General features: G+C 65.1%; 52 protein-coding genes and 3 pseudogenes (1 of these 55 only partly in view). 15 read left to right on the top strand and 40 right to left on the bottom strand.

From position 1 onward, the window contains the following. Positions 1-11: 11 nt before the first annotated feature. Positions 12-2,987: pseudogene (locus ACRHIG_RS00005) on the top strand (efflux RND transporter permease subunit); the annotation flags it as partial. Positions 2,988-3,164: 177 nt separating this feature from the next. On the opposite strand, the gene ACRHIG_RS00010 reads toward ACRHIG_RS00005, so the two are convergent. Both ACRHIG_RS00010 and ACRHIG_RS00015 read right to left on the bottom strand, forming a co-directional pair. Beyond that, entirely contained in the window at positions 3,165-3,674 is a 510-nt protein-coding gene (locus ACRHIG_RS00010) for a hypothetical protein (protein WP_070217754.1), read from the bottom strand. A 121-nt stretch (positions 3,675-3,795) separates the two neighbouring features. Further along, a complete protein-coding gene (locus ACRHIG_RS00015) occupies positions 3,796-4,026 on the bottom strand; it encodes a hypothetical protein (protein ID WP_475417187.1) in 231 nt (76 codons plus the stop codon). A 212-nt stretch (positions 4,027-4,238) separates the two neighbouring features. Between ACRHIG_RS00015 and ACRHIG_RS00020 the strand changes: the two genes are divergently transcribed. After that, positions 4,239-4,613, top strand: a complete 375-nt coding sequence (locus tag ACRHIG_RS00020; RefSeq protein ID WP_489629013.1) for a hypothetical protein — start codon at positions 4,239-4,241, stop codon at positions 4,611-4,613. Here the strand turns inward: ACRHIG_RS00020 and ACRHIG_RS00025 are convergent, their stop codons facing one another. Continuing rightward, positions 4,614-7,652: a sensor domain-containing diguanylate cyclase gene (locus tag ACRHIG_RS00025; RefSeq protein ID WP_475417185.1), complete on the bottom strand. Its 3,039-nt coding sequence runs from the start codon at positions 7,650-7,652 to the stop codon at positions 4,614-4,616. A gap of 259 nt (positions 7,653-7,911) precedes the next feature. Here ACRHIG_RS00025 and ACRHIG_RS00030 point away from each other — a divergent pair, with 259 nt between their 5' ends. After that, complete coding sequence (locus ACRHIG_RS00030; protein ID WP_489629014.1) at positions 7,912-8,595, top strand: helix-turn-helix domain-containing protein; 684 nt, start codon at positions 7,912-7,914, stop codon at positions 8,593-8,595. Positions 8,596-8,603: 8 nt separating this feature from the next. Here the strand turns inward: ACRHIG_RS00030 and ACRHIG_RS00035 are convergent, their stop codons facing one another. After that, positions 8,604-9,497 carry a sterol desaturase family protein gene (locus ACRHIG_RS00035; protein WP_489629015.1) on the bottom strand — a complete coding sequence of 298 codons (894 nt, stop codon included), beginning with the start codon at positions 9,495-9,497 and terminating at the stop codon, positions 8,604-8,606. Positions 9,498-9,574: 77 nt separating this feature from the next. Then, entirely contained in the window at positions 9,575-10,288 is a 714-nt protein-coding gene (queC, locus tag ACRHIG_RS00040; protein ID WP_475417182.1) for a 7-cyano-7-deazaguanine synthase QueC, read from the bottom strand. A gap of 223 nt (positions 10,289-10,511) precedes the next feature. Between queC and ACRHIG_RS00045 the strand changes: the two genes are divergently transcribed. From ACRHIG_RS00045 to ACRHIG_RS00060, 4 genes are all read left to right on the top strand, one after another. After that, complete coding sequence (locus ACRHIG_RS00045; protein ID WP_489629016.1) at positions 10,512-10,886, top strand: hypothetical protein; 375 nt, start codon at positions 10,512-10,514, stop codon at positions 10,884-10,886. Then, on the top strand, positions 10,784-12,394 hold the full coding sequence (locus ACRHIG_RS00050) for an autotransporter assembly complex protein TamA (protein ID WP_489630903.1): 1,611 nt from the start codon (positions 10,784-10,786) through the stop codon (positions 12,392-12,394). The genes ACRHIG_RS00045 and ACRHIG_RS00050 overlap by 103 nt, the downstream gene beginning before the upstream one ends. 76 nt (positions 12,395-12,470) lie before the next feature. After that, positions 12,471-12,860 (top strand): hypothetical protein, encoded by a 390-nt coding sequence (locus tag ACRHIG_RS00055; protein ID WP_489629047.1) that lies wholly within the window; start codon positions 12,471-12,473, stop codon positions 12,858-12,860. After that, positions 12,746-16,816 carry a translocation/assembly module TamB domain-containing protein gene (locus tag ACRHIG_RS00060; protein ID WP_489629018.1) on the top strand — a complete coding sequence of 1,357 codons (4,071 nt, stop codon included), beginning with the start codon at positions 12,746-12,748 and terminating at the stop codon, positions 16,814-16,816. The genes ACRHIG_RS00055 and ACRHIG_RS00060 overlap by 115 nt, the downstream gene beginning before the upstream one ends. Before the next feature lie 166 nt (positions 16,817-16,982). Here ACRHIG_RS00060 and ACRHIG_RS00065 read toward each other — a convergent pair whose 3' ends face one another. The 3 genes from ACRHIG_RS00065 to ACRHIG_RS00075 form a co-directional block, all read right to left on the bottom strand. Next, a complete protein-coding gene (locus ACRHIG_RS00065; RefSeq protein WP_034753464.1) occupies positions 16,983-17,222 on the bottom strand; it encodes a hypothetical protein in 240 nt (79 codons plus the stop codon). 174 nt (positions 17,223-17,396) lie between these two features. After that, positions 17,397-17,564 carry a hypothetical protein gene (locus ACRHIG_RS00070; protein ID WP_489629019.1) on the bottom strand — a complete coding sequence of 56 codons (168 nt, stop codon included), beginning with the start codon at positions 17,562-17,564 and terminating at the stop codon, positions 17,397-17,399. Positions 17,565-17,620: 56 nt separating this feature from the next. Then, positions 17,621-19,597: an alpha/beta hydrolase family protein gene (locus ACRHIG_RS00075; RefSeq protein WP_489629020.1), complete on the bottom strand. Its 1,977-nt coding sequence runs from the start codon at positions 19,595-19,597 to the stop codon at positions 17,621-17,623. Positions 19,598-19,755: 158 nt separating this feature from the next. Between ACRHIG_RS00075 and ACRHIG_RS00080 the strand changes: the two genes are divergently transcribed. After that, entirely contained in the window at positions 19,756-20,031 is a 276-nt protein-coding gene (locus tag ACRHIG_RS00080) for a hypothetical protein (protein ID WP_489629021.1), read from the top strand. A gap of 328 nt (positions 20,032-20,359) precedes the next feature. Here the strand turns inward: ACRHIG_RS00080 and ACRHIG_RS00085 are convergent, their stop codons facing one another. Beyond that, a complete protein-coding gene (locus ACRHIG_RS00085) occupies positions 20,360-20,572 on the bottom strand; it encodes a hypothetical protein (RefSeq protein ID WP_489629022.1) in 213 nt (70 codons plus the stop codon). A gap of 44 nt (positions 20,573-20,616) precedes the next feature. Between ACRHIG_RS00085 and ACRHIG_RS00090 the strand changes: the two genes are divergently transcribed. After that, positions 20,617-20,820 carry a hypothetical protein gene (locus ACRHIG_RS00090; protein ID WP_489629023.1) on the top strand — a complete coding sequence of 68 codons (204 nt, stop codon included), beginning with the start codon at positions 20,617-20,619 and terminating at the stop codon, positions 20,818-20,820. A 6-nt stretch (positions 20,821-20,826) separates the two neighbouring features. Here the strand turns inward: ACRHIG_RS00090 and ACRHIG_RS00095 are convergent, their stop codons facing one another. From ACRHIG_RS00095 to ACRHIG_RS00135, 9 genes are all read right to left on the bottom strand, one after another. Then, positions 20,827-21,636, bottom strand: a complete 810-nt coding sequence (locus ACRHIG_RS00095) for a hypothetical protein (protein ID WP_489629024.1) — start codon at positions 21,634-21,636, stop codon at positions 20,827-20,829. A gap of 65 nt (positions 21,637-21,701) precedes the next feature. Beyond that, positions 21,702-22,280 carry a nucleotidyltransferase family protein gene (locus ACRHIG_RS00100; protein WP_489629025.1) on the bottom strand — a complete coding sequence of 193 codons (579 nt, stop codon included), beginning with the start codon at positions 22,278-22,280 and terminating at the stop codon, positions 21,702-21,704. Beyond that, entirely contained in the window at positions 22,277-23,152 is an 876-nt protein-coding gene (locus ACRHIG_RS00105; protein ID WP_489629026.1) for a DUF4424 family protein, read from the bottom strand. Before ACRHIG_RS00105 ends, ACRHIG_RS00100 begins: the two co-directional genes overlap by 4 nt. Continuing rightward, positions 23,149-23,274 (bottom strand): hypothetical protein, encoded by a 126-nt coding sequence (locus tag ACRHIG_RS00110; RefSeq protein ID WP_489629027.1) that lies wholly within the window; start codon positions 23,272-23,274, stop codon positions 23,149-23,151. Before ACRHIG_RS00110 ends, ACRHIG_RS00105 begins: the two co-directional genes overlap by 4 nt. A gap of 5 nt (positions 23,275-23,279) precedes the next feature. After that, entirely contained in the window at positions 23,280-26,111 is a 2,832-nt protein-coding gene (locus ACRHIG_RS00115) for an ATP-binding protein (RefSeq protein ID WP_489629028.1), read from the bottom strand. 8 nt (positions 26,112-26,119) lie between these two features. Then, entirely contained in the window at positions 26,120-26,854 is a 735-nt protein-coding gene (locus ACRHIG_RS00120) for a hypothetical protein (protein ID WP_034753458.1), read from the bottom strand. Further along, the gene (locus tag ACRHIG_RS00125; RefSeq protein WP_139143209.1) at positions 26,847-28,217 is read right to left on the bottom strand and encodes a hypothetical protein; all 1,371 of its coding nucleotides are present in this window, start codon (positions 28,215-28,217) and stop codon (positions 26,847-26,849) included. Before ACRHIG_RS00125 ends, ACRHIG_RS00120 begins: the two co-directional genes overlap by 8 nt. A 205-nt stretch (positions 28,218-28,422) precedes the next feature. Then, complete coding sequence (locus ACRHIG_RS00130) at positions 28,423-29,067, bottom strand: DUF3108 domain-containing protein (RefSeq protein WP_489629029.1); 645 nt, start codon at positions 29,065-29,067, stop codon at positions 28,423-28,425. A 110-nt stretch (positions 29,068-29,177) separates the two neighbouring features. Next, positions 29,178-30,293: a DUF3108 domain-containing protein gene (locus ACRHIG_RS00135; protein WP_489629030.1), complete on the bottom strand. Its 1,116-nt coding sequence runs from the start codon at positions 30,291-30,293 to the stop codon at positions 29,178-29,180. Between the two features lie 149 nt (positions 30,294-30,442). On the opposite strand from ACRHIG_RS00135, the gene ACRHIG_RS00140 reads away from it, so the two are divergent. Further along, positions 30,443-31,165, top strand: a complete 723-nt coding sequence (locus ACRHIG_RS00140; RefSeq protein ID WP_489629031.1) for a PhaM family polyhydroxyalkanoate granule multifunctional regulatory protein — start codon at positions 30,443-30,445, stop codon at positions 31,163-31,165. A 21-nt stretch (positions 31,166-31,186) separates the two neighbouring features. On the opposite strand, the gene ACRHIG_RS00145 is transcribed toward ACRHIG_RS00140, so the two are convergent. From ACRHIG_RS00145 to pdxR, 11 genes and pseudogenes are all read right to left on the bottom strand, one after another. Beyond that, the gene (locus tag ACRHIG_RS00145; RefSeq protein ID WP_268992745.1) at positions 31,187-31,369 is read right to left on the bottom strand and encodes a hypothetical protein; all 183 of its coding nucleotides are present in this window, start codon (positions 31,367-31,369) and stop codon (positions 31,187-31,189) included. Between the two features lie 3 nt (positions 31,370-31,372). Further along, positions 31,373-33,193: a response regulator gene (locus ACRHIG_RS00150; protein ID WP_489629048.1), complete on the bottom strand. Its 1,821-nt coding sequence runs from the start codon at positions 33,191-33,193 to the stop codon at positions 31,373-31,375. An 11-nt stretch (positions 33,194-33,204) separates the two neighbouring features. After that, complete coding sequence (locus tag ACRHIG_RS00155) at positions 33,205-33,924, bottom strand: sensor histidine kinase (RefSeq protein ID WP_489629034.1); 720 nt, start codon at positions 33,922-33,924, stop codon at positions 33,205-33,207. Between the two features lie 171 nt (positions 33,925-34,095). Next, complete coding sequence (locus ACRHIG_RS00160; RefSeq protein ID WP_489629035.1) at positions 34,096-35,778, bottom strand: family 2A encapsulin nanocompartment cargo protein cysteine desulfurase; 1,683 nt, start codon at positions 35,776-35,778, stop codon at positions 34,096-34,098. 81 nt (positions 35,779-35,859) lie between these two features. Continuing rightward, positions 35,860-36,789 (bottom strand): family 2A encapsulin nanocompartment shell protein, encoded by a 930-nt coding sequence (locus ACRHIG_RS00165; RefSeq protein WP_070221598.1) that lies wholly within the window; start codon positions 36,787-36,789, stop codon positions 35,860-35,862. Positions 36,790-36,919: 130 nt separating this feature from the next. Continuing rightward, positions 36,920-37,144 carry a helix-turn-helix domain-containing protein gene (locus ACRHIG_RS00170; RefSeq protein WP_086147172.1) on the bottom strand — a complete coding sequence of 75 codons (225 nt, stop codon included), beginning with the start codon at positions 37,142-37,144 and terminating at the stop codon, positions 36,920-36,922. Positions 37,145-37,151: 7 nt separating this feature from the next. Then, positions 37,152-38,137, bottom strand: a pseudogene (gene epsC, locus ACRHIG_RS00175) (serine O-acetyltransferase EpsC). A gap of 19 nt (positions 38,138-38,156) precedes the next feature. Next, on the bottom strand, positions 38,157-38,654 hold the full coding sequence (locus ACRHIG_RS00180; protein WP_489629036.1) for a rhodanese-like domain-containing protein: 498 nt from the start codon (positions 38,652-38,654) through the stop codon (positions 38,157-38,159). 23 nt (positions 38,655-38,677) lie between these two features. Beyond that, a complete protein-coding gene (gene mnmC1, locus ACRHIG_RS00185; protein WP_489629049.1) occupies positions 38,678-40,546 on the bottom strand; it encodes an FAD-dependent 5-carboxymethylaminomethyl-2-thiouridine(34) oxidoreductase MnmC1 in 1,869 nt (622 codons plus the stop codon). Continuing rightward, entirely contained in the window at positions 40,476-41,000 is a 525-nt protein-coding gene (locus tag ACRHIG_RS00190; protein WP_489629038.1) for a DNA-3-methyladenine glycosylase I, read from the bottom strand. The genes mnmC1 and ACRHIG_RS00190 overlap by 71 nt, the downstream gene beginning before the upstream one ends. Next, a pseudogene (pdxR, locus tag ACRHIG_RS00195) lies at positions 40,882-42,778 on the bottom strand (MocR-like pyridoxine biosynthesis transcription factor PdxR). The gene ACRHIG_RS00190 and the pseudogene pdxR overlap by 119 nt, the downstream one beginning before the upstream one ends. On the opposite strand from pdxR, the gene ACRHIG_RS00200 reads away from it, so the two are divergent. Beyond that, positions 42,701-43,162 carry an OsmC family protein gene (locus ACRHIG_RS00200; protein ID WP_489629039.1) on the top strand — a complete coding sequence of 154 codons (462 nt, stop codon included), beginning with the start codon at positions 42,701-42,703 and terminating at the stop codon, positions 43,160-43,162. The pseudogene pdxR and the gene ACRHIG_RS00200 overlap by 78 nt on opposite strands. Beyond that, entirely contained in the window at positions 43,163-43,816 is a 654-nt protein-coding gene (locus ACRHIG_RS00205) for an FMN-binding negative transcriptional regulator (RefSeq protein WP_489629040.1), read from the top strand. Here the strand turns inward: ACRHIG_RS00205 and ACRHIG_RS00210 are convergent. The 4 genes from ACRHIG_RS00210 to ACRHIG_RS00225 all read right to left on the bottom strand — a co-directional run bounded on the left by ACRHIG_RS00210 (position 43,800) and on the right by ACRHIG_RS00225 (position 46,270). Continuing rightward, a complete protein-coding gene (locus ACRHIG_RS00210) occupies positions 43,800-44,753 on the bottom strand; it encodes an AEC family transporter (RefSeq protein ID WP_489629041.1) in 954 nt (317 codons plus the stop codon). The genes ACRHIG_RS00205 and ACRHIG_RS00210 overlap by 17 nt on opposite strands. A 97-nt stretch (positions 44,754-44,850) precedes the next feature. Beyond that, complete coding sequence (locus ACRHIG_RS00215; RefSeq protein ID WP_489629042.1) at positions 44,851-45,288, bottom strand: CHRD domain-containing protein; 438 nt, start codon at positions 45,286-45,288, stop codon at positions 44,851-44,853. A gap of 172 nt (positions 45,289-45,460) precedes the next feature. After that, positions 45,461-46,018, bottom strand: a complete 558-nt coding sequence (locus tag ACRHIG_RS00220; RefSeq protein ID WP_010394680.1) for a winged helix-turn-helix transcriptional regulator — start codon at positions 46,016-46,018, stop codon at positions 45,461-45,463. Positions 46,019-46,081: 63 nt separating this feature from the next. Then, positions 46,082-46,270: a hypothetical protein gene (locus ACRHIG_RS00225; protein ID WP_489629043.1), complete on the bottom strand. Its 189-nt coding sequence runs from the start codon at positions 46,268-46,270 to the stop codon at positions 46,082-46,084. A 1-nt stretch (position 46,271) separates the two neighbouring features. On the opposite strand from ACRHIG_RS00225, the gene ACRHIG_RS00230 reads away from it, so the two are divergent. Then, entirely contained in the window at positions 46,272-46,508 is a 237-nt protein-coding gene (locus ACRHIG_RS00230) for a hypothetical protein (RefSeq protein ID WP_475417156.1), read from the top strand. Here the strand turns inward: ACRHIG_RS00230 and ACRHIG_RS00235 are convergent. The 5 genes from ACRHIG_RS00235 to ACRHIG_RS00255 form a co-directional block, all read right to left on the bottom strand. Beyond that, on the bottom strand, positions 46,505-47,548 hold the full coding sequence (locus ACRHIG_RS00235; protein ID WP_489629044.1) for a Csu type fimbrial protein: 1,044 nt from the start codon (positions 47,546-47,548) through the stop codon (positions 46,505-46,507). The genes ACRHIG_RS00230 and ACRHIG_RS00235 overlap by 4 nt on opposite strands. Continuing rightward, complete coding sequence (locus ACRHIG_RS00240; RefSeq protein WP_489629045.1) at positions 47,512-47,931, bottom strand: FimD/PapC C-terminal domain-containing protein; 420 nt, start codon at positions 47,929-47,931, stop codon at positions 47,512-47,514. The genes ACRHIG_RS00235 and ACRHIG_RS00240 overlap by 37 nt, the downstream gene beginning before the upstream one ends. Then, a complete protein-coding gene (locus ACRHIG_RS00245) occupies positions 47,919-49,868 on the bottom strand; it encodes a fimbria/pilus outer membrane usher protein (RefSeq protein WP_489629050.1) in 1,950 nt (649 codons plus the stop codon). Before ACRHIG_RS00245 ends, ACRHIG_RS00240 begins: the two co-directional genes overlap by 13 nt. Before the next feature lie 64 nt (positions 49,869-49,932). Further along, entirely contained in the window at positions 49,933-50,661 is a 729-nt protein-coding gene (locus ACRHIG_RS00250; protein WP_489629051.1) for a fimbrial biogenesis chaperone, read from the bottom strand. Positions 50,662-50,673: 12 nt separating this feature from the next. After that, the gene (locus tag ACRHIG_RS00255; RefSeq protein ID WP_475417152.1) at positions 50,674-51,204 is read right to left on the bottom strand and encodes a Csu type fimbrial protein; all 531 of its coding nucleotides are present in this window, start codon (positions 51,202-51,204) and stop codon (positions 50,674-50,676) included. Between the two features lie 347 nt (positions 51,205-51,551). Between ACRHIG_RS00255 and ACRHIG_RS00260 the strand changes: the two genes are divergently transcribed. Next, complete coding sequence (locus tag ACRHIG_RS00260) at positions 51,552-52,355, top strand: response regulator transcription factor (RefSeq protein WP_489629052.1); 804 nt, start codon at positions 51,552-51,554, stop codon at positions 52,353-52,355. Here the strand turns inward: ACRHIG_RS00260 and ACRHIG_RS00265 are convergent. Together ACRHIG_RS00265 and pnuC are read right to left on the bottom strand one after the other, a co-directional pair. After that, the gene (locus tag ACRHIG_RS00265) at positions 52,352-54,910 is read right to left on the bottom strand and encodes a TonB-dependent receptor (RefSeq protein WP_475417150.1); all 2,559 of its coding nucleotides are present in this window, start codon (positions 54,908-54,910) and stop codon (positions 52,352-52,354) included. The two genes, ACRHIG_RS00260 and ACRHIG_RS00265, sit on opposite strands and share 4 nt — an antisense overlap. Before the next feature lie 330 nt (positions 54,911-55,240). Continuing rightward, positions 55,241-55,831, bottom strand: a complete 591-nt coding sequence (gene pnuC, locus ACRHIG_RS00270; protein WP_489629053.1) for a nicotinamide riboside transporter PnuC — start codon at positions 55,829-55,831, stop codon at positions 55,241-55,243. A 137-nt stretch (positions 55,832-55,968) separates the two neighbouring features. Here pnuC and ACRHIG_RS00275 point away from each other — a divergent pair, with 137 nt between their 5' ends. Then, on the top strand, positions 55,969-56,622 hold the 5' portion of the coding sequence (locus ACRHIG_RS00275; RefSeq protein ID WP_475417148.1) for a substrate-binding periplasmic protein. 108 nt of this gene lie beyond the right edge of the window; 654 of the gene's 762 nt are visible here — the first part of the coding sequence; its start codon is at positions 55,969-55,971; the stop codon falls past the right edge of the window.

The following is a 56,622-nucleotide window of genomic DNA, read 5'->3' on the forward strand; positions in this document are numbered from 1 at the left end:
CCCAGTCCGCCGGCTATTCGCCGCTGGAAACCGAGCAGAGGGTCACCTTCCCCATCGAGACGGCCATGGCCGGCTTGCCCAACCTGGAACAGACGCGCTCGCTGTCGCGCTATGGCCTGTCGCAAGTGACCGTGATCTTCAAGGATGGCACGGACATCTATTTTGCCCGCCAGATGATCAACGAGCGCTTGCAGGAAGCGAAGGAAAGCTTGCCGGCTGGCATCACGCCGAAGATGGGCCCCGTCTCCACGGGCCTCGGTGAAATCTATTTGTGGACGGTGGAAACGCAGGAAGGCGCGAAAAGCCGGACGGCACGCCGTACACGCCGACGGACTTGCGCGAAATCCAGGACTGGATCATCAAGCCGCAGTTGCGCAATGTCACGGGTGTTACGGAAATCAATGCCATCGGCGGTTACGCCAAGCAATACCAGGTGGCGCCGTATCCGGAAAAGCTGGCCGCCTACGGCATCAGCCTGCAAGACGTGGTGACGGCGCTCGAGCGCAACAACAGCAACGTGGGCGCCGGCTACATCGAACGGCAGGGCGAGCAGCTGCTGATACGCGCGCCGGGCCAGGTGGCGTCCAAGGACGATCTCGGCAACATCGTCGTCGCCAATGTGCAGGGCGTGGCCATCCGCATCCGCGACGTGGCCGACGTCGTGCTGGGGCGCGAGCTGCGCACGGGCGCGGCCACGGAAAACGGCCGCGAAGTGGTGCTCGGCACCGTCTTCATGCTGATCGGACAGAACAGCCGCGCCGTGTCGCAAGCCGTGGATAAAAAGATGGTGGAAATCAACCGCAGCCTGCCCAAAGGCGTGCACGCCGTCACCGTGTATGACCGCACGGTACTCGTCGACAAGGCCATCAATACGGTGAAGAAAAACCTGCTGGAAGGCGCGGTACTGGTGATCGCCATCCTGTTCTTATTCCTCGGCAATATCCGCGCGGCCGTCATCACGGCCATGGTGATACCGCTGGCCATGCTGTTCACGTTTACGGGCATGGTGCAATACCATGTGAGCGCCAACCTGATGAGTCTGGGGGCGCTCGATTTCGGCATCATCATCGATGGCGCCGTGGTCATCGTGGAAAACTGCGTGCGCCGCCTGGCCCATGCGCAGCAGAAACTGGGACGGCCCTTGACCTTGCAGGAGCGTTTTCAGGAAGTGTTTGCCGCATCGCAAGAAGCGCGCCGGCCCCTGCTATATGGCCAGCTGATCATCATGGTCGTGTACCTGCCCATCTTCGCGCTGACGGGCGTGGAGGGCCGCATGTTTACGCCGATGGCCCTGACGGTGGTGATCGCCCTGCTGGGCGCCATGCTGCTGTCGATCACCTTCATCCCGGCCGCCGTGGCGCTGTTTATCGGCGACAAGGTGGCGGAGAAGGAAAACGCCATCATGCGCGCCGCCAAGCGCTGGTATGCGCCGCTGCTGGACAAGGTGATGCGCAACACGCCCGTCGTGTTGACGGGCGCGGCGGTAGCCGTCGTGCTGTCGGGCTTGCTGGCCACGCGCATGGGCAGCGAATTCGTGCCCAGCCTGAACGAGGGCGACATCGCCATCCAGGCCCTGCGCATCCCCGGCACCAGCTTGACGCAATCGCTGGCCATGCAGCAGCAACTGGAAAGCAAGCTGATGGCAAACCACAAGGAAATCGCGCGCGTGTTCGCCCGTACGGGAACGGCCGAGATCGCCTCCGACCCCATGCCGCCGAATATTTCCGATGGCTACATCATGCTGAAACCCCGCGACGCATGGCCAGAACCGAAGAAGTCGCGCGAGCAATTGCTGGCGGAAATCGAAGCCACGGCCACGAGCTTGCCGGGCAATAACTACGAGTTTTCGCAACCGATCCAGCTGCGCTTCAATGAACTGATTTCCGGCGTGCGCAGCGACGTGGCCGTGAAACTGTTCGGCGACGACATGCTTGTCCTCGACAGCACGGCGGCGAAGATCGCGGGCGTGCTGGGCAAGATACCGGGCGCGACAGAGGTAAAAGTCGAGCAGACGACGGGGCTGCCGATGCTGACGGTGCAGATCGACCGCGAGCAGACGGCCCGCTACGGTCTCAACATTGCCGACGTGCAGGCGGCGATCGCCACGGCCATCGGCGGGCAGGAGGCCGGCACCCTGTTCCAGGGCGACCGCCGCTTCGACATCGTCGTGCGCCTGCCCGACAGCCTGCGCAGCGACCTGGAGCAACTCAAACGCCTGCCCATCGCCCTGCCCCTGGGCGCGGCGGCGGAAGGCCGCGCACGCTTCATTCCGCTCGGCGAAGTGGCCAGCCTGCAGGTGGCGCCGGGACCGAACCAGATCAGCCGCGAAGACGGCAAGCGCCGCATCGTCATCAGCGCCAACGTGCGCGGGCGCGATATCGGCTCGTTCGTGGCCGACGCCACGCAGCAGCTGCAGGCACAAGTAGCCATCCCGGCCGGCTACTGGACCAGCTGGGGCGGCCAGTTCGAGCAATTGCAGTCGGCCACCAAGCGCCTGGAACTGGTGGTGCCCGTGGCGCTGGCGCTCGTCTTCGTCCTGCTGTTTGCCATGTTCGGCAATGTGAAAGATGGCTTATTGGTCTTCAGCGGCATCCCGTTCGCCTTGACGGGCGGCATCGTCGCCCTGTGGCTGCGCGACATTCCCATGTCGATTTCGGCGGCCGTGGGCTTCATCGCCCTGTCCGGCGTGGCCGTGCTCAACGGCCTGGTGATGATCGCCTACATCCGCCAGCTGCGCGAACAGGGCATCCCCTTGCAGGATGCGATACGCGAGGGCGATTACGCGCCTGCGGCCCGTCTTGATGACGGCGCTGGTGGCGTCGCTGGGCTTCGTGCCGATGGCCATTGCCACGGGCACGGGCGCTGAAGTGCAGCGTCCGCTGGCCACCGTGGTGATCGGCGGCATTTTATCGTCGACGGCATTGACGCTGCTGGTGCTGCCATTGCTGTACCGGCTGGCGTATGCCGTAAGAGGCAGGTCGGATTAGCGGGGGCCGCCGAGGTCGCAAGCGCGTCATCCGACGCATTGTTGACGCTGGTAGCAATGTCGGATGACGGCCTTTCAGGCCTGATCCGACCTACCTGTCCATGGGTGGCGGACGTAGGTCGGATTAGCTCCGAAGGAGCGTCATCCGACACCAGCATCGGCGCCAACAATATGCAGCTTACGGCCGGCGGTAGCCGCCTTCGATCCAGTTCGCCGCGGACGTGGCATTGAACTTGAACGCGGCCGAGGTGCGCACCTTGGCGATCTGTTCGCCGTCGGCGTCGTAGGCGCTCAGTTCAGCGTACGGGTGGTCTTCGTCGGGCACGATGTCGAACATCACCTTGATCTGCCCCTCGTCGGTGGCGACGAACAGGTTCTTGTGCAGTTGCGCGTGCAGCTGCTGCTCGTGGCGGCGCAGCACCTCGGACGCCGTCTTGACCAGGGTATTGAAGGCGTTGACGTCGAGCGGCTTCGGGTTTTTCTTGTCGCGGCCCATGGTCCACGGTCCCACGAGGGCCGGCTCCGGTTCGCCATCCTTGATCATGGCCACGGCCCAGCCTTCATCTTCCTCGTTCTTGATCACGCGCGCCGTCCAGCCATTGCCTACCCACAGGCGCGGCTCCTGGATCGGGGCGTCATTGTCCTGCTCGGCGGATTCGTCGGAAAAGTCGGGAAAATCGGTACTCATGGCGGTGCTCGTGATGGAAGGTCGGGGCTAGCATGATAGTCGAAAACGCCCGCCCGTGCCGCCTTGCCGGCGGCAACGGTGAACCTTCACCACTTCCTTCCGGCACCTTCCCGGGCAACTGTCAGCACATGGACATGGCAGGCCGGTTGGGCCAGGTCAGCGGCGGACCGGGCGGCACCCAGCGCGGGTCGATGGCCGGCAGCGGTGCATGGTAATTGAACGGGGTGATGATGATCGGCGGTATCGCCGATGGCGCGCCGACGGGCTCGGCGCAGGACTGCGGGGCGCTACGCTGGCGCGTGGTTCGATGGCGGGAAAGGGATAGCGATTGATCCCCGGTATCTGCAAACATGTTGCCCTCCTTGCGGGACTGAGGTAATCAGTATAGGACGGCTTGCGCACATTACAAGAAAAGAAATCTTGTTATACATCAGCGTTTTTCCGGCCTCCAGCGCCTTCCATACCGTGAAAATGACGGCCTGTCGCACGCCGCTGGCGGCAAGCGGGGCGCGCCCCTACAGTGTGACCATGCAACACCCCATCCCCCACACAGCGAGGCTTACCATGAAAAAATTGCTCACCTTCGTCCTCATCGTCATGCTTGCCTGCCTGTTCCTCGACAAGATCGGCGCCGCGGACATGCACATGCAGCTCAACGGCGACGAGATCGACGGTCCGCTGGAGTGGCTGTTCGGCCTGGTGTTTGCCGGCGGCGGCTTGCTGATCGCCGCCATTGCGCTGGTGTGCGCCGCCGTCGTCACGGGCGTGGTCCTGGCCGGCGTGGGCGTGGTGCTGATCGCCGTGGTGGCCCTGTGCGTGGCGCTGGCACTGGCGCTGAGCACGCCCGTGCTGCTGCCGCTCTTGATTCCCGTCGCCATCGTCTGGCTGATCGTCAGCCGCAACCGCAAGCAGGCGCAGACGCATCAGCACAGCCTGTAATCACTGCGCCATGAACTTGCTGAGCACGCCGTCACCGCCGCCGTCATTCTGCTCGATGCGGTTGCGCCCACCCCGCTTGGCCCGGTACAGCGCCTCGTCGGCGCGCGCCAGCACGGCGTCGCAATCGGCATCGGTGCCGGCCATGGCGGCCATGCCGATGCTCACCGTGATGGTGAGCACAATGCCGCCATCGATGGTCAGCGAACTTTCCGCCACGCGCCGGCGCAGCCGTTCGGCAAACACGGCCGCCGCCGGCAGATCCGTGCCCGGCAGCAAGATGGCGAATTCCTCGCCGCCCACGCGGCCCGGCACGTCGACCTTGCGCAGCGCCTGGCACATCAGCGCGCCCAGGTGACGCAGCACGGCATCGCCCACGGCGTGGCCGTACTCGTCGTTGACGCGCTTGAAGTGATCGATGTCGAGCATCAGCACGCTGGCGCAGCTGGCCAGCTCGCGCTGCAGGCGGGCATGCTCGTTTTCCAGCGACGCCATGAAGTGGCGCCGGTTCGGCAAGCCGGTCAGGAAATCCGTGGTGGCCAGCTGCAGCAGTTCCGCGTTCATGCGCTTGCGCTCGGTGATGTCGAGCGAGGACACCATGACAAAGTCCAGGCTGTCCGCATGACCGGGCATCACCAGCAAGCTCAATTCATTTTGCCGCGCCGCGCCGTCGAGACGCACGAAGCTGCTTTCGCACTCGTACAGGTGGGCGCCGCCAGCCAGCGCCAGCAGCGCATCGCCGAAACGGGGCAAGGCGCTGTCATCGAAATTCTGTGCCAGGCTCAGCGCGCCGCGGCGCTGGTCGTCCTCGTTGGCACGCACCTGCGCCAGCGCGGCGCCGTTCGCATCGATGATGCGCACCAGCCCCGCCAGCCGCTGCAGCGCGTCCGGATTGGTCTGGAAATGGGCGCCCAGGTCGCGCACGCCCGCTTGCTCGAGAGCATCGAGCGCGGCGCGCACGGCCGACCAGTCCTGTTCCCACAGGGCCACGGGCGCATGGTCGTACAGGCTGCGGAAACGCGCTTCGCCGGCGCGCAGGGCCAGCGCCACCTGCGCCTGTTCGATGGCCATGCCGGCCAGGTGCGCCGCCTCGCTCAGCCGCGCCAGATGCGCCGCACCCGGTAGCGTCGGCTGGCGGTGATACGCCATCAGCACGCCCAGCAGCTTGCCCGAGCCGCCACGCACGGGCTCGGCCCAGCACGATTGCAGCTGGGCCCGGCACGCCAGTTCCATCGTTTCCTGCGCCTCGGCATGCAGGTCGCCGACGATCACGCGCTGGCCGTCGCGCACGGCTTGCGCGGCGATGCCATGCACGCCCTGCAGCGTGTCGAGGTCATGCCCATGGCTGGACAGGTTGAAGAACGCGGGCAAGCTCGGCGCCGCGCCCAGCACCAGGCGGTGGCGGCTTTCATCGAGCAGCAAGATGCTGCACAGCATGGCCGGATGGTCCGCTTGCACGCTCAGCACCACGCTTTCCAGCACCCGCTCCAGCGGCGCGCCCGTGGCCAGCATTTCCAGCACTTGCCGCCGCGTATGCTCGCGCCGCTCCATCTGGCTGCGCTCGCTGATATCGCGGAAGGTCCACAAGCGCGCCTGCTCATTGCCCAGCTGCATGCTGCGCACATATTGTTCGACCACCCGTCCATCGCGCAGGTGCAGCACGTCGCGCCGCTCGCGGTGGCCGTGCGGCGCGTGGGCGCGTGCCCCGAGGAACGGCGCCGCCTGCTCCAGCTGGCTTTCCACATGGCGCACCAGCGCCGCGCCATCGGCTTGCCAGTCGAGCGCGTCGGGCACTTGCCACAGGTCGCGGAAGCGCCGGTTCGAGGTGAAGATGCGGCCATTGATGTTGTCGACCAGAATGCCGTCGATGGTCGAATCGAGGATGCTGCGCAGCATGGCCTGGCTGCGCTGCGCTGCCTCGGCCATCGCCAGCACGCTCGCCTGCCCCTGCTCCAGCTGCGCAGTCAGCTCGCTCGAGCGCGCCAGCGCCGCCTGGGCGCGGGCGCGGCCCGCCGCCAGCAGCCAGGCCGCCAGCGCCAGCACGATGCTGGCCAGCAAGCCGGCCCAGGCCACCAGGCGGGGCCGCGCCAGCACCTCGCCATCGAAGCCCGGCATGGCGCGCACGCGCAAGGTCCAGGCGCGGCCGGCGATGGTGATCGCCTGCCGCGACACCAGGCTGTCCGACGCGGCGGACGACAAGGCGCCCGGCAAGCTGTCATACATCAGGGCCGCCTCGGCCAGTTGCGCGCCGTCATAGATTTCCAGGTCCAGCTGGCGCGCCGCCTCGCCGCCCACGCCCGCCATCAGGTCGCCCATGCGGAACGGCGCAAACACCCAGGCGCGCAAGGCGGCGCGCCGCTGCTCCACGCCGGCATGCGGCAAGCCATTGTCATACACGGGCAGCACGATCAGGAAACCATGCGCCTGGGCGCTGCCGCCATCTTGCACCAGGTGGATCTTGCCCGTCATGGCGGCCTGGCCCGTATCGCGCGCCTGCTCGAGCGCGGCGCGGCGCACCGGTTCGGACCAGATGTCATAACCGAAGGCCAGCAGGTTGCTCTCGCTCAAAGGTTCCAGATAGGTAATGGGCGCGTGCCAGGCGCGCTGGCCTTGCGGGCGCACGGCATAGCCGGGATAGCCCTCCGCGCGCACGCTGGCCTCGTGCCGCGCCAGGGCGGCGCCGGGCAACAGCGGCAGATAGCCGATACCGTGGATGCCGGGAAAGTTTCGGTCGACTTGCTGCACCGCCAGATAAGCATGGAATTCGCGGCGCGTGACTTCCTGCGAACTGGCATACAGTCCCTGCACCCCGTGCAGCACCTGGATATAGGTCTGCATGCGGCCGGCGATGTTGCCCACCAGTTCGCGCACGCGGAAATCGAAATCGGCCCGCACCTGCTGTTCGCTGGCGTCGTGGGCATTGCGCCAGGCGCCATACGTCAGTCCCAGGCACAGCGCCAGCACCAGCGCGGCCAGGGCGCGCGGTCCCACCCAGTGCGACACTGGCCGGGCAAACCACGACAAAGACGCGCGTGTAGGCATGGCAGGCTGACAGGCAGAATGACATCAAACCGCGACACGGCCGGCAACATGGCTGGCCGCGGCTGCACGATTACCATCGGTAGTCGATGAGAATGATAGTACGTTACAGCGGGCGCCCTTGCAATGCTGAATATTGTGCTAAAAAGCGCACATGTTTCGTCGATGCAATGATGCGTACTCCATGAAAATTCGATGCCATGAAAACCATCTCGCGCCCGCTGGTATGATCGCCCCGCAATCCATCAACAAGGAGCCACATTTGCAGCAAGACAGCTGGCAGGGAACACTCTGGCTGGCGCCGGACTTCGCCATCCTGCATGGCGCGGCGGGCGCCACGGACAGCCACGCCCATTATGCGCACCAGTTGATGCTGAGCATGGGCGCGCCCTTCACAGCAGAGCTCGACGGCATCGTCCACACGGCGCGGCACTTGCTGGTCGATAGCCTGCGCCCGCACGCCATCGTGACCGCGCCGGCGCCCATGCTGACCATCTATGCGGAGCCGCAGCGCCTGGGTGGCGCAGCCTTGCTGGCGGCCGCCGCCCAGGCTGGCGCGCCCACGCTGGAGCATATCGCCGCCGCATTGCGGGCCCAGCCGCGCGAGCCCTTGCCCGATCCCCGCTTGCGCCGCGCGCTGGAGCAGGTCGACATATTGTTGTCGGGCAAGGTCAGCGCGGCCGCCGTGGCCGGGGCCGCGCATTTGTCGCTGAGCCAGCTGGAACGCCTGTTCAGCGCCCAGCTGGGCTTGCCCGTGCGCCGGCTGGTGCTGTGGCGCCGTTTGCGCCTGGCCATCCGTTTTATCTTGCTCGGCAGTACCTTGACGGACGCGGCCCACGGCGCCGGCTTTGCCGATGCGGCGCATTTTTCGCGCACCATGCGCAGCCTGTTCGGCGTGCGCGCCGACCGCAGCTTGCGCCAGCTCGACGTCAAGCTGCTCGATTGACCTGCCGGCTACGACCCGTTGCGCAAGCCGGCCGGCAGCTCGGGCGCGCGCACGCCCTCTTCCGCGCGGAACGGTTCGATCAATTGCGGCAGGTAGGCCACGGGATAGTCGGGACGGCTGCCGATGCCCAGGTCCTCGCCCCGCATGCGGTAATCCGGTGCGTCGAAGGCCGTGCCCAGCAGGCGATCCCAGCAGGTAAAGAACAGGCCGAAATTCACGTCGCCGGCCGTGCCGTACTTCATGTGGTGAAAACGGTGCAGCGGCGCCCAGGCGAATACGTGGCGCAGCGGCCCCATGCGCATATCGACGTTCGCGTGCTGCAACAGCAGCTGGATGGCCACGGCAAACGCCAGCACGGCCATGACGGGCTCCGGTATGCCCAGCAGCAATAAGGGCAGCATGCCGCCCGCCGCTTCCAGCAGCAGATGCAGCGGGTGTTTCATCCAGCCATTGAAACCGTACAGGCGCCGCACGCTGTGGTGCACGGCATGCAGTTTCCACAGAAAGTAATAATGGTGGCTCAGGTAATGCACGAGCGTGATGCCGCAGTCGGCGATAAGGATGGCCAGCAGCAGCTGCGCCCAGAATGGCAGCTGGTCCGGCCAGAATGCGCCCAGCGCCAGGTGTCCGGCCAGCAGGGGGAAGGCAACCAGGCCCAGCAGGTACAGCGCCTCGTTGACGAGCGCATGCACGGCGTCGCGCCAGCCGTCGCCGTGCGCGTGGTTCCACGCGCCGTCATACGGCAGGTAGCGTTCGGCAAGCAGGGAAGTGAGCAGGGCCAGCAGCAGCAAGGGCGGCAAGACCCAGAGGGAATAGTGGCACACCGCGATCAGGCAACTGGCGGCGCCGATGAAGCCGGCCCAAAAGACGGGGCCGTACAGCGCGGCAAAGAAGGATGTCATGGCAAGGCGCTCCTGTGGCAAAAACCACAGCATCGCTTGCACGCCTGCCGCGCCGCTTGAAGAAACGGCGCAACTTGCTACATTGCCGCCTTGCGCGCCGCGTACTGCTGGTAACCGTTCGCGCGCAGGGCGCAGGCGGGGCAGGTGCCGCAGCCATAGCCCCAGTCGTGCAATTCGCCCCGCTCGCCCAGGTAGCACGTATGCGTGCCGCTGCGGATCAGGTCGACCAGCGGCTGGCCGCCCAGGTCTTCCGCCAGGTCCCAGCTTTGCGCCTTGTCCAGCCACATCAGCGGCGTTTCCAGCTTCAAACGCGTATCCATGCCCAGGTTCAGGGCCACTTGCAGCGCCTTCATCGTGTCGTCGCGGCAATCCGGGTAGCCGGAGAAATCCGTCTCGCACATGCCGCCCACCAGCACCGTCAAGCCGCGGCGGTAGGCCACGGTGGCGGCCACCGTCATGAACAGCAGGTTGCGTCCAGGCACGAAGGTGTTCGGCAAGCCGTTTTCCTGCATGACGATCTCGACGTTCTGCGTCATGGCCGTATCGGAAATGGCGGAAATCAACGACAGGTCGATCATGTGGTCCTGGCCCAGGCGGCTATCCCACTCGGGCGACTGCCGGCGCATCTGTTCCAGTACGCCGGGACGCACGGTCAGCTCGATCGCATGGCGCTGCCCATAGTCAAAGCCGATGGTTTCCACGCGGCTATAGTGTTTCAGGGCCCAGGCCAGGCAGGTGGTGGAATCTTGTCCACCGCTAAAGAGCACCAGTGCGGAGTCCGTTGCTAGCATAATTTCTTTCTTTTCAGTGTGATTCTGTTCCAATTGTGCGCAGGGAAACATGATTCCCAGTGCAAAAAATACTTATTCGTCCGCCATCAGTTTACCTATTCCGGTAACATGCAGTCAGCATTTACTCATCTGGAGCACCATGTTTTCTGCACGACCCATACGGCATACGGCTGCCGGCAAGGCGATACGACCACGAATTTTGGCACAAGTAGTGACAAAAGCAATGGGTCAACTGACACTGGCGGCCGCCGGCGGCGTCATCTCGCTGTTTCCCATCGCCCATGCGGCCGCGCAAGATGCTGCTCTGGAAAGCGCCAGCGTCACGGAAACGGCACCCGCCCCGCTGCAGTACGAGGTCAAGGTCAACGCCCCCGGCGACCTCGATGAGTTGCTGGAAAAAACCTGGACCTGGAACGCTTCCGCGGCAACCCGCGCATGGACCGCGAGCAATTGCAGCGCCTCGTGCGCGATACGCCCGAGCAAGCCAAAAACCTCATCGCCACGGCCGGCTACTACACGCCCGTCGTCACGGTGCGCGTCGACACGACGGGCGCCAAACCCGTCGTCATCGTCGACGTCGAGCCGGGCCAGCCCGTGACCGTCGACAAGGTCGAGCTGGAATTGCGCGGCTTCGATCCCACGCCGCCGCTGGCCGCTTCCGAACCCTACGATACGGAAGCCCTGAAACGTAGCTGGGCCCTGAAGACGGGCAGCGTGTTCCGCCAGGCGGAATGGGAATCCGCCAAGCGCGCGCTGCTGCGCGAAGTGGTGCAGACGCGCTACCCGCGCGCCCAGCTGGTCGATACGCAAGCCGTGGTCGATCCGGAAACGCACAAGGTGTCCTTGCTGGTCGTGCTCGACAGCGGCCCCGAGCTGCGCTTCGGCGAGCTGCGCATCGAAGGCTTGAAGCGCTACGACGCCAGCATCATCCGCAACCTCGACAAGATACGCCCGGGCGACTATTACAGCGAGTCGGCGCTGCAATCGTTCCAGGCGCGCCTGCAGGACACGGGCTACTTTGCCAGCGTGGAAGTGAGCGCCGACATGAGCAGCATCCTGGGCGAGCAGATCGAGGCGGGCCAGGAAAGCCAGCAAGCCGAGGCCGATGGTGCCGCCGCCGAAGCCAGGCCCGCCAACCGCGGCCCCGCGCTGCTGCTGCCGCTGGTGGTGCGCGTGACGGAAAACAAGCAGCAGAACGTCAGCGCCGGTCTCGGTTTCAGTACGAATACGGGGAACCGTGCCCAGCTCAACTATGACAACCTGAACGTATGGGGCACGCGCTTCAAGAGCGCGCTCACCATGGAAACGAAGAAACAGGCGGCGCACGCCAATTTTTACTTTCCGACCACCGAGCGCGGCTACAACGACAGCGCGGGCGCCTCGTTCGAGCGCAGCGACATTTCCAATGAAATCACGGCCGTCACCACCATCTCGGCCAAGCGCAACTGGGGCGGCACCAACCTCGAACGCAGCCTGACGTTCGAGTTCCTCAGCGAAGACAAGACGGTGGTGGGCCTGGAACAGACGCGCAGCAAGAGCTTGCCGCTGACCTATGCCATCACCAAGCGCAGCCTCGACAGCCTGCTGTTCCCCACCAAGGGCTATGTCATCAATGCGCAGGTGGGCGGCGCGCTGCTGCCCGTGCTGACGGACGAGCGCTTCGTGCGCGTCGCCGGCAAGGCCGTGTATTACCGTCCGCTGGGCGAAAAGGGCGAACTCATCCTACGCGGCGAAATGGGCGCGCTGGGCTCGAAAGAGAAGCGCGGCGTGCCGGCCGTCTACCTGTTCCGCGCGGGCGGCGACCAGTCGGTGCGCGGCTATGCCTACCAGGAACTGGGCGTCAAGGAAGGCGACGCCACCGTCGGCGGGCGCTACATGGCCACCGCCAGCGCCGAGTACCAGTACTGGTTCAAGCCGAAATGGGCCATCGCCGCCTTCTACGACGCCGGCAACGCGGCCGATACCGTCAAGGCGCTGACGCCGAAATCGGGCTACGGCCTGGGCGGACGCTACAAGAGTCCCGTCGGCCCCATCAATGTCGACGTGGCATATGGCCACGCCGTCCACGCCTACCGTTTGCACTTTTCTCTGGGATTCACTTTCTGATGTCCGATATTTCTACCGAGTCCCACGACGCCGCGCCGCCACCGCCGGCGAAAAACCGCACCGCTGGGTGCGCTACGTGCTGATCGCCGTCGCCAGCCTGGCCATGCTGCTGGGCGGCGCCTTCTGGTTCCTGGGCCGCGAATCGACCTTGCAGATGCTGGTGCAAAAAGTGGCCAGCGCCAGCGGCGGCGACATCCAGGTGTCGGGCGTGTCCGGCTCGCTGTACAACCGCATGCACCTGGGCCACCTCAGTTACCGCAGCAAGACGCAGCACATCACGGCCGACAACATCGACATCAACTGGTCGCCGTTCCAGTTCTTTCGGAAGGCATCGCCATCAGCGAACTGCACGTGGCCAGCCTGTCCGTGGAAAGCACGGCGCCGTCCGACGAACCGTCGACCATGCCCGCCAGCCTGGCCGCGCCATTCAAGATCGGCATTGCCGACGCGCGCCTGGACAAGGTGACCCTCATCAGCCCGGGCGGCAACACGGTGTTTGAAAAGATCCATTTCACCTTGTCGGGCGACAAGTCGCAATGGCAGCTGGAAGACGCCTCGGCCCTGACGCCGTTCGGCCAGGCCACGGCCAGCGCGACGATCGCCGCCACGCAGCCGTTCAAACTGTCAGGCAAGGCGGGCTTGACGCAGATCAACCCTGCCGCCGGCGAAAAACCGGCTGCCCTCGCCTTGCAGCTGGGCGGCGACCTGAATGTGCTCAACGTCACGGCCAAGGGCAGCGCGGGCGCGGCCACGGCCGATGCCCGGCTGGCGCTGGCGCCGTTCGACCCCGTCATCATCCTGCGCTCGGCCAGCATCAAAGGCCGCAACATCAATCCGGGCAAGTTCGACGCGACCTTGCCGCAGGCGGACCTGAGCCTGGAACTCGATGCCGCCATCGACACCCGGCCGGCCAGGCAAACGGTGTCGGGCAAGCTGGCCATCCTCAACCACGCCACGCCGGGCCCCATCGACCAGCAAAAGCTGCCGCTGCGCCAGTTCGAAGCGCGCCTGGGCGGCACCCTGACGGCCACGACGCTGGAGTCGGCCATCATCGATTTCGGCAACGCGGGCAAATTCACGGGCGGCGGCAAGCTCAACCGCGATGCCGTCGATGCCCCCATCGGCACTGCGCAACTGACCTTGCACACGGACAAGATCGACTTGCAGCATATCTACAGCAGCATCAACAGCACGAAGATCGTCGGTGACATCGTGCTCGACAGCGACGGCAAGACGCAAACCCTGCGCGCCAGGCTCGGCGAAGCCAAGCTGCGCCTGGATGTGGAAGCCACCCTGGCCGACTCGCTCGTGCAACTGCGCAAGGCCACCTTGCAGGCAGGCAAAAGCAGCGTCAACGCGACGGGCCAGATCAGCCTGAAGGACGAACAGCCATTCAAGGCCGTGGCCAGCACCAGCCGCCTCAATCCCGCCGACTTCGGCGCCTTCCCCATGGCCGACCTGAACCTCGACGTGCGCGCCAACGGCCACGTGGCCCCCAAGTGGCTGGCGAACGCGGACTTCACCGTGCGCCCCAGCAAGCTGCTCGACCAGCCCTTGTCCGGCAAGGGCAAGCTGACGGCCGATGCGGCCCATTTCAGCGGCATCGACGTGCAATTGGCGTTGGGAAAGAACAACGTGACGGCCAAGGGCAACTTTGGCGGCGCCGGCGAAAAACTCAACTGGAATGTCGATGCACGCCAGCTTTCCGCCCTGCAGGGCGACTTGCTGGGTACGGTGCTGGCCAGCGGCGTAGTGCAGGGCACCCTGCAGCAGCCGCGCACGAGCTTTGTGGCCGATGCAAAAGGACTGGGTTTAACGAGTGGCAAGCGCCCCGCGCCCGACAGCGCCATCCACGCCAGCGGCGAAGTGGGCTTGACGGGGCCGAAGCAGCAGGCGGAATTGAAAATGACGGGTTCCTTGCAAAAGATCAACCCGGCCGCGTTTGGCGCATCGCTGCCCAACGGCAACGTGAATGCGGATTTCAACGGCAGCGGCCGATTGACCAGCGACTGGCAAGTGGCCCTCAACCTGGCCTTGCGCGAATCGACCCTGCAAAACGCCCCGCTGGCCGGCTATGCCAAGCTGTCGGCCAACGCGAAACGCATCGACAGCGTGGATACGGAACTGCGCCTGGGGCCGAACAGCTTGCTGGCTAAGGGCGCGCTGGGCGGCGCCACCGACAAGCTGGCGTGGAAACTCGATGCGCCGCAACTGTCGACCCTGGGTCCCAATTTTGCCGGCGTGCTGCATGCGGCCGGTTCCGTCTCGGGCAAGATGGACGCGCCCGCCGCGCAGCTGACCCTCGATGGCAAGGATCTGACCTTCTTTGGCGAGCAGCAATTGAAAGCCGTGAAAGGCAGCGCCAGCGTGGGCGCCGGCCAGGGCGCACTCGACCCCATGGTCAGCAGCCTGGAAATCACGGGCTACGCCACGCCCACCTTCAAGCTGGCCAGCGCCCGCCTGGGCACGACGGGCACGCGCGGCAGCCATACGGTCAATTTGACGGCGCGCAATGACGATTTCGATGCCACCGTGCAAATCCGCGGCAGCCAGAGCGGCGCCGCCTGGACGGGCAGCATCGACAGCCTGCAAAACAAGGGCCGCTACGCGCTCGTGCTGCAAGCGCCCGTGCCCGTGAAAGTGGCAGGACCGGCCGGCAGCGGCGTGGCGGGCCTGGGCCAGCCCGAGCAGATCAGCGTGGGCAACACCGTCATCAAATTACCGGCAGGCAGCATCACCATGCAAAACCTCGTCAAGAACGGCCCCCGGTGGACCAGTTCCGGCCAGGCGGCCGGCGTGGCCCTGACCTATCTGGCGCAGGTCATTCCCTCGCTGCAGGCGAATGCGCGCAGCGACCTGACCCTGGGCGCGCAATGGTCGCTCGACATGCAGGTGCCGACGGCGAAACAGAAAGATCCCTCGCTGGCGGGCATGCTGCACATCTACCGCGAAAAAGGCGACGTGACGGTGGGCGTGGAGCAGCCGCTGGCGCTGGGCTTGCGCACCTTCGATGCCCGCGTGGATGTCGCCAACCAGCAGCTGCGCCTGGCCGTGAAACTCGATGGCGCACGCGCGGGCCAGAGCGATATCAATGCCACCGTGCAAATGCTGAACGGACGCATCAGCAACGACAGCGCCCTGTCGATGACGGGCACCACGAATATCGATTCGTTGGCGTGGCTGGCGCCGCTGACGGGCCAGCCGGGCCTGGAACTGGGCGGCGCCTTGAAGGTGGCCCTGTCCGGCAGCGGCACCATCGGCGCGCCGCAATTGAATGGCGACATCAACGGCAGCAAGCTGCTGGTGAACTGGGCCGACCAGGGCTTGAAATTGCGCAATGGCGTGCTGCAAGCCAAGCTGGCCGGCGATCAGCTGCAATTGCAGCGTTTGAGCTTTGACGGCGGCGACGGCAAGGTGCAGGCAGATGGCTGGGTACGCTTTGCGAATGGCGAAGCAAGCCTGGAACTGAAGCTGATGGCCGACCGCCTGCAGGCGCTGTCGCGCCCGGACCGCACTTTGGTCCTGTCGGGCAACAGCACCCTGGTGCGCAATGACAAGCGCTTCAGCTTCGAGGGCAAGTTCAAGGCCAACCGCGCGCTGATCGAGCTGGCGCCGCAGGATACGCCCACGCAAAGCAGCGACGTGGTGGTGCTGGGCAAGGAAGTCAAGGGCGGCAAGGAAGCGCCTTCGCTGCCCCTGAATATCGATCTCGAGTTTGACCTGGGCAACGCTTTCCACCTGCGCGGCATGGGCCTCGACGCGGATCTGGCGGGCAATGTGCGCGCCCGCGTCATCAACCGCGCCGCGCCGCGCGTGACGGGCAGCATCAAGGTCACGAACGGCCAGTACGCCGCGTATGGACAGAAGCTGTCGATCGAGCGGGGCCTGATCGCCTTCACGGGCGCCTACGACAATCCGTCGCTGAACATCCTGGCCGTGCGCAAGCGTCCCGAAGGCGAGGCGCTGTCGGAAACGAATGTGGAAGCGGGCGTGGAAGTGCGCGGCACGGCGCAGGCGCCGACGGCCAAGCTGGTGTCCACGCCCAGCGTGTCGGACAGCGACAAGCTGGCCTGGCTGATCCTCGGCCACGGCGCGGAAACGGCTGCCGGCGACGAAATGGCCCTGCTGACGACGGCCGCAGGCGCCCTCTTCGGCGGCTCCGGCGGCGGCTTGCAGGGCAAGCTGGCCAATTCGCTGGGCCTCGATGAAGTGGGCCTGTCGCAGGCCCAAGGGCTGGAAAGCACGGTCGTCACCGTCGGCAAGCGGCTGTCGTCGCGCGCCTACCTGACGTTCGAGCAAGGCACGAGCACGGCGACGAGCCTGGTGAAGCTGCGTTATAAACTGAACCGCCGCATCACTTTGCAGTTCCAGACGGGCACGAACAATGCGCTGGACGTGTTGTATACGTGGGCGTTTGATTAGAGTGGCGGCCTGTCGGATTACGCGGGGCGTGGCCCCGCTAATCCGACCTACGGCCCATGTGCATCCACGTAGGTCGGATTCGCGGCGCAGCCGCGTCATCCGACACCACCAGAAACAACAAAGGGCGCCTCGGCGCCCTTTTTCTTGATCTGCCGCAAAGGCGATCTTACTCAGCCACGTCGAGCCCCCGCTCGATCATGCCTTCGACATACGCGCGCAGATACTGCTCCAGCGCGGGACCGGACAGCACATTGGCCGTCAGCGCGCCGTGCGGCGAGCCTTTCAGCACGCCGTCGTGGTACACGCGCGCAATCCAGGCCACGTCCGCGCCCTGGGTGTAATCGAGTTCATAGTCGAACGATTCTCCGCTGACTTTGCGTGTGTAGACTTCCTTGACAATTGCCATCTAAAACAGCCTTTCTTGACGAGATTAACTAAGCAATCCTCAGGAAATTATTGTGAATTTATGACGAACAGAACCGGATGCTATGCAAGGCGCCCGCTGCGACGCAGTGCGAGCACTGCTAGCAGCGGGCAACGCCGCAGAGCGCCGGTTATGGAAGTCAGAAATCACAATAATTTATTGGGGGTTACTTAGCATAGGATGCGGGTGCGGCACGGGATCGTCCTGCGGCACCGGGTGCACGGGCCCCGGGTGGCGCCCGGGCGCCTCTTGCGGCTCCGGCGCCGGCATGGGTTCATCGACGGGCGCCGGGTCGGGCGCGCGGTGGGCGTGGATGACGGTCATGGCTGGCCTCCCTGCAGACAAAGGAAGACCATACCACGAGATGCGCGCCGCCGCCCTTATTTGCCGGCCGGCTTGACGTCGGCGGCTGGCGGCGCCGCGTTCTTCACATATTTCTCCAGCCAGTTGTTGCTTTCATACAGCATCTGCATGATCGATTCGCGCGCGCGGTAGCCGTGGCTCTCGTTCGGCAGCATCACCAGGCGCGCCGTGCCGCCCAGTCCCTTGACGGCCTGGAACATGCGCTCGCTCTGGATGGGGAAGGTGCCCGAGTTGTTGTCCTGCTCGCCATGGATCATCAGCAGCGCATCCTTGATCTTGTCCGCATAATTGAACGGCGACATGGCCTGGTAGACGGCCGGCGCCTGCCAGAACGCGCGCTCTTCCGCCTGGAAGCCGAACGGCGTCAGGGTGCGGTTGTAGGCGCCGCTGCGGGCGATGCCGGCGCGGAACAGCCGCGTGTGCGCCAGCAGGTTGCCCGTCATGAAGGCGCCATACGAGTGGCCGCCGATGGCGATGCGGTTGCGGTCCGACACGCCCCGGCGCACCACTTCGTCGACGGCCGCCTCGGCATCGGCCACCAGCTGCGGCAGATAGGTGTCGTTCGGCTCCTGTTCGCCGTTGCCGACGATGGGGAACGATGGATTGTCGAGCACGGCGTAACCCATGGACAGGAAGGCGGCCGGGCCCCAGTAGCTGACGGCATTGAATTTGTAGGGCGAGCCCTTGGTCTGGCTGGCGGCGCTGGCCGTCTTGAATTCCTGCGGATACGCCCACATCAGGGTCGGCAGCGGGCCGTCGCGCTTGACGTCGTAGTTCGGCGGCAGCATCAATGTCGCCGTCAAGTCCACGCCGTCGGCGCGCTTGTAGCGGATCAGCTCTTTCTGCACGTCCTTCAGTTGCGGCAGCGGATGGGGGAAATGCGTGAGGGCCGTCAATTGCGCCGCGCCCTGCTGTTTCAGGTTGCGCACATAGTAATTCGGCTGCTCGGTCGGCGATTCGCGCGTCGACAGCAGACGGCTGCCATCCTCGTCCAGCACGGCCACCACGTTTTCATAGTAGGGCGCGGCGCTCTGGAACAGGCGTTCCTTCTGTTTCGTCGCCAGGTTCAGGCGGTCGATGAACGGGCGGTCGCCCTCCTTCGATGCGCCTTGGCCGTCGAGCAGGATGGAACCGTCAGCGGCGATGAGCAGGCGCGGCAAGCCGGCAGCGTCCGCGCGCATGACGGGCTGGCCCGGATCGTTGTAGCGATCCTCGAACGATCCAGCGTACACGAGGTCGGCCGGGGCGGCGGGTTGATCTGGCACAATGCGCCATTGCTTGACGGCGCGCGTCTTGTACCACGCTTCGCTGAGCAGCGCCAGGTCGCCGCGGCCCCAGGCCACGCCCGCGTAGCGCGAAGCCAGCTTGGCCAGCACGGCCGGCTTGGCCGTGAACGGCGCCGCCTGCGTGTAGACGATGTCGCGGATCTCGGCCGCCTTGGCCGGGTCGCCGCCGTCCTGCGCTTCGGCCCACACCAGGGTGGCGGGCGCATCGACGCGCCAGCTGACGGAGCGCACGCCGGCGGACACGGCATCATTACCTGGCGGCAGCCCTTCCTCCAGCGGCAGGGCCGCCACCGCGTGTTCCACCTTGCCATTCAGGTCGCGCACGTCGATCTTGTGAGCGAAATCATGCGCCGGCACGATGTAGGAATACGGACGCACGATGCTGGTCGTCAGCAGGTGCTTGCCATCGGGCGAAGCCGACACGCGCGAGAACTGGCCCGGCTGGCCGACCAGGCGCTGCTTGCCCGCCACGTCCAGCAAGGCCAGCTGCACGGTGATGTAGTGTTCGAACAGCTGCGCATCCTGTTCGTTTTTCAGCAAGTCGGGATAGGTGCGCAATTGCTTGACGCCGCCGCCCGGCACGCTGTCCTGGATGGACGGGCCCGTCGGGATACCGCTGGCAACGGGCGCCGCGCCCAGCTTGGCCGGCTTCAGCTGCACCAGCAAGGTCTTGCTGTCCGGCATCCAGGAAAAGCCGCGGCCATACACGGCCGACAGGGGTGCTGGACAGCTTGCGCGCCGCTTTCGTCTGCACGTCGAGCAGCCACAGTTCCACGCCCGACTCCTTCACGCCCCTGGCGGGATCGGCAAAGGCGATGTGCGTAAAGGCCAGGTAGCGCTGGTCAGGCGACCAGGCCAGGTCGGCGATGCGGGGTGCCGCCGGCAAGCCGCTGACCTTGATTTCCTTCTGCGTATCGATGTCGAGCAAGCCCAGTCCCGTGTGGAAACTGAAGCGGCTGGCCGAATACGTGCGCGGATTGATGCGCAAGCCCGCCAGCTTCAGTTCCGGCTGCGCCACTTCGCTTATGCTGGGCAAGGAGGGCGTGGGCAGCACGGCGGCCAGGTTGCGTTTCGGGCTCAGGCTCAGTGTCGGCGCGCGCGGCGCATCGACGATGGCTTGCAGGGGCGCGGGCGGGGCTTGATAAGCGCCATCTTGCGCCATGGCCAGGGAAGACGAGGCCATCAGGCCGACAGTGAGGGGAAGCAAAGGCAAACGAGTAGACATGGAACTCCAGTGTATGAAGGTGATGACAGCAAGCGAGCGCACCGCACCGCTCATGGCGGCGCTTTGTGACAGGGCATAGTGCGTTCATGCCAAGTAAATGTCAACCAACAACTTTTGCTGTTTGACAAGCATCGCCGCCCGCCCCCATCTGGCTTACAATCGCTGTTTTACCCGTACCCGATTGCCTACATGGAAACCACTACCCTCGCCCTGCTGTTCCTGGTCCCGCTGCTGGTCTGGCGCATCTATTCGCGCCTGAAGAAACTGGTGGCGCGCCAGAAGTCGCAGCTGTGGCGGCACTGGAGCGTGGCGATCGCCTTTCCCGCACTGCTGCTGTTCCTGGCGACGACGACGAAATTCGAGCTGCTGCCCCTGTCCAGCCTGGGCGCGGCCGCGCTGGCCGGCGGCTGGCTCGGTGTGCTGGGCTTGAAGCTGACGCGCTTCGAGCAAGTCGGCAAGGATTTCTTTTACCCAGCACCGCTACCTGGGCCTGGCCATCACGATGCTGTTCATCGCCCGCTTGCTGTACCGCGGCATGGAAATCTACCTGAACACGCGCCTGGACGTGCCCGTGCCGCCGCCGCCGTTTGGCCAGAGCCCGCTGACCATGGCCGCCTACGGCCTCGTCATCGGCTACTACGCCGTGTATGCGTGGGGCCTGGTGCGCTGGCGCCAGCGCAACAAACCCCTGCAAACCGCAGAGTAAGCCGGGTCAGTAGTACTGGCACAGGCCTTCGCAACTGGTCGCCGACAGCGCCTGGCGTATCGTCGCCAGCGCCGGCGCCAGGGCCGGATCGAGATCCTTGTCCGCATCGGCCAGGCTGGTCAGCAGGCGCTCGCGCAAGGGCGGCGCCATCAGATTCGCGTTCGCCGTGGCGTGCTGCGCCGCCGCTTCCAGCATCCGCTTCTTTTGCGCCACGCTCCAGAACGGCACCTGCACGAACTGCACCACGCTCGTGTAAACAACGGCCGTGTTCTTGCTGAACGCCCGCGCGCGCAGACGCTCGGGCCCGCTCACCGCATCGGCCGGCTGGGCGCTGAATTCCCGCTCCATCAGCCCGATCAAATGGCCATGGCAATGCATGCTGAAAGCAAACAAGGTACTCATTTCATCGCCATAATTGGCCAGGTTCCGCGTCACTTGTTCCTTGCGCGCCTGCTGCAGTTCGGCGCCGGACAGCGGCAACGGCCATGCGAGGCCAAACGCATAGTATGTTTTTCCCAGCCGCATGGCCTGCTCGCACACGGCCACGCTCTCGTTCACGTCCTGCAGCGCCGCGACGGGCGCCTGGAACAGGCGCGGACCGTCGGCGATCTGCGCAAACAGCTGTGCCACGGCAGGTTCGCCCAGGCGCGGCAAGCCGCTGTGCGGCGTCGCCTTGGCCATCCGCGCTTCCAGCTGGCCGCTGGCTTGCTGGAAATCGCTGTAGCTGTCGGCCCAGGCGGCGGGCGCCACGAGGGCGGAGGAAAGGCAGAACAAGCGGCCGATGCGGCGCAGCGGCGGGGAAATCGACAGGGACATGGGATCAGGCGAACACTATTGGATAAGCGGCAATTATAGGCAATCTGTATCCATACTGCATCCAATCAGGCGATGATGGTGACGCGCGGCCAGCGCGCCGGATAGTCCTTGCCGGCCAGGCGCTGCGCATAGCCGTCCGGACTGATGCGCGCCGGGTTGCGCCGCACCACCATATTGAACAGGTCGTCGAGGCCGTGCGGCGCGACGATGCCGATCTCGCCGTCGCGCTGCAGATAGATGCCGACCGAGGTGGCAAACTCGGGCCAGGAAGCGATGGCGTCATCGAGCGACAGCAGGGGCGGCACGGCGTAGCCAAACTCGTCTTCGAACCACAGGTGCACCCGGGCCTGGTTGCACACTTCCCATGGCACGCCGGGCAGCGCCGTTTCCAGGCGCTGGCGCAGCCGCACCTCGCTTTCCGCAAGCACATCGTGCGCGTCGAAATACGCCACGTCGACGTCGCTCAATGCCGACGGTTGCGCGTAGCCGTGCAATGCATCCCACACAAGATTGCGCACGGCGCCGGCGCCGATGCAGCAGTGGGGCAAGCCCAGCTGCGCCACGGCTTGCAGCGCCTGCCGGCACCACGGCGTGGCGCCGGCGATGGCGCGCAGACGCGCGGCCAGCGCTTCCTGCGCACTCACGGCCGGATCTGCGGCGCCACCCCGTCGTTGCTCACCGTGCCTTCGACATTGCCGAAGTACACGTCCAGATCCTGCTTCGGACGGAAGTTGCGCAGCTTGACTTGCAAGGTGGTGGGATTGATTTTGGTGAACGTGCCGGGGAAGCACAGGCTGATCAGCTCGTCCGGTTTGCCTTTGATCAAGTTCAAGGTGAAATCCTCGATGCCATTCTTCCAGGTGTTGCCCGTCGTCAAAATGTACGAGACCCACACGGCGTTGACGAAACCGCTTTCGCCCTGCCGGGCCGCCAGGCGGTTCCACGTCTTGTAGAAGGCCTTGTCGCCGCAGTATTTCTTTTCGAACTCGTTGCCATCGCCCAGGTAGGAAGCGCCGGGGCCGGCCGCGACGAACGGCGCATATTGATGGCGCACGCGCACGACTTTACCGGCGGGAAATTTCTGCTGCCACAAGTAGATGACTTTCACGGTCCAGGCCGGCACCCATTCCTCGTCGTAGAGCTGGGCCAGCAAGCCCTCCTTGATCATGATCTTGCTTTGCGCGGCCGTCAGCGGCGCCACCTTCTTGTCGAACGGCGTGTGCGACGGGAAATAGGCGATCTGCGCGTCGGACAGCCCCAGCTGGCGCAGCCGGGCCGTCACGTCCTCGGCGTCGAGCTTGGCCACGAACGTGGTTGTATAGTCCTTGCGCTTGCCATCCACATCGACGGTAAACTGCTGCGGCTGGCCGTAATACGTGGGCGAGCCATGGTAGCCGGCAGAGTATTCGGGCAGCGGAAAGAAGATCGTCTCTTCCACGTCCTTCGCCGATTCATTGAGGAATTCGTACTCGACCTTGATCAAGTCCGTGCTCACGCTGAGCACTTCCTTTTTCATGGCGACTGCATCCGTCTTGCCGAACAGGATTCCCCCGCGCCGACGGAACCGATGCCGTCGTTGGCCAGGGCTGGCGCCGAACACGCCAGCGCCAGGGCCGCGGCCAGAACGAGCTTGCGCACGGCCATCACGCCACCTTGCCCGGTACGGGTTCGATGCGCCGCTGCAGCACGAAAATCGGTTGCGCCCATTGCGTATCCTTCTTTTTCTTGCTGGTGATCAAAGTGAGCTCCGAGGGATCGTAGACATCCGTGTTGTGCGTCAACGGCGTCGTCATCAGATATTGCGCTTCCGTGTTTTTCAGGAATTCGCCGACCAGTTGAATATTGCGGATATCCAAATGGGCAAACGGTTCGTCGATGAAGACGAAGCCGCCGGAACCGTCTTCCGATTTCAGCAAGCCGATCAGCAGCACCAGCGACTTCATGACCTGCTGGCCGCCCGACGCTTCGCCATCGTTCATGCCGATGACGCCCTTGCCGTCGAATTTGAAGCGCACGTGCAAGCCCGCCTGCGACAGCTGCACGTCGTCGTTTTCCAGACGCACGGGGTCGGCATGGACTTCGATGCCGGCCAGCTCGCCCAGCTCCTTGATGTTCTTGCTGTAGGTCTTGATGGTGTAGCGCAAGCGCTCCATGTAGGCGCCGCGTGCATTGCCCGTCGCTTCGATGGCGCGGTTGTTCTGGTAGCGGCGCTCGTCCGTTTCCGACTGGCGGCCATGCAGCTGGTCCGACAGGCGGTGGTGCTGGTCGATGACGGTGGCGTCGAGTTCCCAGTCATCGCGCGCAAGGCTGTTTTGCAGGCTGGCCACGCGCAAGTCGACCTGGTGCGCATTCTGGTGCTCGGCCACGAGCGCGGCGCGGCGGGCGGGACGGCGCCAGCTTTTCGGCAGGTGGCGCCACGCATGGCGCAAGGCCAGCAAGGAGCGCGCATGCTCGGCGCGCTGTTCAATCTGCTTCTTGTAGCCAAGGCGCGCACCCGCTTCCGCCTCGGACAGGGCCAGGCGCGCGTTTTGCCACACGGTATCGGCACGCGTGCGCGCCACAGTGGCGTTCTTGGTCAGGTTTTGCAGCTCGCCCAGGCGGCCGCCCACTTCCAGGCGCTCTTCCTTCAAGGGCTTGGAATTGCGCAGCGCTTCGGCGAATTCTTCCTGGCGCGCACTGAGTTCCTTGGCCGCGTCGACGCCGGCGATGCGCGCCTTCAAGGCGCCCACTTCGGCCGCCAGCTTCGAAATCGCCAGGGTCAAGGTATCTTCCTGGCCTTCCAGGCCCGGCAGCGAGCGCAGCAGCGCTTCCAGACGGCCGCTGCGGCCGGCCTGGCCGAAGCGGTAGCGCGATGCTTCCACGAACAGCGAGCGCCCGCCGCGGCGTTCGCGGTGGTACGCCTCGGGCGTGATCCATTCCTCGTGGTTGCCCAGTTTAAAGCCCGCTTCGACGGAATCGACGCGGGCAATGCGCGACAGCTGCTCGATCAGCCAGCTGGGCACGGGCGCGGAAAATTTCACCACCGCCAGCAAACTCTCGTCCTTCGCCACCGGCGCCGTGACCAGGTCGGGCACGATGAAGTGGCGGTAGCGCTCCTTCTCGGCCAGGCGGTAGGCAGCGGCCGCATCCTTGGCCTTGTCCAGCAAGACGACCGAGGCATAACCGCCCAGTACGCCTTCGACGGCGCCCTGCCAGCGGCTGTCCGTCACTTCGACGATGTCCGACAGCATGGCGTGCGAAATCCCCGCGTCGCGCAGCGCACGGCGCATGCCGCGTACATTGTCCGGCTCCGGCATGGCCGTCTTGCCTTGCAGCGCGGCAATCGTTGCCTGTTCGCCCGCGATGCGGGCCGACAGGGCGTCGCGCTGCTGGCGCTGCTGCAGCAATTGCGCTTCCTTCTGCTCCAGCTGGGCCGCCACTTCGGCGATGTCGCTGCCCGAATCGGCCGCCAGCTTGTGCAATCGGTCCTTCTGTTCCAGCAGGCTGTCCAGCGGTTTCAGCTTGGCATTGATCAGGGACAAACGGCTCTGCAGGCCGATCGATTCCTGCTCCAGCAGAGTTTCATTCATCTGCGCGTCGGACAGGGCTTTCGCCTGCGCGGCCAGCGCATTGCGTTTATCCGTCAGCTGCTGGTCCGCCTGCGCCATTGGTTTACGCGCGTCGCGCAATTGCCGGCTGGCGATGGCCGCCTTTTCGCGCGCCTCGTGGTACTGCAGGCTGGGCAGCACTTCTTCCAGCAGATTGCGGCGTTCCTTATGCAGCCCTTCCCACTGGTGGTAATTGGCCACGCGCAGGCGCAAGCCTTCCAGATTGGTCTTCGACGCCTCGAGTTCCGTCTCGAAGCGTTTCAGCTCCACTTCCGTGTCGCGCTGGTGGCGCTTGGCTTCGTCGTAGGCGTCCAGCACTTCCTTGTCGCCAAACACCTGGAATACCAGGTCGAGCAGCTGGCGCGGCGCGTATTCGCACAGTTTGTCCGTCTCGCCCTGCTCCAGCGCCAGCACTTTCGACATGGCCGGCGACAGGCCCGCATTGGCCAGGCGCTTGCGGTAATTTTCCACGCCCAGCCAGTCGTTGGCGTCCGTGATGTCCTCGATCTGTACATTGCCCGGACGCATCAGATACTGGCGCTTCCAGTCGCCGCCATTCTTCTGGATCTGGCAAAACAGGGTCACTTCATCGTCGCTGAAGAAGCCCGAGCTGCGGAACGGGCGGTTCGACAGCTGCTTGCCCACGTTCTTGTTGTCGACCACGGCGCGCAGCCAGGCCGTCTGCTGGCCCGAATGGCGCGCATAGTGTTTATACGTGCGGCCCATCGAGCAGTCGAGGCCGAACAGGGTGCGCAAGGCGTCGAGCAAGGTGGTCTTGCCCGAGCCGTTCTGGCCCGCGATGGTGATGATCTTCGCGTCGAGCGGAATATTCTTGATGCGCTGCCAGTAATCCCAGTGCACCAGTTCAAGTGATTTGATATGAAACATGGGCGCTTTCAGTGAGGAAGGTCGGACGCGGGCTCGTCGCCCGCGTCAGGCAGGTCGCCGATGTCAGCGGACAGGTCGGCGGACAAGTCAGCGTCCAGGTCGACGGCCACCAGACGCGCCGGCGCGCGCTTGAACACGTCGGCAAGGGCGCCGTTGATGATGCGTTCCTTGAGCACGTCGGTATCCATCATCAGGTCCAGCAGCGGACCTTCCAGGATGAAGTCGCCGCGACGTTCGATGAAGCCCAGCTTGGCCAGGGTGCCCAAGTTCATGTCCATGCGCGTCTTCTTGCCCAGCTTGTCGCCGAAGTCCGACAGCAGCGCCTTGTAGGAAATGCCGATCGACGCGTCTTCCGCGCGCGGCAGCGGTTTTTCCGTGCCAAACATATCATTTTGATCGTCATCCGCGTGCTGGTGCGTTTCCTGGCGTTCGCGCTTGGGCAGGATGATCTGCGCCCACAGCACCACCAGCAAGGCCACGCCATCGCGCGCCAGACCGAAATTATTGTTTTGCCACACGTCGCGCGCGCCGAAGATCTTCGGCTCGATGGTGCGCGTCAGGGCCAGCGTCACATGGTCGGCATATACGTTGTCGAGCAGCTTCAGGCCGCAGGCCAGCAGGCGCGCATCGATTTCGGCGCGGAACAGCTCGTCGGACAGCACGCGCTTGACGAGCTTGTCGTCGCGGCGCAGGGTTTGATGCGTGAGCAGGCGCGCAATCAGGATTTGGGAATCGTCATTCATCGGCTGTGCCGCTATCTAAATCAAGTGAAACATTCAGTGAAAGCGAGGCGATCGACATGGCCGCCACGTGGGGGTCGGACAGTTGGACCATCTCGTCGGTCGGTGTAAAGGTGATCGGCAAGCGGGCCAGTTCGGCCGTCGAGCCTTGCAAGCTCGCTTCGGACACGTCGCCGAGCAGCGGCAGCATCGAGGCGCGGTAGGACGCCACGGCAAAGCTGGCCGGCAGCAGCGAATCCTGCACGGGTACCGATTTCGGCCCTTCTTCACCGATGCTGGGGAAATTGCCCAGGCTGGCGAAGTTCGACAGGCGTTCGAGCAAATCGTCGAGTTCAAGCTGCATGGCGGGACCGTCGCTGATGGTGGTGGGCGCGTCCTCTCCGCTGGGCAGGCCCGTGTTGATGACGCCTGCCGCCCGTTCGGACAGCAGTTCCGTTTCCGCCACGTCGATCATTTCGGCCGGCGTGGAGAACAAGGGGACGACGGGCTGGTCGATGGCGCCTTCGGCCAGGCTGGCCAGGTCGTCGTGCAGCAGGAGCCAGCGCTTGATGTCCGTGGTCGACAGGCCCGACTGGCCCAGGTGCACGCGCTGGCGCTCGATCTGGTTCAGGGCGCGCGAAAACATGCCTTGCATGTTGAGCAATTTACTTTGCGCGCGGCCGATCGCTTGCGCCGCCTTGTGCGTGGCGCTGTCCGCGTTTTCATCGGAGGTGATGGCCACGAGGATTTCCGAGCCTTTTTCCACCCAGTCGCAAGCCATGTTCCACTTCGCCTGCGCCGTGCGCAGCCGGAATTCGGAGCCGGAAGCGATGGCGTCGGAAAATTCTTCCGTCAAATCCACCAGGCGCCCCAGCAGATGCTGAAGTTGCTCAACGGACACGCCGCCGACGGCTTGCGCGCCCGCCACCTGCGACAGCAGGAAGCCCATTTCCGCCTCGTCTTCCGTCTGGCCCAGGCCCAGCAGGCTGTCGATGGCCGACAGCACGTTGCGCGCCATGGGCGTGACGCGGTACACGCCCTGCTGCGCATCCCAGGCCAGCAACTGGTTCGAGCGCAGGCGCAGCAAGACCGTTTCCAGGCTTTCCGGCAATAAATAAGCCAGCTTGGTGTTGATATCGGCGCGCGTATAGGCGGACGTGGCCGCATCGGACGCCAGCTCGCGCAGCACCAGCAGACGCACCAGCACGCCATCGAAACCGCCGTGAAACAGGGCCGTAAACACTTGCAGCAAGGGCTGCGCCCGCTTCAAGTGGAATACTTGCTCGATCTCGTCGGCCGAAATATTGGGCTGGAAATGCGCCTGCAAGGAATCGTGATGCTCCTGCTCTGTCTGATTTGCATCCGTAGCCACGGCTGCACTTGCCATTATATCAATCATTCTTTTCCGGATGAGTGTTCAGCGGGCGGCGCGGCGGGCTAACGCAGCGCTGCGGGGCGGGGGCGTCAGTATATCAGTTCTGACATGCAATTCGACTTGTGGCCAGAGGCGCCAAGCCGGGGTCAGACCCGCCGGGTCTGACCCCGGCACTTGCTTTGGGGTAAGAAAATCGAGTACAGCCAAGCGCAAGCGCTTACTTCTTGACGATCTTCTGCAAGGTTTGCTCGACGTAATCGCCACCGTCCGCATCGGCGAATGTCACCTTCACGGGATACCATTCCAGCGACGGCGCCAGCCACAGGTCCACTTGCTGGCCCTTCTTGTCCGGCGGCGGCGCCTTGACCAGGTGGATGGCGGCGACCTCGCCCATGCCCGTGGCGACCGTCTCTTCCTTGACCACCTTGAAGGTCCACGGCTCGGCATCGTGCGCGCCGGCGACAAAGAACGCCCATTCCGAGCCGGCGACGAATTTCTCGGGCGCGGCGCGCGCCACGCTGGCCAGTTGCCAGACGGCACTGTTGCGGTCCTGTTCGCCGCCTTTCAGCGGATAGGTTTCATCGCCTTCGCCAAAGACGATGGTCTTGCTGTCGCGCTTGAAGGTGGTCGTCACGGCATCCTTGCGAAAGCGCTTTTCCACGAACTGGGCTGGCGCCAGGCCGAAATCGTCGACCGTGCCTTCGCTGCGCTGCTCGAGGATCTTGCCGAACAGGGCAGCCTTGGTTTCGGCCAGCAGCGAATACTTGCCGTCGCCCACGCGCCAGTTGCTGACCGATTCGCCGGACAGCCCGATGCCGCGCTGTTTGGCCTTGATCGAATACACGAGGTCGGCCGACGGCACCAGCTTGTACGGGCGCTTGATGGCGGGATGCTCCAGGGGGCGTCGGCCATGGCAGGCGTGAGGGTGGCGGCCAGCAGGCTGGCGAGCAAAATGCGTTTCAAAGTAGTCATTTATTTTCCTGTAGCGTCATTGACGCGAATTTGGGTCACGGTTTGCGTGGTCAGCGCCCCGTTCGCTTCGGTATTGCGTATTTGTACCGGATACCACTGCATGGACGGCGCCAGCCAGATATCGAGCTGCGACGAATACGTGCCCGGCTTGGGCGGCCGGCGCAAGTGCCAGGTCACCAGACGGCCCATCTTGGTATCGAGTTCTTCCTCGCCCACCAGCTGGAAGCGGAACACGGTCGCTTCCTTTTCCTCGCCGACGAGGATGTCGATATTGCCGGCCAGCTGGTTGACGTCGGCGCGGCCGATGGCGGCCAGCTGGAACGGCACCGTGGCCTTGTCCTGCGCCCCGTCCTGCCACGGCGCCGTCGCCGTCGTGGCCGAAAACGTGATGGCCTTGGCGTCGCGGTTGAAATGCGTGGCCGTTTGCGCGCGGCCCTTGCGTTTTTCCGTGGCCGTGACGGGTACGATGCCGCCGCCGTCGATCAGGCCCTCGCTGGTCAGCACCAGCAGGTTGATGCGCGTGATCAGCATGCTCAGGCCCACTTCCAGCTTCAACTGGTAGGTATCGCCCTTGTTGTCCCACGCCATGGCGGCCACGCCCTGCCACTTGGTGCCGTCCGCATCGCGCCGGTCCACGTGCAGGTCGAACTGGGCCGAGGCTGGCGCATTCGTCTTGTAGCGCCGCGCCTGCTCGACGACCGGCGGCGGCGCGGGAGCCGGCGCGGGAACTTCCGCCACGGCCGGGATCGGCGCCGTGATGGCTGGCGCGCTGGCCGCCGGTGCCGCGGGCGTCACCGGGCCTTCCGGCGCGTCGCTGGCGGGCGCCGTCAACTGCGCCGACTCGCTCGACGGCAGCTCCGTCGGCGGCGGTGGCGGCGGCAGGCGGGGCTCGGGCAAGGGCCGCAGCTTGGGCGGCGGTGGCGGCGTCACCGGCACGGGCCTGGGCGGCTCGGCGATCAGTGCCATGCTGACCACCTGCGCATGATCCTGCCCCAGCGGCACCATGCTGGCACGCGAGGTGAGCCACTCCAGCGCCACGTAATGCAGTGCGCCGATGACCGCGACAAACATGACGGTGCGGCGGCGCGGTGGCGAAAAGAAGGAGTCAGACATCATAGGCCGTAGTGTACCGCTTTCACGCCGCTTCCCGCTTCTTGCCCGTGCTCAACTCCTGCTGTTTTATGTAAGAAAATGTTGGCGGCTTTGCGTCAGTTGCAAGCTGATATCTGCTACGCTAGGCACATCCACCTACCAGGAGATTTCGCATGGCAAACCCGCAAATGCCCCAAATGCCGGGCGCAGCAGTTGTGACCGACACCCTCGACTTCGTCAAGAACCTGTGGGGCAGCATGAGCGTGCCCGGCATGGGCGTGCCCGGCATCACGGCGCCCACCATGTCGGTGGAAGAGCTGGACAAGAAAATCAACGACCTGAAAGCCGTCGAAGCCTGGCTGAACCTCAATACCAGCATGCTGCGCGGCAGTATCCAGGCATTGGAAGTGCAGCGCGGCACCATCGCCACCCTGAAATCGATGGGCGCTTCCCTGGCGGCGGCCATCACCCAGCCCGGCGCCAGCGAGAAAACCGTGTTTGAATCCGTGCCCTACGCTTCCGCGTTTTTCCAACAGGCCGCACCTGTACCTGAACCGAAACCGGCTCCCGCACCTGTGCCCGCGCCGGAACCGGCTGCGGCGGCGCCCGGCGATGCCGGCAGCCAGGCGGCAGCCCAGCTGGCCAATCCAAGCGCTTGGTGGAATTTGTTACAAGATCAGTTCAAGCAGGCCGTGTCGACAGCCATGTCGCCCGATGCCGCCAGCGCGGCGGCTGCCAGCTTTGGCGGTGGCGCGGCTGGAGCGACGGCCAAGCCGGCGGCCGGCAAATCCGCCAAGCCGGCAGAAGCAGGTACGGCAGCCAAGGCCAAAGCCCCGCTGCGCAAGGCGCCGGCAAAGCGCGCGGCACCCAAGTCCAAGGCGCCAGGCAAGTCCTGACGTCCCGGAGAGACGACATGATCAGGCGATACGATGAATGCGGATCGCCTCGATCTGATTGTCGGCCTGGCGTTTTACGTCACCGATCGTGATCAGGCCTTCGTCGGCCAGCGCCTTGGCGTGCTCGTACGAAGACTGGAATGTTTCCAGCGTGTCTCCCTTGGCGGCGACCGGGCGTACCCAGGCAACGGCGCCAACTTTCATTTTTTATACTTCATTGACCACATCACGCATAGTTTCTTCCTTATTGTTGTAGAGCAACTCAAGCACGGGCGAAACCGCGCTGGCCCCTAGTTTATCATCCGGCACGCTCGCGCACGGATTTTCCCCTTTTTCCGCTACCGGCGGCGTTTTTTCCGCCACCTCGACGGCCGCTTCCGGCCCCGGCGGCGGCGTCAGCTGCACCAGCTGCTCCATCAATTGCGCGAAGCGCTGCTGCCCTGGTGCAATTTTGTCTACATACAACAACACTTCCATGGCTTCGGCCGCCAGGTCCGCCTGATAGCCGCGCTGTTCCAGGAAAGACACGATGATTTGCGCGGAATTGAACAGGATGCGCAGGTTGTTCGGCAGTTTTTCGCGCGCCGCGCGCATCCAGGCGACGGCTTCGTTGAGCTTGTCCGTCTTCCACAGCAGCACGCCCTTGTTCATCAAGTCCGACGCTTCCTTGCGCGAGGCGATGATCAGGCTGGTGCCCTCATCGCCCATCTTCGCCTTGTCGAAGATTTTCTGCACTTCGTCCTGCACCACCTGGTTGTCGTGGTTGTTCTTGACCACGTAGCACAGCAGGCCGGCCGGCGCATCCTTGACGCCGACGGCGAACAGCAGGGTCGCCAGTTCCATGCAGATGCTTTTCTCGGGCCGCGCCGGGTCCTCGGCCAGCATGGCTTCCAATTCGTCGCCGCACTTGCGCGCGCGCCGGTAATCGCCCGTTTCGTGATGCACCATGCCTTCCGTGATCTTCGCGCGCAAGCCGATCTGCTCGGGCGAGAATTCGCGCTGCGCCAGCAGCAGCCACTGCAGCGCTTCCTTGGCATCCTTCTTCAGGCCGCACACGCGCGCCAATCCCAGGTAGGCGTCCGGCGTCTTCATGACGGAGAACTCGCCGATGGCAATACACTTGCGGAAGGCCTTTTCCGCCATGCTGACATTGCCTATTTTTAAGGCAGCGAGCCCCAGGTTGCGCTGGCGCGGCACGGAATTGGGCGACAGGCGCGCCGCCTTTTCCAGCACGCCGCACGCTTCCTCGTGCTGGCCCATCAGCTGGTAGGCGACGGCCATCTGGTCGTAGGCGTCGATGTAATATTTGTTTTCGACGATCACGCCCTGGAAGATCTGCCGCGCCGCCTCGTGTTCGCCGTTGTTCATGCGGATCTTGCCCAGGCCAGCCCTGGCCCAGCTGTAATCGCGCTCGGCCAGCACTCTTTCGTACACGGCGCGGGCCTTTTCCGGCTCGCCGCTTTTCAGCAGCAACGACGCCTTCATGCGCAGCAATTCCAGCTCGTGCAGCTTGTTGACTTCGATCTGCGCATCGCACAGCCTGGCGGCGCGCAGATAATCCTTTTCCATGCAGGCCTGGTCGATTTCGCGGAACACCTGCTTCTTGTGCCACACGCGGTTCAGCCGCGTCAGCAGCACGCCTTCCGTGATCGGCTTGATCAAATAGGCGTCGGGCTGGTGCTCGGCCGCGCCCATCACCGATTCCACGCTTTTCTCGGCCGATACCATCAGCCACACGCTCGACGGCGCCGTCAGGTTGCGCACGCGCGTCTCTTCCAGCACCTGCTGGCCATTCTTGCCTTCGCCCAAGTTGTAATCGCACAGCACCACGTCGTAGCGCGTCTTGGCCAGCAGCTTCATGGCTTCGCCGCCGCTGGCCGCCTGGTCGATATGGCGCGCGCCCAGGTTGCGCAAGGATTCGCGCAGCAGGATGCGGATGCCGATGAAGTCGTCGACCAGCAGATAATGTTTGTCGGCCCAGTCGGTGCTGCCCGCTTCGGCGGCGGTGGCGTGGCTGTCTGTCGTCATGGCGTCCTCGTTCAGGGCAGGCGCAGGATGAAACAGCCGCCGCCCAGGGCACCGCCGTTTTCCAGGGCGATGCTGCCGCTGCTGCCCCGGTACTTGTGCATCTTCGCCACTTCGCTGGAAAAATACAGCCCCAGTCCCGTGCTGTTGGTGGAAAAATTCACGCCGGCCGCCATGCCATCCATGGCCGCGCTGCCCGCGTCGAGCAAGGCCTGCGTATAGCCGTCGCCATTGTCTTCCACGCGCAGCTCCAGCAAGCCATCGACCTCGCGCACCGACAGGCGGATCGTATCCTGCGTGTAGCGGATGGCATTGTTGATGGCATGCGCCAGCACGCCGATGACCAGGTCTTCATCGAGGGTCCAGATCAGCTCCGGCGGGCACGCCGTCTGCAGATGGATGCCTTTCGAGGCCAGCAGGATCTTTTCCTGGTCCACCACCTGGTCGATGACCTGGCTCACCAGTTGCGGCTGCACGTCGAACGGGTAGCCGGGCTTGCCCACCTCCTTGTACAGGGCCAGCAGCTGGATCAGGTTATCGTTGAGGCGCTTGGTCTGGTACAGCATCTGCGCCATCTGCAGATAGGCGGGGTCGGCTTGCGGCGCGTCTTTCGCCTGCTCGGCCGCCAGCAGGGATTCCAAAGTGCCGCTGACCACGCTGATCGAGTTTTTCATATCGTGCACGGTCGACGCCAGGAACAGGAAAAGCTCGGGCGAGCTGTGTTGATCTTCCACCGGATATCTCCTTGGGCGCCGGCGGCACGGCGCCGCGGCTTGAATATTGCCAAGGATAAATTATACCGCCAGCCTGCGGACGCCAGCCAGCCGCGCGCAAAGTCCGTGATCTGACGCAACAATGCCGCCCCGCTTGCGCCGGGGCGGCATCAGCTTGACAAGCAGGCAAGATCAGCGGCGCGCGCCCGCCAGCCGTTTCACCACGACGATCATGCGGTCGATTTCCTCATACGTGTTGTAGAAGGCGAACGACGGCCGCACGGTCGCTTCCACGCCGAAGCGGCGCAAAATCGGCTGGGCGCAATGGTGGCCCGAACGCACGGCGATGCCCTCGTCGTTCAGGGCGCGCCCCACTTCCGCCGGCTCATAGCCGGCCAGCACGAACGACGCCACGCTGGCCTTCTCCAGCGCCGTGCCGATCAGGCGCACGCCAGGAATCGCTTGCAAGTGGTGCGTGGCGTATTCCAGCAGCGCGTGCTCGTAGGCGGCGATGTTTTCCAGGCCGATGCGCTGGACGTAATCGATGGCCGCGCCCAGACCGACGGCATCGGCGATATTGCCCGTGCCCGCCTCGAAACGGTTCGGCACGCCCTGGTAGACGGTGCGCTCGAACGTGACGTCCGCGATCATGTTGCCGCCGCCCTGCCACGGCGGCAGCTGCTCAAGCAAGTCCGCCTTGCCATACACGGCGCCGATGCCCGTCGGACCGAACACCTTATGCCCCGAGAACACGTAAAAGTCCGCACCGAGCGCCTGCACCTCCACGCGCAAATGCGACACGGCTTGCGCCCCGTCGACCAGCACGCGCACGCCGGCCGCATGCGCCAGCGCGATGATCTGCGCCACGGGCGTCACCGTCCCCAGCGCATTCGACACCTGCGTCACGGACACCAGCTTGGTGCGCCCGTTGAGCAGCTTGCGGAATTCGTCGAGCAGGATCTGGCCGCTGTCGTCGACGGGAATCACGCGCAGGGTCGCGCCCTTTTCCGCCGCCAGCTGCTGCCACGGCACGATGTTGGCGTGGTGCTCGAGCTGCGAGACGATGATCTCGTCGCCGCTGCCGATGTACTTGCGCCCGAACGTGTTGGCGATCAGATTGATGCCCTCGGTGGCGCCGCGCACGAAAATGATTTCATTGGCCGAGGCGGCGCCAAGAAAATTGGCCACCTTGGCGCGTGCGGCCTCGTACGCATCGCTGGCGCGCGCCGCCAGCGCGTGGGCCGCACGGTGGATGTTCGAATTCTCGTGCGCATAGAAATACGACACGCGGTCGATCACCGACTGCGGCTTGTGCGTGGTGGCCGCATTGTCGAACCAGGCCAGCGGCTTGCCGTTGACCCGTTCGGCCAGCACGGGAAAATCGCGCCGCACGGCGTGCACGTCGAATGGCGCGGGGGTTTGGCCATGCCCTTGCGGCCGCGCAGGCAGCTCGGTCTGGAAATAGAACGCGGGCTGGCTGTCAGATGGCGATACGGGCAGCTGGCGCGTGGGTGCGCGCTGCGGCGTCGCAAACGCGTCGGGCGCGGCCTGCCCCAGCCCCTGGCCCGCCAGGCCGTCGAGATTATGGTTCGAGGCGGGATAGCCATGCGCGCCGCCGACAAAATAGTAGGGCGACGGCGCGCCGATGGCGGACAGCCGCGGCGTGGGAATCGATGCCGGCGCCGGCGCGATCGGTGCTTCCAGTGGCGCCGTCACGGGCGGCACTTGCGCCGTCGCCACGCCGGGCGCGATGGCGGCGAACGAAGGACCGGGCTGCGGCGGCGGACGGTTCACATAGCGGGGCGCCGCATCGAGCACGCTGCCGGAACCGCCAAGGCTGGGCGGCTTGTCCAACGCGGGGGCCAACCCGGGCAAGCGGGCAAAGAATTCGCCGGCCAGGCGGTTCAGGGTCGCTTCGTCGGGTAAAATGGGACGGCAGGCAAGCCCGCCGCGCCATCACTTGTAGGTGTCTGGGTAGTCATGGTATTTACCGATCTCCACGTCTTCCAGTACGGCCAGCGCATCGTCGGTCAGCACGGCCAGCGAGCAATACAGCGAAATCAGGTAGGACGAAATCGCGTGGCGGTTGATGCCCATGAAGCGCACGGACAGGCCCGGGCTTTGTTCGCCCGCCAGACCAGGCTGGAACAGGCCGATCACGCCTTGGCGCTGTTCGCCCGCGCGCAGCAGGATGATTTTCGTCTTGCCGTCTTCGATCGGCAGTTTGTCGGACGGCACCAGCGGCACGCCGCGCCACGTCAAGAACTGCGAACCGAACAGGCTGACGGTGGGCGGCGGCACGCCGCGGCGCGTGCATTCGCGGCCAAAGGCGGCGATGGCCAGCGGGTGGGCGAGGAAGAAGCCCGGCTCCTTCCATACCTTCGTCAGCAGTTCGTCGAGGTCGTCCGGCGTGGGCGCGCCCGTCAACGTAAAGATGCGCTGGTCGTCGTGCACGCTGGCCAGCAGGCCGTAATCGGGATTGTTGATCAATTCGCTTTCCTGGCGCTCCTTGATCGTCTCGATGGTCAGGCGCAGCTGCTCCTTGATCTGGTCGTGCGGGCTGCTGTACAGGTCCGAGACGCGCGTGTGCACGTCGAGCACCGTGCTGACGGCATTGAGAAAATACTCGCGCGGCTGGTCGTCGTAATCGACGAAGGTTTGCGGCAGTTCCGACTCGTCGCGCTGCGAGCAGGCCACGCGCACGTCCTTCGGGTTTTTCACGCGGTTGAGGCGGTAGATGCCCGCTTCCACGGGCAGCCATTGCAGCAGGTGCACCAGCCAGCGCGGCGTGATCGTGGATAACTGGGGGACGCTCTTGCTTGCATTGGCCAGCTGGCGCGCGGCGTTGTCGCCCAACGCAAACTGGCTCTCTGTTGCTACTGTCATGACTACTCCTGATGAGAAAAGTGAATATGCTTATCTGAAAAACAAATAAAGTATCGGACGTCTCCCCTCTTCTCTCAACATGCTATCGCCATCATCGTGACGCGATTGATCCACGCTTCATCCACCCGCTTTAATCCACCAGTTCCGGTTCGCAGCGCGCCATCAGTCCCGCCAGGCCGACGCCCAGCGCGATGGCCAGTTTTTCCACCGTCAGCAGCGATGGCGTGGCGGCGCCCCGTTCGATTTCGCCGATGAATGAGCGGTTCAAGTCGGCCGCTTCGGCCAGCCGCTCCTGCGACCAGCCATGCCCTTCGCGCAACTGGCGCACGGCCAGTCCAAACTGTTTGATCAACATGCTGTCCTCATGGGTGGTGGGCAAAGGCGGGGTGGGATGGCGCCGGCGATTCCGGCGCCTCCTGCTGGTTATGCGCTTGCGTGACGTGGCTGCCGGGCGCCACGCTGCGGGTCAGCCAGACATTGCCGCCGATGACGGAGCCCTGACCGATGGTCACCCGTCCCAGGATCGTCGCGCCCGCATAGATGACCACGTCGTCCTGCACGATGGGGTGGCGCGCCAGTCCCTTTTGCAGCACGCCGCCGGCGCCGGCTGGAAAGCGCTTGGCGCCCAGGGTGACGGCCTGGTAGATGCGCACCCGGTCGCCGATGATGGCCGTCTCGCCGATCACCACGCCCGTGCCATGGTCGATGAAAAAGCTGCTGCCGATGACGGCGCCCGGGTGGATGTCGATGCCCGTCTGCGAATGGGCCACTTCGGCGATGATGCGCGCCACCAGCGGCGCGCCGAGCGCATACAAGGTGTGCGCCAGGCGGTAATGGATGATGGCCAGGATGCCCGGATAGCACAGCAGCACTTCATCGACGCTGTGCGCCGCCGGGTCGCCCTGGAAGGCGGCCGCCACGTCCGTGTCGAGCTGGGCGCGGATGCGCGGCAGCGCGCGGGCGAAGCGTTGCACGATGGCCAGCGCCTGCTGTTCGATGGAGACCGTCTGCTGCAAGCCGTGCTGGCGCGCGTGGTAACTGAGTTCGCGCCGCACCTGTTCGTGCAGGCCCGTCAAGGTCGTGTCGAGCGTGTGGCCGACAAAAAATCCTCGCTCTCCTGCTGCAGGTCGAGGGGGCCCAGGCGCATGGGGAACAGGGCCGCGCACAGGGCGCCAACGATGTCGCGCAAATGCTGGCGCGACGGGAATTCGCGCGCGCCGCATTCCTGGCTGCTGGCCAGCCCCTCGCGCCACTGCGCGCGCACGGCGCGCAATTCATCGACGATCTGGCGCAGTTCCCATTGCGGCTGCGCGGCAAGGGAGACGGGGGGAATGGCTTGCTGGTTCATGGTGGTCCCGGGAAGAAGTTTAATCTTGCAGCCAGGGCAGCGCATGCCAGCGCCAGCCGCCGCTGTGGCCGCGCTGCTGCTGCGCGTCGAGGTCGCCTTCGAAGCCTTGCGCAATATTGAAGACGTGCTTGAAACCGGCCTTGGCCGCCGCTTCGGCGGCTGCGGCCGAGCGCTTGCCGCTGCGGCACAGCAGCACCACGACGGCATCCTTGCCGCCCGCCTTCGCTTCCAGCTCGCGCACAAAGCGGGGGTTGCGGTTCATGGCCGTGCCGGTCGCCCACGCCACGTGCAGCGAGGCGGGCACGTAGCCGACGAAAGTACGTTCTTCATTCGTGCGCACGTCGACCAGCACGGCTTTGCCGGCCTGCACAAGCTGCCACGCATCCTGCGCGCTGACGATGCCCGCATACGGCAAGCCCTGCGCCTGCGCCTGGGCGCGCGCGTTATTCAGTACTTCGTCAAACGCCGCCTCGCCGTGCGCGGCGCGGGGATCGAAAATCAGTTCTGCAGCAGCCATCTTTCCACCTCTTTATTCCGTCGTCAAAAACCAGCACGAGTCCACTGTAGCGAACTTATGTTGTTCGGAAAACAAATTAAAAAGAGTTTGGAAAGCTGAAAAACAGATATGGGGACTACGCGCGGAGCGTCCGCATATGGGGTCAGACCCTCACGCGCGTTGGCGCCAGGCTTTGCGTCAGCTGTGTTGGGGGTCTGACCCCAGCCCTCGCCTGCTCTGCGCCAACGCTCAACCAGCGCGGCGGCGTTCGCGCAGCAAGAAACGGGCAGGATCCAGGGCGGCGGCCAATTGACTCTCCAGCGGCAACGGCTCCCCTCCAGCTGGCAAGCCAGCAGCTCGGCCGCCAGCGGTGCCCAGATCAGGCCGCGCGACGCGTAACCGAGCAGACCAAACAGGCCGGGCCAGCGCGGCACGTCGCGCAGGCGCTCGCAACGGCCCGGTATGCCGGGGTCGGGCAAGGCGCCGGCCAGCGGCAAGCGGTCCGGCGCCACGCAGCGAAAGCCCGTGCGCCCGGCCAGCGGCGCGTCGAACGGGGCGACGTCCAGGATGTCGGCGATCTTCGCGATATTTTCTTCCTGGTTCGATGGGCGCAGCTTGGCGTCCGCGTCCGCGTCGTAGCTGGCGCCCACGCAGACGACGCCCTGGTGCGCCGGCGTCATGTAGGCTTCGCGGCAGACGACGAATGGCAGCGAGGGCAAGCTGCCTGCGGCCAGGTGCGTGACCTGGCCGCGCACGGCATCGAGCGGCAGTCCGGCCGCCTGTTCAAAGGCTACGGCGCCCGTGCCGGCCGCCAGGATGACGGTGGGTGCCGCCGCGATCAGGGTACCGTCCGCATCGCGCACCAGCCATTCGCCGTCGCCACGTTCCAGGCGCAGGGCGCTGCTGGAAAAGCACCGCGTAAGCAAGGCGCCGCAGGCGTCCAGCATGGCCGCGCACACGGAAGACGGGCGCGCCCAGCCGCCCTGCTCGAACCACCAGGCGCCATCGGGCGCCGGCGCGCCCAGCATGGCGCTCGCCTCGGGCGCTTCCAGCCAGCGGGCGAATTCACGCGGATACAGGCCGCTGGCGGCGATCTGCCGCTGCACGTACGCGTGTTCCGCATCGCGCGCCAGCTGCAGCACACTGCATTGCGCACCTTCGATGGCGGTGCCGATGCCGCCCAGATCTTGCCAGTAGCGCAGCGAGTACAGGTAGGCGGCGCGCACCAGGCGCGTGGCGATATTGTCGTCCTTCGACATCAGCGGCATGAAGATGCCGGCCAGGTTGCCCGACGCTTCGCTGGCCGGCTGCGCGTGGCGTTCGATCAAGGTCACCTTCCAGCCGCGCGCGGCCAGCCGTTCGCAAGCGGCCGCGCCGGCCACGCCCGCGCCGATGACGATGGCGCGCCGCTCGGGCGCCACGGCGCTCACGGATTCTCCGCGCCGGGCATAAAACACGGCGCGCAAACGGCTCTCGTCAAATACAAAACCATGCTGTTGCAGGGCCGCGCGCTGCGCTTCCTCCAGGTGCACGGCTTGCAGGCGGGCGCCATCGGCCATCAGGCGCGCCAGCACCGGCGTGGCCGCCGGCACCCAGGCCAGGTGCACTTCATCGACACGCGCCGACAATTGCGCCAGACAGGCATCGGGCTCGCCGATCAGCACGTCGAGTGTGACGAGGCCGTCGCGCGCGACCATGCGGTGCAGGCCAGGCACGCAGGGCGGCCATTGCGTGCGCCACTCCTCGGGCAAGTGGCTGGCGTCGACGGGACGCGGCGCCAGCGCGATGTAGTGCAGGCGGCGACCGCCATGCGCGGCGCAGGCGGCGCGCAGGCGGGCGCCGTCAAAATCCGTGTCGAGCAGGACCAGCGCGCGGCGCATCAGCGCCCCGCGCGGCAAAACAGGCGGGCGCATGGTCGTTGACCATGCCGATGCCCTGCATGTAGGCGTAGATGATGGTCGAGCCGACGAACTTGAAGCCCCGCTTGAGCAAGTCTTTCGACAGTGTGTCGGACAGGGCCGTCTTGGCGGGAAACTCGCCCGGCTGCCAGCTGTTGACGATGGGCTGGCCATCGACGTATGCCCACAAAAAGCTGTCCAGGGTCTGGCCCTCCGCGCGCAGGCGCAAATAGGCTTGCGCATTCGTGATGGCGGCCGCCACCTTCAGGCGGTTGCGCACGATGCCGGGGTCCGCCAGCAGCTGCGCCACCTTGTCAGGGCCATACGCGGCGATCTTTTCCGCATCCCAGTCATCGAAAGCGGCGCGGTAGGTGTCGCGCTTGTTGAGGATGGTTTCCCAGCTCAGGCCCGCCTGCGCCCCTTCCAGGTTCAGCATCTCGAACAGCCGGCGCTCGTCGTGGCAGGGCACGCCCCACTCCGTGTCGTGATACGCAAGGTAGCGGGGATTGGCCGGATTGGCCCAGGAGCAGCGGGTAATGGTCATGGTCGTCGTCTTCATGTGCAGGCAAGTCCCAGTATAGATTATCGGCCGCGCAGGATGCGTCCCAGTTCCTGCAAGCCGTGCGCCATCTCGGCCGGGGGATGGCGGCAAAGCCCAGCAGCAGCCCGCGCGGCGTGGCGCAGGCGGCGCCGGCGTCAGGGTCGGCATAGTGGCCCAGCGGACGCAATTCGATGCCCCGCGCCAGGCCCGCGCGCGACACCGCTTCTTCATCGTGATCGCCGCGAAAATAGGCGCACAGTTCCAGGCCGCTGTCGGCCGGGCCGCACGCGAGCTGGTCGCCCAGTTCGCGCGCCAGGCCGCGCACCAGCAGATCGCGCCGTTCGGCATTGCTGTCGCGCGTGCGGCGGATATGCCGGCCGAAGTGGCCCTCGGCGATGAAGTCGGCCAGCGCCATCTGCGGCACGATGGCCGTGTGCCGGTCCATCACGGCCTTGGCCTGCACCAGCGCCTCGGCCAGCGCGGGCGGCGCCACCATGTAACCGAGGCGCAGGCCGGGAAACAGCACTTTCGACAGGGTGCCCACGTACACCACGCAGCCGGCCCGGTCCAGGCTTTGCAGCGACGCCAGCGGCGCGCCCGTGTAGCGGTATTCGCTGTCGTAATCGTCTTCCACCAGCCAGGCTTTATTGTGCGCGGCCCAGGCCAGCAGGGCCAGGCGGCGGGGCAAGCTCATGCTCACGCCCAGCGGCATCTGGTGCGATGGCGTCACGTAGGCCAGCTTCGCCTGCGGACAGTGCGCCACGCCGTAGGCCACGTCCAGCCCCTGCGCATCGACGGGGACGGGAAACACGCGCGCGCCGGCCGCGCGCAGGGCCGCTGGCGCCCCGGTAGCCGGGCGACTCCATCCAGGCAGCATCGCCGGGCGCCAGCAAAATAGTCGACAGCATGAACAGCGCCTGCTGCGAACCGGACGTGATGACGATCTGCTGTGGCGTGCACTGGACGCCGCGCGAGGCCTTCAGGTACACGCACAGCAGTTCGCGCAGCGGCAGGTAGCCGGCCGGGTCGCTGTAGCCGAACTGGTGGTCGGGGCGGCGCCAGCGCCGCGCTTCCAGGCGGTTCCACACGTCAAATGGAAAATGGTCGATGCGCGGCATGCCGACGCGGAAAGCGCGCAGCGGCCCCCGGTGGAACGCCACCTGGCGCATGGCCGCCACCACGCCCTGCCCGCGCACCGACAGGGCCCGCAGCAGGCCGGGCGTAGCGGCCGGCGGCACAGGCAGCGGCACCTCACGGCTGACAAAGGTGCCGCGTCCGACGGCGCCATCGAGATAGCCTTCGGCCGTCAGCAGCGCATACGCATTGAGCACCGTCTGGCGCGACACGGCCAGCAGGCGGCAAAAATCGCGCGTGGGCGGCAGCTGCATGCCGGGATGCATGCGGCCGTCGAGAATGGCCGCCTTGATGGCCGCATACAGCTGGCGGAACAGCGGTTCGACGGCGCCGCGCTGCAGCGGCAAGGTGGCGATGATCGGGTTCAGGTGGGAAGCTGGCATAGTGGGGTGGGGCTCATGAATTGGTAGCTTCAAGATAGCACTTATTGGCTGTTTTAAATAGCCAAGACTGGCGCTAAGATGGCGCATCCCTTCTACTCTTGCGGAGCACCCATGCATCAGTTTTTCGCCACCGTGGCCTGGCAGCGCGACGGCCAGGATTTCGCCGGCCAGCGCTACAGCCGCGGCCATGAATGGCAGTTCGACGGCGGCCTGACGGTGCCCGCCTCGTCGTCGCCCCTGTCCGTGCCGCTGCCGATGTCCGTGGCGGCAAATATCGACCCGGAAGAGGCGCTGGTGGCTGCCACGTCGAGCTGCCACATGCTGTTCTTCCTGTCGCTGGCAGCGCAGCGCGGCTACGTCATCGACGATTACCGCGACGACGCCGTCGGCGAACTGGGCAAGAATGCACAAGGCCGCCTGGCCATGACGCGCATCGTGCTGCGTCCGCGCATCGCCTTCGCGGGAACGCCGCCCTCGTCCGAGGCGCTGGCCGCCCTGCACCACGATGCGCACGAACGCTGCTACATCGCCAATTCGCTGACGGCCGACGTCGTCGTGCAAGGAGCCCACTGAATGTACACGCCCGCCACCTTCCGCGAAGAGCGCCTCGACGTGCTGCATGGCCTGATCGACAGTCACCCGCTGGGCGCGCTGGTGCGCCACGGTGCCGATGGCCTGTGCGCCGACCATCTGCCGTTCGAGATCGCCGCGCCCACGCCCGAGGCGCCGTTCGGCATCCTGCGCGCCCACGTGGCGCGCGCCAACCCGCTGTGGCGCGCGGCCGGCGGGAGCGACGACGCACTGGTGATCTTCCAGGGGCCGCACGCCTACATCACGCCCGCCTGGTATGCGGAAAAGCAGCGCAGCGGCAAGGAGGTGCCGACCTTTAACTATGCGGTGGTGCACGCGCATGGCCCCCTGCGCGCCATCGACGACGCGGCATGGCTGCTGGGACTGGTGGAGCGGCTGACGGCGCGCCATGAGGCGGATCAAGCCGCGCCGTGGAAGGTGGGCGATGCGCCGGCCGGCTACATCGACAAGCTATTGAAAGCCATCGTCGGCATCGAGATTCCCCTCACCCGCATCACGGGAAAATGGAAGCTGGGCCAGAACCGCAGCATGCAGGACCAGGCCAGCATGGCGCATGGCCTGGCGCTGGGCCATCAACCCGGCGCGGCGCAGGCGCTGGGCGCGCTGATCGCCGCCAACGTCACGTCAGCCAGCTGACGGCCGCCGAAAACGTCAGGAACGACAGCGCCGTCGAGACTAAAATGATGCGGGCGATGCGCGCCGTGTTCGCACCGAAGCGTTCCGACAGCAGCGAGACGTTGCTGGCGCTGGGCAGGCACGCCACCAGCACCATGCAGGTCAGCGCGAACGGATCGAGCGGCGCGCCGAGCGCGATGGCCGCGTGGCCGATGCCCCACACCAGCAGCGGATGCAGCAGCAGTTTTTTCAGCGCCACGGGCACATACTCTCCCAACGGCGCCGGGTCGCTCGTGCTCATCTGCGAACGGGCCAGCACGGCACCGATGGTAAACAGAGCGACCGGCGAGGCGGCGTCGGCCAGCAAGCCCACCGTCTGCATCAATGGCTTGGGCAAGGCCAACTCCAGCCATGACGACAGGGCACCGAGCACGATCGCCCACGGCATCGGGTTGCCCGCCATGCCCTTCATGGCGTTGACGACGGCGGCGCGGCTGCCATGCGCGCCGCCGCTGCCGATGCGCGACAGGGCGATGCACAGCGAACTGGTGATGAGCATGTCGACGATGATGGTGACGATGACGGGCCCCGAGGAACGGGGGCCGAGCAGGGTCAATAGCAGCGGCACACCCATGAAGCCCGTGTTCGGGAAGGCCGCCACCAGCGCGCCGAAGGCCGCATTGTTCCAGTCGATGCGGTGGCTCAGGGTCATGGCGGTGGTGACGCCCACCATGATCAGGGCGCACAGCAGGTACACGCCGAACACGCTGGCGTCGAGCAGTTGCGCGATGGGCGTGGCGGCGCCGAAACGGTACAGCATGCACGGCAGCGCGAAGTACAGGACAAAACTGTTCAAGCCGCCGATGGCGGCCAGCGGCAGCAGCGTGCGCCGCACGGCCAGGTAGCCGCACAGCACCAGGGCGAAGAAGGGAAAGGTGATGGCGAGGATGGTCAGCATGCAGCGCCATTGTAGCGCGCCGCACTGGCTGGTCGCCTGGCGCAAAAAGGCCGCTCGCGCGGCCCAAGGAGGTTTCGGAGAAAACGCCGGTCGCCGGCTATGGCTTGAGCTGCGCGCGGATCTCGCCGGCCGGATACGCGGCGCTGTGCACGTTCACGTACAGGTTGCCGGCCTGGTAGCTCGCATACTGGGGCGGCGTGAGCATGGTGCCGTCCGGCACGACAAACATGCCGGCGCTGGTCTGCATCAGGGGCACGATGACGGGGCCGTTGGCGCCAGCGGGCGCTTCATGGATATGCGCGACGGTGGCCACCATGCCCGTGTAGCGCACGACGCCGCTGACGCTGCGGTCGTGGCCGACGCGGATATTGCTGCTGCCGCTGGCCATGCTGGTATTGGCCGGCACTTCCTGCGCGCCCGTCAGGGTCACGTCATGGCCGCCCGGGTGATGCGGGCCATGGGAACAGGCGCCCAGCAGGGCGGCCAGCGCCAGCACGCTGGCGGCGCGGCGTACGTGTTGTGGCAATGTGGTCATGGCAGTACTCCTTCAACGGACATCGGGTCACGGATGGCGTCCTGCCCCGCACAACCGGGCCTGCGCCGCACTGGTGTCACGCAAAACATCTTGCTGTAGCGTGACAATAACGCCATACCGCCGTGCCCGCTTTGCTTTGCGCCAAACTTGCTGCGCGCCTGCCGTCGCGCCCTCAGGCCAGATGCCCTTCCGCCACCCAGCCCCGGTTGGCGGGCGCGGCCTTGGGCTTGGGCGCGATGCCGCTGCTTTTTTCCGCATCGAGGATGATGCTGCGCATGCTGTCGCTGGCGGCAGGCCCGGGCGCGAACGCGTAATACTCGTCATTGATGGGCAAGCCCGTCATGGCGTCGACCAGCACGGGATCGGCGGCCAGGCCCGTGTCGCGGCTGGCGATGACGAGGCTGGCGCCTTCGGGCGCGAAGTTCTCGTTGCCCCAGGCGATAAACGCCAGCAGGACGGGCTTGAAGGCGCGCCCGGACTTGGTCAGCACATAGTCGTAGCGGGGCGGCTTGGCGCAATACAGGCGGCGCGTCATCAAGCCCCCTTCCACCAGGTCGGCGAGGCGGCGCGTCAGGATGGTGGGCGCGATCTTGAGGCTTTTTTCAAATTCGTCGAAACGCGTCTTGCCATAAAACGCTTCGCGCAGGATGAGGATGCTCCACCATTCGCCCACCTTGCCCAGGCTGCGAGCGATCGGGCAAGGCAAATTATTAAAGTTGGTATGTTTCATGACCATCTCCTCACATTGATTCAACACAACAATCGAAAAGTCTTTCAGTTGCAACACGGAAACTTAGTTACTATCACTTTGCAAGCGACCTGCGCACCCCGGCAGCGGCGTGAAAATACGCAAAAACTCACACTTTCCTGTTTCAAGTACAATCATGGCTGGTTCTGCTCTCCCAATCCCGGTGCGAAAAACGGTGTCAGCCACGCCTTCCAGCGCTGCTGCCCACGCCCGTTTTTCACTCACTGCGTTCACGATGACCCCTTTGAAGCTTGCCGTACTGCCTGCCCTGTTCGCCCTGTCCCTGTGCCAGACCACCACCGCCGGTACCGTCTCTTCCGCCACGCTCCAGGCCACCTTCGTCGTCCACGAAGCGTGCACGGTCGTCTCGCAGCGCGGCGGCACCGAGGTGCGCTGCCAGCACAACACGCCCTATCTGCTGCTCCAGCAGACAACGCCGTCGGGCGCCGGCCTCGTCACCGTCACGTTCTAGAAATAAATCGTTGCCGTCACCGTGTCCTTGTAGTCGCCGGGACGCGGCGACACCTGCGCCGGCACGCGGCCGTAAATCGTCAGCGGCACGCTGGCGCCCGTGCCCGTGCCCGTCACCATGCTGGTGCCTGCCGTGCCATCGCCCCACAGCGGGCCATCGAGCGTGGCGGACAGCAGGTAGCTGACCTTGTCCGTCGTTACAATGTTTTTCATTTGCCGGTTCGCCACATTGGCCGCCACGCTGCCGCCGCTCAGGGCAATCTGGTACGCATTGTTGTTCACGCAGCGCACGGACAAGGTACTGGTGCTGCGCAAGTTGCCCGTCAGGATGGAAGCGTTCGCGAACGCCATCGGACTGGCCGCGATGGTGCAGTCGTTGACGGCCGTGGCATTCACCGTGAAACCGAAGCTGCCGCTGCTGGCCGAGCAACCCTGCAGGTTGATCAGGCCATAGGTCGTGTAGGTGTACGTGCCCACGCCGGCAAAGCTCGACGTATACACGGTATTCGCGTTGCCCACCGTCGGCACGGCGGCCAGGGCCGTGCCGGCGGGGATCTTCGCGTACACGGTAAAGGTGGTGGAATACGTGCCGGGCGGGGCCAGCAAGCCGGCCGACAGGATCATGCCGAAGGTCGATGGCGCGCCCGCCACGCCGGCGCCGCCCCAGATCTTCGCCGTGGCATACGAATTGTCCACGTACACGTTGTACTCCATGCGATTGGTGCCGTTGCCCAGCTTGCGCGGCAGGGCCGAGGTGGAATTCGTGCCCAGCCCCAGCGAGATGCACACTTGCGCGTTGGGCGTGAGCAACTGTCCCAGGTTCAGCGATGAAAACAGGCAGCTGAAGGTGCCCGTGGCCTGCGCCACGTAATCGGTGCCGGAAATCGGGCTGACGGCGCCGAAATCGATATTCGTCATGCTGACCGTGCAGGTGTCGGCCGCCTGCGCCACGCTGCCCCAGGCGCAGCCCAGCAGCAGGGTCAGCCATAGCAGCAGGCGGCGCATCAGCGGCCCGCCCCGGCGCTGGCGGCGGCTGCGCAACGCAGCGGCCCGATCACGGGCAAGCCGCCCGCCGCCGGGCGCACATAGACAAACCGCACCGTGCACGTACTGTCGCCCTCGCCGACTTGCAGCTGATTCTGCTCGCGCAGATCGTCGACGAACACCATGCCGTCAAATCCCACCACCGTCTGCTTGCCGCTTTGCAGATGCAGCACGGGCAAGCCCGTGGCCAGCGGCTTGCCATCGGCGCCTTGCACGATGATGGTGGCGGCGCTGTAGCGTTCGACGGGAAAGGCCGCCAGCACGCCGGCCAGGTGTTGCGGCACGACATTGATATTAGTCACGGGCACGCGCGCATCGACGTCGAGGTCCTCCGTGGCGATGCTGATCTGGTTATTGCCATAGGGATTCAAATTCGGCACCAGCAGATAGCCGCTCCCCCCGTCACGCCGATCTGGCGGTTTTCATGCAGCACAGGAATATTGCCCACGCCGCCAGTGGAGACCAGCGCAAAACCGTTGCCCACCTGGCGCGCCGCCTCGATATGCCCATCCATCAGCACCAGCGCGCCGGCCGCGCCCAGCGAGGAGGCATTGCCCATGCTGCTGCTTTGCGTGCGCGCAGTCACGCGGCCGTCATTGCCCAGGTATTCCACTTGCGCCTGCCGGTAGGCATTGCGGCCCACCGTGCCAGCCTGCAAGTTCCAGCCGAAGCCGCCGCCAAAGTCCGCCGCGCGCTGCGCGCTGACGCTGCGGCCGCTTTCGCCGTTTTGCCGGCTGCCGCTCGTGCTGATGGCCAGATTGTTGTCGAAGGCCATGCTCAGGCCGACATAAAAGCCCCGCTTCTCGCGTTGCCGCAAATCCTGGAACAGGCTGGCGTTCAGGAACAGGCCGTGGAACAGGGTCGCCGAATAGCCCAAGGTGGCCAGCTTCGATGGCGGCGCGCCGGGGGTGCGGTAGCCGATATAACTGCTGCTGATGCTGCTTCCCGCCGGCAAAGGCAGGCTCACGGTGACGCGGTCCGCCGCGCGCACGACAGGGCTGCCGTCGCGCGAGGCCAGGTCGCCAAACCCGGCGCTGGCGCGCACGCTTTGCACATCGACGCTGAAGCGCGGCCCCACATATTGATACCCGGCGCCCAGCTGCACACCACGGCTGCGGCCGGCGTTGGCCGACAGCGAGCCGCTGAGCACGCCCGCCTGGCCCAGCCGCACCAGCGCGCCCGCCCCCGCCTGGTACAGGCCGGCAGCCAGTTCCGCATGGCCTTCGATGGTGAAGCTGTCGCTGACGCCATGGCGGCCGGACGCGCTGGCAACCAGTTGCCGCGCGTAGCCGAACAGGCGGCGGCCATAGTCGCGCCGCACGGCGCCCGCCTCGACCGAGTAATCGCTCAAGCCGCCGGCCAGCATGCGCGTATCGACATACAGGGGCAGCACGGTCGTCACGCTGCGCCCCAGGGCATCGCGCGTGATGAGGGTAGCTTGCCCCGCGCCATTGATGCCGGCCACCTGGTTCAGCACGAACGGACCGCTGGGCACGCTGGCCGCATATTGCTGCACGCCATTGACGTACAGGCTCAGCGACGAAGGCACGAGCGCCGTGCCATCGACGGAGGCGACGGGAAACGTCAGCAGGTCGGGGCGCAGCTGGAAATTCTTGCGCCACTGCACGCCGCCCACGCGCACGGCGCGGCTCCAGCTGAGCGACGAGGAAATCAGGTCGCCCACCTGCCACGTTTGCAAGGTTTCGGGGTCGGCATGACTCCAGAAGGTGTCGAAGCGCATGTACTTGCGCTGGTCCGACCCCAGGTTCACGGTGCCGGTATTGCTGAACACGCCGCTGTCATTGAAATAGCGCAAGTCGTTGAAGATGGCGGCGCGCCGCGTGCGGCCCAGTTCCGCATAAGCTTCGTAATTGAGGACGGCACCGGGCGTGACGCGCGACGGCGGCGTCTGCGCCGCCGGGCGCGCGCTGATGCGGTACGGCGCGCGCAAATCGTCCGCCACCTGCAGCGACACGCTCTGGCGCGCCGCATCATAGTCATAGCTGAGTCCGGGAATCGCGTCGAGCGCCACGTCGGCCTGACCGGGTGCGACCAGGCGCGCGGGGTCCAGCCCCAGCTGCTGCAAGTTCGCCACACTGCTGCGCAAGCCTTTGCCCACCTGGGTAAAGCGCAAGATCAGCCCGGTTGATTCAGCATTCACAGTTACCTCCAGATACAGTTCATTCGGCGCCATCGGATCGCTGGGCAAGCTGGCAGGTCCCGGATCGGCGCCCGTCCCGGCGGCCGCTCCGTCGGCCCTGGCCACCGGAGCCATGGCCAGCAACAGCAACAGCAAGGATGCCCGTGCGCGTCTCATGGTTTAACCCGGTAGCGCCCATGCCCACGACGCGCGGCAAGCCCGCCTGCCATGGCGGCCCGTTTCAAGGTGTCGAATTCGTGGCAACGAGCGCCTTTGCGTTCACGTTGACCGCAATACTCAACGGTCCATCCAGTTCGGCCTCCCTGGCGACGGGCAGGCGCCAGACGCGCATGCGTGCCGCCAGGACATAGCCAAACAGCCCCTTGCTGATGACAAACTCCTTGCCCGCCTGGTTCGTCAACGTCATCGCCCCGATCTGCGCATGGAAATTGCCGCTGTTCTTGACACGCAACATCCACTCGCCCCGCTCGCGAAAGACTTGCCAGTCGAGTATTTCCTTGCCCGGCGCACCGGCCGGCAGCACGAACACGGGCACCGAGTAGCGCAGGCGGATATCGACGCCGCTGCGGCCCGCATCATCCTCGCGGCTGACTTCATCGATGAGCACGCGGTACGTCTTTTCCTGCGCCACGGGGCCCGCCTGGGCGCGCACGAGGCGGATGGTCTGCCGGCTGTTGGCGGCGATTTCGACGATCGGCGGACTGGCCACCAGCTCCTGCGTGGGCGCCAAGGTTTCCTCGCCATCGCGCTGCTCCCAGGCAAACACCCGCACCTGCCCGTAGATGGGCTGGTCGCCGAGGTTTTGCAGATTGATGCCCGCGGCATTCTGTGCGGCGCGCAAATTGAGCGTCACCGGCGAAATCTGCAGATTGGCGCCGTTCGCGCATGCGGCACAGCAAGCCAGCAGCGCCAGCACGCTTTTCATCAGGGAGGCGGCACGGGCCTTCACGCAGCGCCTGGCTTAAAAGTACACGGTGGCCGTGATGGTCGACTTGTAGGTATCGGGCGCCGGTGTAGCTTGCGGCGGAATATTGCCGTACACCGTGATCGGCTGCGATGAGCCGTTGCCGGTGCCGCCGACGGTATTCGTACCCTGGGTATCGCCCCACAAGGTGCTGCCGGCCGTCTGGTACAGATTGAATTGCACCGTCCCCAGGTTGCCGCCCGTGCCGCTCATGTAGCGCGTGGTGCCGGTCGAGCCGGTGCCCGAGCCGGCCGTCAAGCCCACGTTATACAGCGTGGTGTTGGTGCAGGTGACATTCACGGTCGTATTGACGTTCACGGCAGTAGCCAGTACACCCTGACTTTGGCCAAAGTCGAGATTGGCCGCCGCGATGGTGCAATTAGCGATGATCTTCAGGGTGACGTCAAAGGTGGTGCTGGCGCTGCCATTCAGATACACGGCGGCGTCGGCGCTACGCGGCAGCAGCGCCGTGGCGGCAACGGCCACGCTGGCAGCGACGATAAGGCGGGGGAAGATAACTCGCAACATGATACCTCCTGATGACGGAACATCATTAATGAGCCCGCCAATATGAGGGGCGTCGAGGATAGTCACGGTATTGCCGGCGTTTTCTCGGGCACGCAAACCAGGACGACAAAATACTTGTGCCGAGAGTCAGGAACCCGGGGACTCCGGCATTTTTTGCGGCATTGGCAAAACAGATTTTTTGGCAATCGACATTGCTTAAAATCAATGCATGAGCGAATTATTGGCGATCTGGGAAATCCGCGCTTCTTCTCGCGGAGAAACATCTTTTGAAATACGCGAAAAGCAGAAAAAAGAAAAAGCGAGGCATAATAAGCCACAACTTGCTATTTGGTTAAGTCATCCATGCCATGCCATTGACCAGCGAAACCATCAAAAAGAACATCTTGATCGTGGACGATTCCGCGTTCGAGCAGCGCATGCTGATGGAGCTGCTCAGCGAGCAGCCCTACCGCTTCAGCATCGCCTTCAATGGCTACCAGGGCTACCAGCTGGCATTGGCCACGCATCCCGACCTGATCCTGCTCGACGTGCGCATGCCCGAGATGGATGGCTACACGGCGTGCCGTTTGCTCAAGGCCAATCCCGAGACGGAACAGATTCCCGTGATCTTTCTCAGCGGCGCCGACGCCGCCAAGGAGCGCGTCATGGGCTTGCAGGTGGGCGGCGTCGATTACATTTCGAAGCCCTTCCAGCCGGAAGAACTGGCCGCACGCATCCATATCCACCTCGGATTGATGCGTAAAAGCAACAGTACCTTACCGGCGGCGACCCCGATCGGCGACCGGCAGCAGCATCCGGACCTGGTATTCGTCAATGCCGTCAAACAACTCATCCTCGACAATCTGGGCAGCCTGCCCAATCTGTCCGAAATCGCCCGCAGCGTGGGTACCTACCGCGAAAAGCTCACCCTGATGTTCCGCGAGCAGACGGGCATGACGGTCTTCGCCTTCATCCGCGAAGCGCGCATCGCCCGCGGCGTGGAACTGCTGCAGCAAACGGACATCGACGTGCAGGATGTCGCCCTGCTGATCGGCTTCCACAACGCGGGCAACTTCGCCACGGCCTTCCGCGAACGCATGGGCATCACGCCCAGCGCCTACCGCCAGCGCCTGCATGAGCAGACGGGACAGCGGCAGGCGGCGGACGGTTAGAACTTGTAGTTGAGCTTGAGCGAGGCAAAGCGGCCGCGCGGATCGGCTTGCGTATAGTCGAAGCCCGAGGCCGAGTAATCCCACGGCGCGCGCTTGTTGGCCAGGTTCTGCACGATGAAGGTGACGTTCGCCGCCGGCGTGACTTGCCAGCTGGTGGTCACGTCGAACGTGCTGAAGGCGGCCACCGATTCATCGAGATGCGTATTTTGCGCATAGCTGCCCACGTAGTTCCAGGTGAGCGTGGACGACCATTTTCCCTGTTCCCAGGTGGCCGAGGTGACGCCGCGCCATTTCGGGATGGAGCCGAAATAATTGGTGCCGGCGCCATCGGTGAGCGGCGCGCCGTCCGACAGCGGTTCGGCAAAGCGCAGCACGCGGCTCAGCTGGCCGGCCAGGGTCAGCTTGCCCCAGTCCTTGCCGACGAAGCGCTGGCGCAGGTCCAGGTCGATGCCGGACACTTCGCGCTGGCCCTGGTTGCGGTACTGGCGGTACAGGGTCGTGATGCGGCCATCGGCGTCGCGCGTGATCTTCTGCGGCGCCGACGCTTCGTTGGCGAGCGTGGTGGTGGCGCTCTCCGTGCCGATCACGCCATCCTGCCTGATGCGGTAGTAATCGAGGCCGATGCTCGAACTGCTGGTGGGCGAGACCACCACGCCCAGGTTCAGGTTGTTCGAGCGTTCCGGACGCAGCGCCGGGTTGGCGATGGTGATGGCCGTCACGCCGCGCGTCTGCGTGGGTGTGACGGGGTCCTTCGGATCGAGCACGCTGACATAGCTGACAGCCGTGCTTTGCGTGATTTCCGGCAAGGATGGCGCGCGGAAGCCGCGCGACACGGTGCCGCGCACCAGCAGCCACGGCGCCGCCTGATAGCGGGCGCTGGCTTTCGGCGAAAACGCATTGCCGAAATCGCTGTAATGGTCGGCGCGGCCCGCCAGGTTGACGGACAGGTCTTTCACCACCGGAACGTTAAATTCGGCAAACAGGGCCGACACGCTGCGCGAGCCGTTGATGATGTTGATCGCCGGGCGCAGCTCGGTGCCGGACAGCACGGCCGTCGAGGTTTGCGAATCCATCTTTTCGCGGCGCCATTGCGCGCCGGCGGCAAAGCCCAGCGGACCGGCCGGCAGCTGCCACAGGTCTTTCGCGGCCGAGAAATCGACGGTGTCGAGCGTCGACTCGGCCGGACGCAGGGTCGACAGGCGCAGGCGGTTGCGTACCGCTTCGCTGTTTTGCGACTGGTCAAAGAAGTTATAGCTGCCGTCGGCCAGCACCTCCTGGAATGCGTAGCGGTTGACGAAATTCTGCACGGTTTCTTCCAGCTTGCTGCTCGAGTGGCCTACGGCCGCATCCCAGTCCCAGCCCGCCAAGGTGCCCTTGACGCCCGCCAGCGCGCGGTAGAACGTCACTTTATCCTGCTTCAGGCGCGGCCCCAGGTCGAACAGGGTGGCCGTGAACGGCAGGGGCGTGGCGCCCGGATTGTTCGGATGGCCGACAGGCAGCACGACGGGAATCGTGTCGAGCGCCTGGGTGGCGTTGTTCCACACGCGCGTGGCATTGTTCACCGTCAATGGCGCACTGAAGGTCTGGTCGGCGCGCGAGTAACTGTGCAGCAGGTCGACATACGCTTCCGTGTCCGCGTTCAATTTAAAGGTGGCGCGCGCGGCCGTGTGCACGCGCTGGATGCCGGGAATCAGGGTTTTATATGGCGACGGGTTATACGCCAGCACTTGTCCCGTCTTGCCGGGCGTGATGTCGCCATAATTAACCAGCTGCAATGGTCCGCGCACGCCGCCCAAGGTCTTCGTCGGGTCCGTGCCCGCATAGTTGGTGATGGCCCAGCCCAGGCTGCCACGCTGCTGGTTGCGGAAGTCCGCATCGCGCATCCACGCCACGTCGCTTTGCTGCAGCTTGTCGCGCTGCTGCGCATCGACCGAGAAGACCAGGCTGTAGCCATCTTCCTCGAGCTTGCCGAAACCCGTCTGCAGCGCCGCGCTCTTTTCATGCTGGCCCGTGCCTTCGGTCGAGCCGCCCCACTGCGCCGTGATGTCCGTGCCCGTGAATTCCTTGTACAGGATGATGTTGACCACGCCGGCCACGGCGTCGGAACCATAGACGGACGAGGCGCCGTCCTTGAGCACCTCGATGCGCTGCACGGCCGCCATCGGCAGGCTGTTCAGGTCGACAAAGGTTTCCTGCAGGTTTTGCGCCGTCGCATAGCTGGCCACGCGCTTTCCATTGACCAGGATCAAGGTATTTTTCTGGCCGATGCCGCGCAGCGACAGGCCCGAGGTGCCGGCCGAGAAACTGCCCGTGTATTGTTCGTTGTAGCTGTTGCCGCTGTTGGCGGAGATGGCGCGCAGCACATCCGACACGCTGGTCTTGCCGCCGGCTTTCAATTCCTTGGCCGTGATGACTTGCACGGCGCTGGCGCCCTCCTTTTCGCTGACGCGGATATTCGATCCGGTGACGTTAACGCGCAGCATTTCCTCCTCCGCATGAGCGAAGGCAGGAAAGGCGGCGGCGATGGCAAGACTGATGGCGAGTGGTTTGAACATGGTTTCCTCTTATTGGGATTGCAGCCTTTTCCAGATAAAAAAGGCCGAGCAGGGGCACGCGGGCCGGGTGGGCCTGCGGGCAAAACGACGACGGGGGTGTGAAGGAGTTACAGGATGCGTGGACGGGCACGCACCGGCATCCACTGCGCCATGCATTGCATGGTCAGCTGGTGCCGGGCGGCATAAAAACAGGGAGAAAGACTAAAACGCAACATAAAAGACACCGGTAAGCGGGGAAAGGCCACTATATCCCGGCGTCTTTATGGCGTGAACGAATTAAAAATTGATTGTATATACGATTTGAATCTAAGGACTTGGCCTTTGGCAATATCAGGCGTCGGCCATCGCCTGCGGCGCGGCCGTTGCGCGGCGCGCCTGCACGCCCCACCAGTACCAGGAAATGACGGCATTGACCCAGTAAGCCGCATACAGCACGGCCGTCAGGTGCAGGCCGCGGCTGTAGTAGAGGGGCACGGCCACGGTGTTGACCAGCAGCCAGAAAGCCCAGGTCTCGATGCGCCGGCTCATCAGCAGAAATTGCGCGATGATGCTAAATACCAACACCGCCGAATCGATGAAGGGCCCGTAGGCATTCGTAAAGCGGTGCAGCAGCATGCCGTAGATCACCACGGAGGCGATGCCGGCCGGTACCACCCAGGCCAGGCTGCGCCAGCCCGTGCGCGTGATCGGCAACGGCTTGCCGCCCGCGCCGCGCCGCCATTGCAGCCAGCCGATGACGCAGGTGACGATGAAAAACAGCTGCAGCATCACGTCGGCGTACAGGTTGACCTGGAAAAACAGCACGGCGAACAGCACGCAGCCGACGATGCCGATCCACCAGGAATGTATATTATTGCGTCCGGCCAGGATGATGGAAGCGGTCATCAAGACATTGGCGGCGATCTCGAGCGGGGGAGTCAAGCGGATTTCCTTTGAATGAAGGCAGGCCGCCACTATAGCCCATTTGATATCCGCAACCGGCCATGCACTGCTTGACTTTCGTGGCCATTCTGGCAAATTGGCAAACACTACCCCTAGAACCACTGCGGAGATGTTCCATGCGCTTGCGCCACGTGCTGCTTGCGGCCACGCTGCTCGGCAGCGTCCTGCCCGCCCTGGCCTGCCGCATGACGATGGCGCTCGAGCAATGGCCGCCATACCTGTATCGCGACGCCCAGGGCAACTATACGGGGCTGGACCTGGAATTGCTGCGCGCCATCTTCAAGGAAGCGCGCTGCACCTTGCTGACCGTGCCGGAACTGCCCACGGCGCGGCGCCAGCTGCTGTTCCAGAAAGGGGGACTGGACCTGATGCCCGCCGCGTCCGAAACGCCGGAACGCCAGTCCTATGCGCGCTTCTCCCTCTCGTACCGCGATGAAGCCGTCGGCGTCTTCGGCAAGGCCGGCACGCCCGCCGCGCAGCGCCATGTCGGCAGCTTCGGCCAGCTGGCGCGCGGCAAGGCCACCCTGCTGGCGCCCAAGGTGGGCTGGTATGGCGCAGACTATGCGGCGGCCCGTCCGGCAATGGAAAAAGACGGCCGCCTGAATACCTTCGGCAGCTTCCAGCAGGGGTTGCGCATGCTCGACGCGGGCCGCGCCGACCTGCTGCTGGGCGACGTGCTGGCCGTGCGCCACGAAGCGCGCCTGCAGGGCGTCGCCTTGACCGCCCTGCCCTTCCTCGCCCTGCGCGCGCCCGTGCACCTGATGCTCAAT

The sequence above is a fragment of the Janthinobacterium sp. C22 genome (genome assembly GCF_057919405.1).

Coding starts and splice junctions, on each gene's coding strand:
- ACRHIG_RS00010 (WP_070217754.1), bottom strand. CDS start 3,674: ATGAGTACCGATTTTCCCGACTTTTCCGACGAATCCGCCGAGCAGGAC.
- ACRHIG_RS00015 (WP_475417187.1), bottom strand. CDS start 4,026: ATGTTTGCAGATACCGGGGATCAATCGCTATCCCTTTCCCGCCATCGA.
- ACRHIG_RS00020 (WP_489629013.1), top strand. CDS start 4,239: ATGAAAAAATTGCTCACCTTCGTCCTCATCGTCATGCTTGCCTGCCTG.
- ACRHIG_RS00025 (WP_475417185.1), bottom strand. CDS start 7,652: ATGCCTACACGCGCGTCTTTGTCGTGGTTTGCCCGGCCAGTGTCGCAC.
- ACRHIG_RS00035 (WP_489629015.1), bottom strand. CDS start 9,497: ATGACATCCTTCTTTGCCGCGCTGTACGGCCCCGTCTTTTGGGCCGGC.
- queC (WP_475417182.1), bottom strand. CDS start 10,288: ATGCTAGCAACGGACTCCGCACTGGTGCTCTTTAGCGGTGGACAAGAT.
- ACRHIG_RS00045 (WP_489629016.1), top strand. CDS start 10,512: ATGGGTCAACTGACACTGGCGGCCGCCGGCGGCGTCATCTCGCTGTTT.
- ACRHIG_RS00065 (WP_034753464.1), bottom strand. CDS start 17,222: ATGGCAATTGTCAAGGAAGTCTACACACGCAAAGTCAGCGGAGAATCG.
- ACRHIG_RS00070 (WP_489629019.1), bottom strand. CDS start 17,564: ATGACCGTCATCCACGCCCACCGCGCGCCCGACCCGGCGCCCGTCGAT.
- ACRHIG_RS00080 (WP_489629021.1), top strand. CDS start 19,756: ATGCGGGGTGCCGCCGGCAAGCCGCTGACCTTGATTTCCTTCTGCGTA.
- ACRHIG_RS00090 (WP_489629023.1), top strand. CDS start 20,617: ATGCTGTTCATCGCCCGCTTGCTGTACCGCGGCATGGAAATCTACCTG.
- ACRHIG_RS00095 (WP_489629024.1), bottom strand. CDS start 21,636: ATGTCCCTGTCGATTTCCCCGCCGCTGCGCCGCATCGGCCGCTTGTTC.
- ACRHIG_RS00105 (WP_489629026.1), bottom strand. CDS start 23,152: ATGAAAAAGGAAGTGCTCAGCGTGAGCACGGACTTGATCAAGGTCGAG.
- ACRHIG_RS00115 (WP_489629028.1), bottom strand. CDS start 26,111: ATGTTTCATATCAAATCACTTGAACTGGTGCACTGGGATTACTGGCAG.
- ACRHIG_RS00120 (WP_034753458.1), bottom strand. CDS start 26,854: ATGAATGACGATTCCCAAATCCTGATTGCGCGCCTGCTCACGCATCAA.
- ACRHIG_RS00125 (WP_139143209.1), bottom strand. CDS start 28,217: ATGGCAAGTGCAGCCGTGGCTACGGATGCAAATCAGACAGAGCAGGAG.
- ACRHIG_RS00135 (WP_489629030.1), bottom strand. CDS start 30,293: ATGATGTCTGACTCCTTCTTTTCGCCACCGCGCCGCCGCACCGTCATG.
- ACRHIG_RS00140 (WP_489629031.1), top strand. CDS start 30,443: ATGGCAAACCCGCAAATGCCCCAAATGCCGGGCGCAGCAGTTGTGACC.
- ACRHIG_RS00145 (WP_268992745.1), bottom strand. CDS start 31,369: ATGAAAGTTGGCGCCGTTGCCTGGGTACGCCCGGTCGCCGCCAAGGGA.
- ACRHIG_RS00150 (WP_489629048.1), bottom strand. CDS start 33,193: ATGACGACAGACAGCCACGCCACCGCCGCCGAAGCGGGCAGCACCGAC.
- ACRHIG_RS00165 (WP_070221598.1), bottom strand. CDS start 36,789: ATGACAGTAGCAACAGAGAGCCAGTTTGCGTTGGGCGACAACGCCGCG.
- ACRHIG_RS00170 (WP_086147172.1), bottom strand. CDS start 37,144: ATGTTGATCAAACAGTTTGGACTGGCCGTGCGCCAGTTGCGCGAAGGG.
- ACRHIG_RS00180 (WP_489629036.1), bottom strand. CDS start 38,654: ATGGCTGCTGCAGAACTGATTTTCGATCCCCGCGCCGCGCACGGCGAG.
- mnmC1 (WP_489629049.1), bottom strand. CDS start 40,546: ATGCGCCCGCCTGTTTTGCCGCGCGGGGCGCTGATGCGCCGCGCGCTG.
- ACRHIG_RS00200 (WP_489629039.1), top strand. CDS start 42,701: ATGCATCAGTTTTTCGCCACCGTGGCCTGGCAGCGCGACGGCCAGGAT.
- ACRHIG_RS00205 (WP_489629040.1), top strand. CDS start 43,163: ATGTACACGCCCGCCACCTTCCGCGAAGAGCGCCTCGACGTGCTGCAT.
- ACRHIG_RS00210 (WP_489629041.1), bottom strand. CDS start 44,753: ATGCTGACCATCCTCGCCATCACCTTTCCCTTCTTCGCCCTGGTGCTG.
- ACRHIG_RS00215 (WP_489629042.1), bottom strand. CDS start 45,288: ATGACCACATTGCCACAACACGTACGCCGCGCCGCCAGCGTGCTGGCG.
- ACRHIG_RS00220 (WP_010394680.1), bottom strand. CDS start 46,018: ATGAAACATACCAACTTTAATAATTTGCCTTGCCCGATCGCTCGCAGC.
- ACRHIG_RS00230 (WP_475417156.1), top strand. CDS start 46,272: ATGACCCCTTTGAAGCTTGCCGTACTGCCTGCCCTGTTCGCCCTGTCC.
- ACRHIG_RS00245 (WP_489629050.1), bottom strand. CDS start 49,868: ATGAGACGCGCACGGGCATCCTTGCTGTTGCTGTTGCTGGCCATGGCT.
- ACRHIG_RS00255 (WP_475417152.1), bottom strand. CDS start 51,204: ATGTTGCGAGTTATCTTCCCCCGCCTTATCGTCGCTGCCAGCGTGGCC.
- ACRHIG_RS00260 (WP_489629052.1), top strand. CDS start 51,552: ATGCCATTGACCAGCGAAACCATCAAAAAGAACATCTTGATCGTGGAC.
- ACRHIG_RS00265 (WP_475417150.1), bottom strand. CDS start 54,910: ATGTTCAAACCACTCGCCATCAGTCTTGCCATCGCCGCCGCCTTTCCT.